Origin of the sequence: Umezawaea endophytica, assembly GCF_025061645.1 — a bacterium.
GTDB classification, from domain to species: Bacteria; Actinomycetota; Actinomycetes; order Mycobacteriales; family Pseudonocardiaceae; genus Umezawaea; species Umezawaea endophytica.
The window spans coordinates 115,344-172,182 of record NZ_JANYMP010000020.1; the positions used below are offsets into that span (position 1 = coordinate 115,344).

General features: G+C 70.3%; 57 protein-coding genes (2 of these 57 only partly in view). 19 read left to right on the forward strand and 38 right to left on the reverse strand.

Annotated elements, in window-relative coordinates:
- A protein-coding gene (locus NZH93_RS33710) for a DUF1996 domain-containing protein (RefSeq protein ID WP_259627321.1) crosses the window boundary here: on the reverse strand, window positions 1-715 show its 5' portion. 221 nt of this gene lie to the left of the window's left edge; the window shows 715 of its 936 coding nt (coding positions 1-715); the start codon lies at window positions 713-715; the stop codon falls past the left edge of the window.
- Between the two features lie 66 nt (window positions 716-781).
- The gene (locus NZH93_RS33715; protein WP_259627322.1) at window positions 782-1,360 is read right to left on the reverse strand and encodes an anti-sigma factor; all 579 of its coding nucleotides are present in this window, start codon (window positions 1,358-1,360) and stop codon (window positions 782-784) included.
- Window positions 1,361-1,549: 189 nt separating this feature from the next.
- Between NZH93_RS33715 and NZH93_RS33720 the strand changes: the two genes are divergently transcribed.
- Window positions 1,550-2,539 (forward strand): LacI family DNA-binding transcriptional regulator, encoded by a 990-nt coding sequence (locus NZH93_RS33720; protein WP_259627323.1) that lies wholly within the window; start codon window positions 1,550-1,552, stop codon window positions 2,537-2,539.
- Between the two features lie 7 nt (window positions 2,540-2,546).
- On the opposite strand, the gene NZH93_RS33725 is transcribed toward NZH93_RS33720, so the two are convergent.
- The 5 genes from NZH93_RS33725 to NZH93_RS33745 form a co-directional block, all read right to left on the reverse strand.
- Complete coding sequence (locus NZH93_RS33725) at window positions 2,547-2,903, reverse strand: hypothetical protein (protein WP_259627324.1); 357 nt, start codon at window positions 2,901-2,903, stop codon at window positions 2,547-2,549.
- Between the two features lie 161 nt (window positions 2,904-3,064).
- Complete coding sequence (locus NZH93_RS33730; protein ID WP_259627325.1) at window positions 3,065-4,819, reverse strand: AMP-dependent synthetase/ligase; 1,755 nt, start codon at window positions 4,817-4,819, stop codon at window positions 3,065-3,067.
- 8 nt (window positions 4,820-4,827) lie between these two features.
- Window positions 4,828-7,059: a molybdopterin-dependent oxidoreductase gene (locus NZH93_RS33735; RefSeq protein ID WP_259627326.1), complete on the reverse strand. Its 2,232-nt coding sequence runs from the start codon at window positions 7,057-7,059 to the stop codon at window positions 4,828-4,830.
- Window positions 7,056-7,844, reverse strand: a complete 789-nt coding sequence (locus tag NZH93_RS33740; RefSeq protein WP_259627327.1) for a quinone oxidoreductase family protein — start codon at window positions 7,842-7,844, stop codon at window positions 7,056-7,058. The genes NZH93_RS33735 and NZH93_RS33740 overlap by 4 nt, the downstream gene beginning before the upstream one ends.
- A 215-nt stretch (window positions 7,845-8,059) precedes the next feature.
- A complete protein-coding gene (locus NZH93_RS33745) occupies window positions 8,060-11,278 on the reverse strand; it encodes a helix-turn-helix transcriptional regulator (protein ID WP_259627328.1) in 3,219 nt (1,072 codons plus the stop codon).
- Between the two features lie 56 nt (window positions 11,279-11,334).
- Between NZH93_RS33745 and NZH93_RS33750 the strand changes: the two genes are divergently transcribed.
- The 3 genes from NZH93_RS33750 to NZH93_RS33760 all read left to right on the forward strand — a co-directional run bounded on the left by NZH93_RS33750 (window position 11,335) and on the right by NZH93_RS33760 (window position 12,957).
- The gene (locus NZH93_RS33750) at window positions 11,335-11,814 is read left to right on the forward strand and encodes an SRPBCC family protein (protein WP_259627329.1); all 480 of its coding nucleotides are present in this window, start codon (window positions 11,335-11,337) and stop codon (window positions 11,812-11,814) included.
- Window positions 11,815-11,906: 92 nt separating this feature from the next.
- The gene (locus NZH93_RS33755) at window positions 11,907-12,806 is read left to right on the forward strand and encodes a helix-turn-helix domain-containing protein (protein WP_259627330.1); all 900 of its coding nucleotides are present in this window, start codon (window positions 11,907-11,909) and stop codon (window positions 12,804-12,806) included.
- A complete protein-coding gene (locus NZH93_RS33760; RefSeq protein WP_259627331.1) occupies window positions 12,781-12,957 on the forward strand; it encodes a DUF397 domain-containing protein in 177 nt (58 codons plus the stop codon). Before NZH93_RS33755 ends, NZH93_RS33760 begins: the two co-directional genes overlap by 26 nt.
- Here NZH93_RS33760 and NZH93_RS33765 read toward each other — a convergent pair.
- Window positions 12,940-13,593, reverse strand: a complete 654-nt coding sequence (locus NZH93_RS33765) for a TetR/AcrR family transcriptional regulator (RefSeq protein WP_259627332.1) — start codon at window positions 13,591-13,593, stop codon at window positions 12,940-12,942. The two genes, NZH93_RS33760 and NZH93_RS33765, sit on opposite strands and share 18 nt — an antisense overlap.
- 108 nt (window positions 13,594-13,701) lie before the next feature.
- A complete protein-coding gene (locus NZH93_RS33770; RefSeq protein WP_259627333.1) occupies window positions 13,702-14,532 on the reverse strand; it encodes a class I SAM-dependent methyltransferase in 831 nt (276 codons plus the stop codon).
- An 84-nt stretch (window positions 14,533-14,616) separates the two neighbouring features.
- Here NZH93_RS33770 and NZH93_RS33775 point away from each other — a divergent pair, with 84 nt between their 5' ends.
- Window positions 14,617-15,606 carry a PHP domain-containing protein gene (locus NZH93_RS33775; protein WP_259627334.1) on the forward strand — a complete coding sequence of 330 codons (990 nt, stop codon included), beginning with the start codon at window positions 14,617-14,619 and terminating at the stop codon, window positions 15,604-15,606.
- Window positions 15,607-15,765: 159 nt separating this feature from the next.
- On the opposite strand, the gene NZH93_RS33780 is transcribed toward NZH93_RS33775, so the two are convergent.
- Together NZH93_RS33780 and NZH93_RS33785 are read right to left on the reverse strand one after the other, a co-directional pair.
- Window positions 15,766-16,749, reverse strand: a complete 984-nt coding sequence (locus NZH93_RS33780) for a hypothetical protein (RefSeq protein WP_259627335.1) — start codon at window positions 16,747-16,749, stop codon at window positions 15,766-15,768.
- A 39-nt stretch (window positions 16,750-16,788) separates the two neighbouring features.
- A complete protein-coding gene (locus NZH93_RS33785) occupies window positions 16,789-16,962 on the reverse strand; it encodes a hypothetical protein (RefSeq protein WP_259627336.1) in 174 nt (57 codons plus the stop codon).
- A gap of 190 nt (window positions 16,963-17,152) precedes the next feature.
- Here NZH93_RS33785 and NZH93_RS33790 point away from each other — a divergent pair, with 190 nt between their 5' ends.
- Genes NZH93_RS33790 through NZH93_RS33810 form a run of 5 tightly spaced genes read left to right on the forward strand, consistent with a single transcriptional unit; the run spans window position 17,153 to window position 20,109 of the window.
- Window positions 17,153-17,422, forward strand: a complete 270-nt coding sequence (locus NZH93_RS33790) for a hypothetical protein (RefSeq protein WP_259627337.1) — start codon at window positions 17,153-17,155, stop codon at window positions 17,420-17,422.
- Window positions 17,422-17,826 (forward strand): ATP-binding protein, encoded by a 405-nt coding sequence (locus NZH93_RS33795; RefSeq protein ID WP_259627338.1) that lies wholly within the window; start codon window positions 17,422-17,424, stop codon window positions 17,824-17,826. The genes NZH93_RS33790 and NZH93_RS33795 overlap by 1 nt, the downstream gene beginning before the upstream one ends.
- Window positions 17,823-18,563: a SigB/SigF/SigG family RNA polymerase sigma factor gene (locus NZH93_RS33800; protein ID WP_372506955.1), complete on the forward strand. Its 741-nt coding sequence runs from the start codon at window positions 17,823-17,825 to the stop codon at window positions 18,561-18,563. The genes NZH93_RS33795 and NZH93_RS33800 overlap by 4 nt, the downstream gene beginning before the upstream one ends.
- A gap of 60 nt (window positions 18,564-18,623) precedes the next feature.
- A complete protein-coding gene (locus NZH93_RS33805; protein ID WP_259627339.1) occupies window positions 18,624-19,055 on the forward strand; it encodes a DUF4383 domain-containing protein in 432 nt (143 codons plus the stop codon).
- A 52-nt stretch (window positions 19,056-19,107) separates the two neighbouring features.
- Entirely contained in the window at window positions 19,108-20,109 is a 1,002-nt protein-coding gene (locus NZH93_RS33810) for a baeRF2 domain-containing protein (protein WP_259627340.1), read from the forward strand.
- Window positions 20,110-20,346: 237 nt separating this feature from the next.
- On the opposite strand, the gene NZH93_RS33815 is transcribed toward NZH93_RS33810, so the two are convergent.
- Window positions 20,347-21,366, reverse strand: coding sequence for a DNA topoisomerase IB (locus NZH93_RS33815; protein WP_259627341.1), 1,020 nt, complete (start codon window positions 21,364-21,366; stop codon window positions 20,347-20,349).
- A 79-nt stretch (window positions 21,367-21,445) separates the two neighbouring features.
- On the opposite strand from NZH93_RS33815, the gene NZH93_RS33820 reads away from it, so the two are divergent.
- Together NZH93_RS33820 and NZH93_RS33825 are read left to right on the forward strand one after the other, a co-directional pair.
- On the forward strand, window positions 21,446-22,528 hold the full coding sequence (locus NZH93_RS33820) for a carboxylate-amine ligase (RefSeq protein WP_259627342.1): 1,083 nt from the start codon (window positions 21,446-21,448) through the stop codon (window positions 22,526-22,528).
- Window positions 22,529-22,605: 77 nt separating this feature from the next.
- Window positions 22,606-22,998, forward strand: coding sequence for an STAS domain-containing protein (locus tag NZH93_RS33825; protein ID WP_259627343.1), 393 nt, complete (start codon window positions 22,606-22,608; stop codon window positions 22,996-22,998).
- Here the strand turns inward: NZH93_RS33825 and NZH93_RS33830 are convergent.
- The 3 genes from NZH93_RS33830 to NZH93_RS33840 form a co-directional block, all read right to left on the reverse strand.
- Window positions 22,995-23,333 carry a hypothetical protein gene (locus NZH93_RS33830; protein ID WP_259627344.1) on the reverse strand — a complete coding sequence of 113 codons (339 nt, stop codon included), beginning with the start codon at window positions 23,331-23,333 and terminating at the stop codon, window positions 22,995-22,997. The genes NZH93_RS33825 and NZH93_RS33830 overlap by 4 nt on opposite strands.
- A 71-nt stretch (window positions 23,334-23,404) precedes the next feature.
- A complete protein-coding gene (locus tag NZH93_RS33835) occupies window positions 23,405-23,860 on the reverse strand; it encodes a nucleoside deaminase (RefSeq protein ID WP_259627345.1) in 456 nt (151 codons plus the stop codon).
- Window positions 23,861-23,876: 16 nt separating this feature from the next.
- Window positions 23,877-26,504 carry a CHAT domain-containing protein gene (locus NZH93_RS33840; RefSeq protein ID WP_259627346.1) on the reverse strand — a complete coding sequence of 876 codons (2,628 nt, stop codon included), beginning with the start codon at window positions 26,502-26,504 and terminating at the stop codon, window positions 23,877-23,879.
- Between the two features lie 103 nt (window positions 26,505-26,607).
- Here NZH93_RS33840 and NZH93_RS33845 point away from each other — a divergent pair, with 103 nt between their 5' ends.
- The 5 genes from NZH93_RS33845 to NZH93_RS33865 all read left to right on the forward strand — a co-directional run bounded on the left by NZH93_RS33845 (window position 26,608) and on the right by NZH93_RS33865 (window position 32,063).
- Window positions 26,608-27,804, forward strand: a complete 1,197-nt coding sequence (locus NZH93_RS33845) for a S8 family peptidase (protein ID WP_259627347.1) — start codon at window positions 26,608-26,610, stop codon at window positions 27,802-27,804.
- A gap of 140 nt (window positions 27,805-27,944) precedes the next feature.
- Entirely contained in the window at window positions 27,945-28,556 is a 612-nt protein-coding gene (locus NZH93_RS33850; protein WP_259627348.1) for an RNA polymerase sigma factor, read from the forward strand.
- Entirely contained in the window at window positions 28,534-28,986 is a 453-nt protein-coding gene (locus NZH93_RS33855; protein ID WP_259627349.1) for a hypothetical protein, read from the forward strand. The genes NZH93_RS33850 and NZH93_RS33855 overlap by 23 nt, the downstream gene beginning before the upstream one ends.
- 183 nt (window positions 28,987-29,169) lie before the next feature.
- Window positions 29,170-29,964: an SAM-dependent methyltransferase gene (locus tag NZH93_RS33860; protein WP_308214268.1), complete on the forward strand. Its 795-nt coding sequence runs from the start codon at window positions 29,170-29,172 to the stop codon at window positions 29,962-29,964.
- Between the two features lie 53 nt (window positions 29,965-30,017).
- Window positions 30,018-32,063, forward strand: a complete 2,046-nt coding sequence (locus NZH93_RS33865; RefSeq protein WP_259627350.1) for a diguanylate cyclase domain-containing protein — start codon at window positions 30,018-30,020, stop codon at window positions 32,061-32,063.
- Window positions 32,064-32,149: 86 nt separating this feature from the next.
- On the opposite strand, the gene NZH93_RS33870 is transcribed toward NZH93_RS33865, so the two are convergent.
- From NZH93_RS33870 to NZH93_RS33895, 6 genes are all read right to left on the reverse strand, one after another.
- Entirely contained in the window at window positions 32,150-32,692 is a 543-nt protein-coding gene (locus NZH93_RS33870) for a snapalysin family zinc-dependent metalloprotease (protein ID WP_259627351.1), read from the reverse strand.
- 88 nt (window positions 32,693-32,780) lie between these two features.
- The gene (locus NZH93_RS33875; RefSeq protein WP_259627352.1) at window positions 32,781-33,941 is read right to left on the reverse strand and encodes an alkaline phosphatase PhoX; all 1,161 of its coding nucleotides are present in this window, start codon (window positions 33,939-33,941) and stop codon (window positions 32,781-32,783) included.
- A gap of 97 nt (window positions 33,942-34,038) precedes the next feature.
- Window positions 34,039-34,629, reverse strand: a complete 591-nt coding sequence (locus tag NZH93_RS33880; protein WP_259627353.1) for a GTP-binding protein — start codon at window positions 34,627-34,629, stop codon at window positions 34,039-34,041.
- A gap of 29 nt (window positions 34,630-34,658) precedes the next feature.
- Entirely contained in the window at window positions 34,659-35,081 is a 423-nt protein-coding gene (locus NZH93_RS33885) for a roadblock/LC7 domain-containing protein (protein WP_259627354.1), read from the reverse strand.
- Entirely contained in the window at window positions 35,078-38,005 is a 2,928-nt protein-coding gene (locus tag NZH93_RS33890; protein ID WP_259627355.1) for a sensor histidine kinase, read from the reverse strand. The genes NZH93_RS33885 and NZH93_RS33890 overlap by 4 nt, the downstream gene beginning before the upstream one ends.
- A gap of 423 nt (window positions 38,006-38,428) precedes the next feature.
- Entirely contained in the window at window positions 38,429-39,451 is a 1,023-nt protein-coding gene (locus NZH93_RS33895) for an ABC transporter substrate-binding protein (protein WP_259627356.1), read from the reverse strand.
- 189 nt (window positions 39,452-39,640) lie between these two features.
- On the opposite strand from NZH93_RS33895, the gene NZH93_RS33900 reads away from it, so the two are divergent.
- Window positions 39,641-40,846: a 4-hydroxybenzoate 3-monooxygenase gene (locus tag NZH93_RS33900; protein WP_259627393.1), complete on the forward strand. Its 1,206-nt coding sequence runs from the start codon at window positions 39,641-39,643 to the stop codon at window positions 40,844-40,846.
- A 1,099-nt stretch (window positions 40,847-41,945) separates the two neighbouring features.
- Here the strand turns inward: NZH93_RS33900 and NZH93_RS33905 are convergent.
- From NZH93_RS33905 to NZH93_RS33955, 11 genes are all read right to left on the reverse strand, one after another.
- Entirely contained in the window at window positions 41,946-42,821 is an 876-nt protein-coding gene (locus NZH93_RS33905; RefSeq protein WP_259627357.1) for an ABC transporter ATP-binding protein, read from the reverse strand.
- Window position 42,822: 1 nt separating this feature from the next.
- Window positions 42,823-43,632, reverse strand: a complete 810-nt coding sequence (locus NZH93_RS33910) for an ABC transporter permease (protein ID WP_259627358.1) — start codon at window positions 43,630-43,632, stop codon at window positions 42,823-42,825.
- A complete protein-coding gene (locus NZH93_RS33915) occupies window positions 43,629-44,396 on the reverse strand; it encodes an ABC transporter permease (protein ID WP_259627359.1) in 768 nt (255 codons plus the stop codon). Before NZH93_RS33915 ends, NZH93_RS33910 begins: the two co-directional genes overlap by 4 nt.
- Before the next feature lie 397 nt (window positions 44,397-44,793).
- A complete protein-coding gene (locus NZH93_RS33920) occupies window positions 44,794-45,555 on the reverse strand; it encodes a pseudouridine synthase (RefSeq protein ID WP_259627360.1) in 762 nt (253 codons plus the stop codon).
- On the reverse strand, window positions 45,548-46,165 hold the full coding sequence (scpB, locus tag NZH93_RS33925; protein WP_259627361.1) for an SMC-Scp complex subunit ScpB: 618 nt from the start codon (window positions 46,163-46,165) through the stop codon (window positions 45,548-45,550). The genes NZH93_RS33920 and scpB overlap by 8 nt, the downstream gene beginning before the upstream one ends.
- Window positions 46,162-47,052: a segregation and condensation protein A gene (locus NZH93_RS33930; protein ID WP_259627362.1), complete on the reverse strand. Its 891-nt coding sequence runs from the start codon at window positions 47,050-47,052 to the stop codon at window positions 46,162-46,164. The genes scpB and NZH93_RS33930 overlap by 4 nt, the downstream gene beginning before the upstream one ends.
- A complete protein-coding gene (locus NZH93_RS33935; protein ID WP_259627363.1) occupies window positions 47,049-47,381 on the reverse strand; it encodes a hypothetical protein in 333 nt (110 codons plus the stop codon). Before NZH93_RS33935 ends, NZH93_RS33930 begins: the two co-directional genes overlap by 4 nt.
- A complete protein-coding gene (locus tag NZH93_RS33940; protein WP_259627364.1) occupies window positions 47,378-48,352 on the reverse strand; it encodes a ParA family protein in 975 nt (324 codons plus the stop codon). Before NZH93_RS33940 ends, NZH93_RS33935 begins: the two co-directional genes overlap by 4 nt.
- Before the next feature lie 119 nt (window positions 48,353-48,471).
- On the reverse strand, window positions 48,472-48,810 hold the full coding sequence (locus tag NZH93_RS33945; protein ID WP_259627365.1) for an ArsR/SmtB family transcription factor: 339 nt from the start codon (window positions 48,808-48,810) through the stop codon (window positions 48,472-48,474).
- A gap of 93 nt (window positions 48,811-48,903) precedes the next feature.
- Window positions 48,904-49,806 carry a site-specific tyrosine recombinase XerD gene (xerD, locus tag NZH93_RS33950; RefSeq protein WP_259627366.1) on the reverse strand — a complete coding sequence of 301 codons (903 nt, stop codon included), beginning with the start codon at window positions 49,804-49,806 and terminating at the stop codon, window positions 48,904-48,906.
- On the reverse strand, window positions 49,803-50,078 hold the full coding sequence (locus NZH93_RS33955; protein ID WP_259627367.1) for a hypothetical protein: 276 nt from the start codon (window positions 50,076-50,078) through the stop codon (window positions 49,803-49,805). Before NZH93_RS33955 ends, xerD begins: the two co-directional genes overlap by 4 nt.
- Before the next feature lie 79 nt (window positions 50,079-50,157).
- On the opposite strand from NZH93_RS33955, the gene NZH93_RS33960 reads away from it, so the two are divergent.
- Entirely contained in the window at window positions 50,158-50,727 is a 570-nt protein-coding gene (locus NZH93_RS33960; protein WP_259627368.1) for an NINE protein, read from the forward strand.
- On the opposite strand, the gene NZH93_RS33965 is transcribed toward NZH93_RS33960, so the two are convergent.
- The 6 genes from NZH93_RS33965 to NZH93_RS33990 all read right to left on the reverse strand — a co-directional run.
- Window positions 50,716-51,111: a DUF2752 domain-containing protein gene (locus tag NZH93_RS33965; protein ID WP_259627369.1), complete on the reverse strand. Its 396-nt coding sequence runs from the start codon at window positions 51,109-51,111 to the stop codon at window positions 50,716-50,718. The genes NZH93_RS33960 and NZH93_RS33965 overlap by 12 nt on opposite strands.
- A 738-nt stretch (window positions 51,112-51,849) precedes the next feature.
- Window positions 51,850-52,476, reverse strand: a complete 627-nt coding sequence (locus tag NZH93_RS33970) for an NUDIX domain-containing protein (protein ID WP_259627370.1) — start codon at window positions 52,474-52,476, stop codon at window positions 51,850-51,852.
- Window positions 52,473-54,173, reverse strand: coding sequence for a CTP synthase (gene pyrG, locus NZH93_RS33975; RefSeq protein ID WP_259627371.1), 1,701 nt, complete (start codon window positions 54,171-54,173; stop codon window positions 52,473-52,475). The genes NZH93_RS33970 and pyrG overlap by 4 nt, the downstream gene beginning before the upstream one ends.
- 125 nt (window positions 54,174-54,298) lie before the next feature.
- Window positions 54,299-55,237: a copper transporter gene (locus NZH93_RS33980; protein WP_259627372.1), complete on the reverse strand. Its 939-nt coding sequence runs from the start codon at window positions 55,235-55,237 to the stop codon at window positions 54,299-54,301.
- On the reverse strand, window positions 55,234-56,418 hold the full coding sequence (gene steA, locus NZH93_RS33985) for a putative cytokinetic ring protein SteA (protein ID WP_259627373.1): 1,185 nt from the start codon (window positions 56,416-56,418) through the stop codon (window positions 55,234-55,236). The genes NZH93_RS33980 and steA overlap by 4 nt, the downstream gene beginning before the upstream one ends.
- Before the next feature lie 63 nt (window positions 56,419-56,481).
- Window positions 56,482-56,839 carry the 3' portion of a hypothetical protein gene (locus NZH93_RS33990; protein ID WP_259627374.1) on the reverse strand. The gene runs 230 nt beyond the window's last position, so only the last 358 of its 588 coding nucleotides appear in the window; its start codon lies off the right edge, out of view — the gene reads right to left on this strand; the stop codon is at window positions 56,482-56,484.

A 56,839-nucleotide genomic window follows, 5' to 3' on the forward strand; every position in this document is an offset into this window, starting at 1 on the left:
CGGGAACGATGTGGTCGCGGTGCGACGTGCTGTCGACGTTGCGGCCGTCCCAGCAGTTGGGGAAGTCGAACGTGCGTTGCAGCTTGCTGCCCGCCGGGCAGCGCGGGTACTTCACGGTGAACCGGTCGGCGAACCCGGAGCAGCCCCACTTGGCGTTGGCGTTCAGGCCGCCGCTGGTGGCGGCCGACGGGTTGCCGGTGATCGTCCGCAGGAACCGGGGCAGCGGCACGACCTTGCCCACCGGGCTGCCGGTGAACGTCACGGTCACCGAGTCCGGCGACAGCACCTCGCCGGTGTTGCCGTGCACGCCCCCGCCTTCCGCGTGCGCGTCGTGGCCGACGACGTCGGTCAGCCGCAGCACGGGCCAGAAGTAGGACGACAGGTCGCCGTTCGCGCACGTGCTCGTCGCGGCGGCGAGGCTCTCGGGCGTCGAGAACGCGGTCGTGGACAGGTTTCCGACGTACTCGTGGGTGTGGTGCGCGCCGTTGGCCAGGCCCGGCGAGATGACGGCGTTGTCGGCGTTGAGGTGGCGCTCGGCGTTGCGGCCGCACGAGGACGTGACCACGCCCGTCGACGCGTCGGGGCTCGGCGCGGGGTCGCCTGGGGAGACCTGGACCTGGTCGATGCCGACGAACAGGTCGTCCGCGGGGGTCGCGCCCGGCGTCGTGCACGCCGCCACGAGGGCGACGGCCGCGAGCGGGATCGTTCGGAGCACGGCGACAGCTAACCAACCCCCCGCGTCGACGTGTCGACTACCCCTGTCGCGGAAGATCGGCGGGACCTAGTGGGGAGCGGACACCAGGACGTGGCCGTCGAGCGTTTCGACGTTGACCGCCTCCAGGTCGTCGGCGGCGACGAGTGCGGCGCCGTCGAGCGTGACGCCGCGGCCGGGTTCGCCGGTCCCGGCGATCCAGCTACCCACGACGAACCGGCCGCCGTGCACGTCGGTGACCACGAGCCAGCACCGCTCGCCCGCGCGCACGCCCTTGACGTTCACCCGCAGCCGCGACCAGCCTTCGGCGGGACTGACCACCGCGCTGATGCTGGCGCCGTTCGAGATGGCGCCGACGACGAACTCGTCGGAGTCGCCGGTCAGGTGCCTGCCGATCACCACGCCGCCCGCGAGGGCCGCGGCGAGCAGGCTCGTCGACACCACGACGGCGAAGCTCTGGCGCCGTCTGCCCTCGCGCGCCTTCTCGTGCCGGACCCGGCCGAGGGTGCGCTGGAGCAGCAGGTCACCGCCCTCGGGACGGCCGTCGAGGGCTGCTTCGGGGGGTAGGTCGAACTCTCGGTGCATCGTCGTCTCGTTCAGCTCGAACTCCTGTGGTGACCACGGCGGCACGCGGACGTCAGCGGCCATGACCCGGATCGATCGCGGTGGCCGCGCGGACGGGTAGTGCGCGGTTGGTGGTCATGGCCGGCCCTCCTGGACGTTTGGGGAGGCCCGCGGTTCCACGTGACCTGCATCTGGAAACGGGGCTCCCCCGAAATCGGTTCAACGGCACCCCAATCACGAGCTTTCATCACAATTAAGGTTCAATTGGCCACCGTGACGATCACCATCCGCGATGTGGCACGCCGAGCTCACGTGTCGGTGGCGACGGTGTCGCGCGCGCTGTCCTCCCCCGACCTCGTCCGACCCGACACGAGATCACGAGTGCTGGCCGCCGCCACGGAACTCGGCTACCAGCCGAATCGCGCCGCCCGAGGCCTCATCACCGGCAAGACCGGCAACATCGGCATCGTCGTTCCCGACCTCGACAACCCGTTCTTCACCGGCATCCTGAAGGCCGTGCAGACCCGCGCGGCCCAGGCCGACTACGCGGTGTTCGTGGCGGACAGCGACGAGGACCCGGTGGCCGAGGCGAAACTCGTGCGGGCGATGGCGAAGCAGGTCGACGGCCTCCTGCTGTGCTCCCCCGGCGTGACCGACCCGCAGATCGTCCTGGCCGCCGACACCGCGCCACTGGTGCTGCTGAACCACCGCCTGGCGGGCGTCCCCAGCACCGTGATGGACGGCGCGGACGGCCTGCGCCAGGTCGTCGCCCACCTGGTCGCGCTCGGGCACTCGCGCATCGCCTACCTCACCGGGCCGCGCACCGCGTGGGCCAACTCCGAACGCCGCCGGGGCCTGGCCGCGGCCGTCGCGGACCACCGCGTCGACCTGGTCGAACTCGGTCCGTTCGCCCCCCGCTACGAGGGCGGCCTGCAAGCGGCCGACCTGGCGCTGGCCGCCGACGTCACCGCGATCATGGCGTACAACGACGTGATGGCCCTGGGTGTGCTGGCCCGGCTGCGGGACCGCGGCGTGTCCGTACCGGACGACGTCAGCGTCACCGGTTTCGACGACCTGACCTACGCGTCCCTGACGGCCCCCGCGCTCACCACGGTCGCCATGCCGCTCGCGACGGCGGGCCGCACCGCGGTGAACATGCTGCTCGACTGGCTCGACACGACCGGCGAACCGGCTCCGCACATCACCCTGCCGACGCAGATCATCGTCCGCGGCACGACCGCGCCGCCACCGGGCGGGGCGTAGAGCGGCCCTAGCGGTCCACCCACAGCTTCGCCAGCGCGTCGTGGGCCTCGGCCGCGGCCTCGCGCAGCTCGCGCCACTCGGCCGCCTCGCCGAGCGCGGCCTCCGTCCACAGTGGACCGGGACTGGGCGGCATGGCGTCGACGTGGTCGCCAACGCGTTCGACGAGCGCCAGCTCCTCCTCGTCCAGCAGGCCTTCCCGGTACTTGGCCTGCGCGGTGACGACGGCGTCGTCGAGCTCCAGCACGAGTTCGTCGACGCCGACCCCGACGGAGCGGAGGTAGCGGATCTGGCGGATGGAGTCCGCGGCGACGCCGTCGAGGACGGCGAGGATCCAGCGGCGGAACTCGGTCAGGTCGTCGGGCATGGTCAGGCGACCGTACCCGTGTCGTGCGCGGAGAACAGCAAGAACAGCCCCAGGTGTTCGGCGCGCGTCCCCCCGGACGCGCGGACACCCGAGCATGCCGCGTTGATCAACTTCGCACAACGGTGACGCTGGGCACACCCGCGGGTGCGCCCAGCGACGGCCTACGAGTAGAGGTCCTGGTACAGGCCTTCGTGGACGGTGTGGATGACCTTGCGCTTCACCTTCAGCGTCGGCGTGAGCTCACCGTCCTCCTGGGACAGGTCGCGGTCGAGGATGGTGAACCGCTTGATCTGCGAGTCCTTCACGAAGTGCGCGTTGGCCTCGTCGACGATCCCCTGCACCAGCGCGACGACGTCCGGGTGCCGGACCAGCTCCGCGTAGCTCCCGCCGATCCCCTGCTTCTCCGCCCACGGCAGCAGTTCCTCCGCGTCGAGCGTGATCAGCGCGACCAGGTACGGGCGGCGGTCGCCGAAGATCACGGCGTGCGAGATCCACCGCGACTGGCGGAGCTGGTTCTCGACGTTGGCGGGCGCGATGTTCTTGCCGCCCGCGGTGATGATGATGTCCTTCTTGCGCCCGGTGATCCGGACGAAGCCGTCCTCGTCGACCTCGCCGAGGTCGCCGGTGTGCAGCCAGCCGTCGCGGAGGACCTCGGCGGTGGCCTCGGGGTTGCGCCAGTACCCGGCGAACAGGTGGGGGCCGTTCATCAGGATCTCGCCGTCCTCGGCGATCCGGATGTCGAGGCCGCCCACGCCGAACGCGCCCACCGAGCCGATGCGGAACCTGGCCAGGGTGTTGGTGGTGCCGACTCCGGTGGACTCGCTCATGCCGTAGCCCTCCAGCACCGGAACCCCCGCGGCGAGGAAGAAGTTCAGCACCTCCGGCGAGATCGGCGCGGCGCCGGACAGCGCTTGCCGCAGCCTGCCGCCGAACACCCCGCGCACGCGGGCGAACACGGCGTCCACCTGGGCGAAGGCGGCGGCCAGCTCCGGCGGGACGGGCTGCCCCGCCGCGACGAGCGCGCGGTGCTTCAGGCCGACGCCGACGGCCTGCTGCAACTGCTCGGCCGGGATGCCCGCGGTGGCGATGGTGTAGATCTTCTCGAAGATCCGCGGCACGGACGGCAGGAACGTCGGCTTCACCTCGGCCAGCTCCGGCACGATCCGCTTCGCGTCACCGCCGTAGAACGCCAGCGTCGCGCCCATGTACAGCGCGGAGAACTGGGTGATCTGCGCGAACACGTGCGCCAGCGGCAGGAACAGGTAGACCGTGTCGTCGGCGACGACGTAGGACAGCTCCTCGGTCAGGTGGCACATCGCCAGCCAGTTGCGGTGCGTCAGCACGCAGCCCTTGGGCGGCCCGGTGGTGCCCGAGGTGTAGATGATCACGCTGGGGTCGTCCGGCGACAGTCCCGCGCGCCGCGTCTCCAACTCCTCCCCGGCGGGGGTGGCCCGGCCCTCCGCCGCGAGGTCGGCGATCGTCCGGCCCTCGCCCTCGATCAGGACGACCTCGCGCAGGTCCTCGATCGCGGCCACGTCGACCTTCGCGGCCTGCGCGGCGTTCTCCGCGACCAGCAGCACCGCGCCGGAGTCGCCGAGGATGTAGGCGACCTCCTCGGGAGAGCTGCTCGCGTAGATCGGCACGACCACACCGCCCGCGGCGAGGATCGCCAGCCCCGCGGTCGACCACTCGTACCGGGTCTCGGCGAGCACGGCCACCCGGTCACCGAGCCCGACGCCCGCGAGCACCAGGCCGGAAGCCAGGTCCCCCACCGACTTCGCGACCTCGACGAAGGTCTTCTCCTGCCAGGAGTCGTCCGCTCGGTAGCGCCAGGCCACGCGGTCCTGGTGGACCTCGGCGGCCACGAACGGGAGGTCCGAGACGACGCGCGCGGAACCGACCGTGGGGACGGACATGTCTTCTCCTAGTGGTGTGCGGCGGGGCTGACGGTCACGCGAACGCCGTTGAGCACGGCGGTTCCGGACAGCGGGTCGATCCTGAGGTCGTCGGTGAGCAGGTTGACGTTCACGCCCGCGTGGGCGGTGGCGGTGGTGAGCCGGGTGCCGGGCTGGTCGTGGCCCCAGCCGTGGGGCAGGCTCACGACGCCCTCGGCGATGTCGTCGGTGACCTCCACGGCCACCTCGACCTTGCCGACCCGTGACGCCACCTGTGCCACCCCGCCGCCGACCAGTCCGAGCCGCCGCGCGTCGGAGGTGTTGACCAGCAGCGTGCAGAGGTCCTTGCCCTTCACCAGCGCGGGCACGTTGTGCATCCAGGAGTTGTTGGTGCGCAGGTGCCTGCGGCCGACCAGGAGCAGGTCGTCGTGCCGCTCCCGCAGCGCCGCGAGGACGCGCGGGACGTCGTCGGCGATCAGGTCGGGGCACAGCTCGATCCGGCCGGACGGGGTGCGCAGCACCTCGGGGATCCGCGGCTCCAGCGGGCCGAGGTCGACGCCGTGCGGGTTCGCCAGCAGCTTCGCCATGGACAGGCCGTCGGGCACGGCGCCGAACCAGTCGCCGTAGGAACCGGTGCGGAGCTTGAGGTCCAGCAGCCGTTCCTCGCGGGTCTCGCCGACGATCGCGGACCGCAGCTCGGCGACGTCGCGGCCGTGCAACGGGCTCTTGGGGTGCTCGACCAGCTTGGTGATCTGGGCCTCGAGCTGCTGGTCGGCCACGGCGTCGAGGTCGACGTCCGGGTCGCCGCCGTTGAGGATCGCGGTGAGCCGCAGCAGGATGTCCGCCTCCGGCACCGAACCCTCGTCCGGCGGGATCACCGGCGGGGAGAACTTGGCGACGTTGCGGACGGCGAAGCCGAGGAACGCGATGTCGTAGTGCGGTCGCCTGCTCGGCGGCGGGGGCGGCAGGATCACGTCGGCGTGCCGGGTGGTCTCGTTGAGGTACGGGTCGACGGACACCACGAAGTCCAACGTGGACAGTGCGGGGTCGAGCCTGCCGGAGTTCGGCAGGGACAGCGCGGGGTTGCCCGCGATCGTCACCAGCGCCCGCACCTGGCCCTCGCCCGGCGTCTCGATCTCGTCGACCAGCGTCACGGCCGGGAACTCGTTCGCCACCTCGGGCAGCCCGCGGACCCGGCTGTGCCAGCGGCCGGTGGTGAAGCCCTGCCCCGATCCCCGACCCCTGCCCAGGTGCGCTGGCAGCGGGAACATCGAGCCGCCCGGCCGGTCCAGGTTGCCGGTCATGATGTTGAGGACGTCCACCAGCCAGCTCGCCACGGTGCCGAAGTCGACGGTCGTGGTGCCGATCCGGCCGTACACGGCGGCTTTCGGCGCGGCGGCGAACCGGTGGGCCAGGTCGCGGATGGTCGCGGCGTCGATCCCGCACCGGTCCGCCACCGCCTCGGGGGTGAACGGCTCGACCAGCGCCCGGACGCGCGCGAGGCCGTTCACGTGCGGCGCCAGGTCGCCGAGGTCGACCAATCCGGCGGCGAACAGCTCGTTGGCCAGTGCCAGCAACAGGAACACGTCCGTGCCCGGCGTGATCGGCACGTGCTGGTCGGCCGCCGCGGCGGTCCGGCTGCGGCGGGGGTCCACGACGACGAACGAGCCGCCGCGCGCCCGCAACGCCTTGAGCCGCTTGGGCATGTCCGGTGCGGTCCACAGGCTTCCGTTGGACGTGTACGGATCGGCGCCGAGCAGCAGCAGGAAGTCCGTGCGGTCGATGTCCGGCACCGGGATCGTGTAGATGCCGCCGTACAGCAGGCCGGACGACACGTGCTTCGGCATCTGGTCCACGGTGGACGCGGTGAACACGTTGCGGGAGCCCAAGGCCCGGCGCAGCGCGCCCGCGTACAGTCCGCCCGCCAGCGAGTGCACCATGGGGTTCCCGAGGTACATCGCCACGGCGTCGCGGCCGTGCTCGGCGATGATCGCGGTCAACCGCTGCCGCACGACCTCGAACGCCTCGGCCCAGCTCACCGGCACGTGCACGCCGTCGCGCTTGACCAGGGGGGTCGCGAGCCGGTCCGGATCGGCGTCGAGCGCGCCGAGTGAAGCGCCCTTGGGGCAGAGGAACCCGCCGCTGAACTCGTCGAGGCGGTCGCCGCGCACGCCGGTGATCCGGTCGTCGGTGATCGTCAACTCCAGGCCACAGGTCGCCTCGCACAACGGGCAGGTGGTCAGTGCGGTCCGGGTGGTCATCGGGGCCTTCCACTACTCCGGGCGCGGTTCGACCGCGCGCCTACTGACAACGGGTACTCGTCGCCGACGGGTGGCCGCAAGCGCCCGGCCGAGGTCAACCCCATCAGCTCACTGAGCGCGCGGGCCACCATCTCAGGTCGCCCAAGGCAATCGCCCAACCAGAAGCTCACCACCGCGCGGGACCCCTCGATCGGCCCAACGGCCACGGAGGTGGGCGACTCCCCGTGCACGACCATCCGGCCGAACGGCGCAAGCACCGCCAACGACTGCGGGAACGCGACACCGCCGACCGGGGACAGCACGACGTCGACCGGGTGACCGCCGTTCACGGCCAGCAGCCGGTCGCACAGCCCGTCCGGGTCGGCGTCGACGGCCACGTCCGCGCCGACCGTCGTCGCGTACTTCCGCCGCGAGGCCGTGTCGGCGACCGCGATGACCTGGCCCGCGCAGAAGCTGCGGGCGAGCTGCACGGCCAGCGCGCCGACCTGGCTCGCCGCGTCGTGGACCACGACCGCCTCGTCCGGTCTGAGGTGGGCGCACGTGCGGAGCAGGTGCCACGCCGTCACGCCGGGGCCCGCCAGCACGAGCGCCTGGGCGTCGGTGATCTCGGCGGGCACCGGGAACAGCAGCCGTTCCGGCGCGCTGACCAGGTGGGAGTCCTCCGCCGCGACGCCGAGGGCGACGACCCGGCGGCCGTCGGAGGTGGTCCCGACGACGCCGCACGGCCCCGCCAGGTCGACCCGGACCACCTCGTGGCCGGGCAGCGTCGCCCGTGTCGCACCCATCCCGCGAGCCAACCGCGTGACCGGCGCCACGGTGAAGTACGGAGAACACGACAACTAAGGAGTGACTTGACCTTCCCCCTGGAGGAAGGCCCACGGTGATCAGGACGAAGGAGACGACCATGGAACAGATCGATACCGGCGGGTTCGCGGGCGGTTCGAGGCCGCTGCGCTGGGCGGCCTCGGCCGTGCGCCACCTGCTCGGGCTGCTGCGCCGGTCAGGGCATCGAGTCCAGGACGCGGGCGAGTTCGAGGCGGGACGAGACGTGCAGCTTGCCGAAGATCCTCGACAGGTAGACCTCGATCGTCCGGGGGCTGTAGTGCAGCGCGGCGGCGATGTCCCGGTTGCGCATGCCCTGCTGCACCAGCCGGGCGACGTTGTCCTCGGCAGGGGTCAGCAGGCCGGGCGCCTTCGCCCGCGCCCTCGGCACCTTCGCGCCCAGCTCGCGCAGCCGCGTGCCCGCCTGCCTGCGCTGGCCGTGCACGCCGAGCCGCTGGAAGGTCGTGTAGGCCTCGGCCAGGTGGTCGACGGCGCCGCCGTCGACCAGGCCGAGCGCGAGCTGCGCGCGGGCCTTCTCGAACTCCAGGCCGCCCGTCGCCGCCTCGTCGACCGCGCTCCGCAGGAGGTCCGCGTCCTGCTCGACCATGCCCGTGACGCGCAGGTACGTGGCCCGCGTCCAGGGGGCTCCGCGCAGTTCGTAGACCTCCCGGAACCGGTCGGACTCGTACCGCGCGCGGTCGGTGTCGCCGCGGGCCAGGTCGATCTCGATCATCCGGCCGAGCAGGACGCAGCTATACGCGGCCTTGCCCAGCTCGTCGACGGCCGTCGTGACCACGTGCCGCGCGCCGTCGACGTCGCCGCGCGCGGCCAGGTAGCCGGCGAGCGCCATCGCGTAGAGGCGGGACATCGTCGGGCTGACGGGCGCGGCCGTCGATGCCAGCCGGGCGGCGATGTCGAGTTCACCGCGCCACGTCCTGATCTCCAGTTCGATGGCCCGCACGCCCTCCAGCAGCATCAGTTCCTGCCGGGTGCCCAGTTCCGCGGTGGCCCGGCCGAGCCGGTCGACGCAGGCGTCCCACCGGCCGCCGAGCCAGTCCAGCGCGACCCTCGTGACCTGGAGTTCGCCGCGGAAGGCCGTCTCGCCGACGTCGTCGACGAGCAGTTCGGCGCGGCGCAGCCGCCAGGTCGCGTCGTGCACCAGCCCGGACAGCGCAGCCGTGGAGGCGCACACCGCGAGCGCCTGGAGTTCCAACGCGGGCTGGCCGTCGCTGGACCGCAGGGCGCGGTTCGCGTACTCGACCGTCTTCTCGTGCTGGAACAGCATCGACGCGACCATCGCCAACTGCTCGAAGACGACCACCCCCTCGGCGGGGGCGAACGCGGGCAGGGCTTCGATCCGTTCGCTCTCGGCCAGCGCGTCGTCGTAGCGGCCGGTGAACACCAGCAGCAGCGCCCGCTGCGCCAGCACGGCGGGCGACCCGGCGCCCGCGCGGATCTCGTCGTCGGCCAGCCGCAGGGCCTCGTCCAGCCTGCCGACGGCGAACAGGCTGCTGAGCACCGCGGTCGTGACCCGGTCGCGGTCCGGCCCGGCGGGCAGCACGGCGAGCGCGGCCAGCCCCGGTTCGACCGCCGCCGCGGGGCGGGAGGCCCGCGCGAGCACCCGGCAGCGCAGTGCCAGCAGCTCGGCGTGCCGCGGCGAGCCCTCGGGCACGAGCGGCAGGGCGCTCTCGCACAGCGAGGCCGCCGTCTCCGGCGCGGTCGTCCGCGCGAGCGCCGCCGCCTCGGTGAGCACCCGCACGGCCAACTCGTCACCGGGCTCCGCCGACTCGGCCAGGTGCCAGGCGAGCCGCAGGAGGTCGACCGGCAGGCCCTTCTCCCGGTCGTCCAGCAGGCGCGCGCCGACCAGCCCGTGCAGTCGCCTCCGCTGCGCCGGTCCGACCTCCTGGTAGAGGGCTTCGCCGACCAGGGCGTGGGAGAAGCGGTAGCCGCGGTCGTCGTCGCGCACCAGGACGTGCGCGCGCAGCAGGTCGTCGAAGGCCGTCGCGACCGTGGCGTCCGGCAGGGCCGCGACGGTCGCGAGCAGCCCGATCTGGTCGAGCCGCACCCGGCGCAGGATCGACACGGCCCGCGCCACCGCGCGGGCGTCCGGTTCCAGCGGCGCGACCCGGCGCAGCACGGCGTCCGCGCGGGTGAGCCGGATGGCGTCGGGCAGCGCGGTGAGCCGGGCGCGGTCGCCGTCGATCGCGACGAAGTCCAGTTCCCGCAACGACCTGGCGATCTCCGTGGCGAAGAACGGGTTGCCGTCCGCACGCAGCCGGACCTCCCGCGCGAGCGCTTCGTCCACCGGCGAGTCCAGCACCTCCCGCACGACGTGGCCGATGTCGTCGTCCGACAACGGCGCCAACGCGATCCGCCGCACCTCGGCGTGCCGTTCAAGGCGGTCCGCGAGTTCCGAACGGTCGTAGGACCGGGCGGCGGCGAGCACCGCCAACGGCGCCGCAGCCAGCCTGCGCAACACCACGGCCAGCAGCGCCACCGAGTCGTCATCCAGGTGGTCCAGGTCGTCCAACACCAACACCACGGGCCCGCTGGCGGTCAACCCGGTCAACAGTCGAGCGACCAACTCGCACGAACGACCAAACGTACTGGGCTCAGTCAGATCCATCGCCGCCAGCGCGGCCCGCCGCACCTCATCGAGGTCACCAAAGCCGCCGGAGCTGCCAGCGCCACCGGAGGCGCTAGAGCCTCCAGGGCCGCCGAGGCCACCGGGTCCGCCAGGGCCGCCGAAACCGCTGGAGCCACCGAAGCCACCGGAGGCGCCGGGGCCGTTAGGGCTACCGAAGGCGCTAGGGCCACCGGAGCCGTTGAGACCACTGGAGCCGCCAAGGCCGCCGAAACTGCTGGGACCGCCGGAGGCACTGGGGCTGCCCGAGCCGCTGGGACTGCTGTGACCACTGGGACCGCCGAGGCTGCCGGAGGCGCCAGGGCCGCCGGAGCCATCGGAGGCGCCAGGGCCACTGGAGCCGCCAGAGCCGCTCGAACCGCCGGGGCTGCCGAAAGCTCTAGGGCCGCCGGAACGTCTGGGGCCGCCAAAGCCGCCGGAGGTGCTAGGACCGTTCGGACCGCCGGAGCCGTTGGGACCGCCGGAGGCGCTGGAGCCTCCGAGACCGCCGGAGCTGCCAGGGAGGTCGCCGAGCGCGCGCAACGCGCTGGTCAGCGCCGCGTACGGGATGCGCTGCCCCAGGTCGTCCGACTCGGCCGCGAGCACCCGACGGTCGGCCGCGCGCAGCCGTCGGACGGCTTCGTCGAGCAGGCTGGACTTGCCGATGCCCGCCTCACCGGACACCAGCACGGCGATCACGCCGGTCGCGGGCACCTGGTCGACGGCGTCGAGCAGCGCCGCGAGCTCCGTTTCCCGACCGAAGATCGAGGGCACGACGACGTCACCTCCCAGCTCCGCTGACGGGCAGTCCCACCCTACGGGCTCGTACGATGAGCGCCGAGGCGGTGATCCCGGTGATCGAAGTCGTGCGGAGCGGGCAGGTGGGCGCGTCGCCGGAGCGCGTGTGGCACGTCGTCGCCAAGCCGGAACGCGCTCCGGAGTGGCTCAACTCCGCGGAGAGCGTGGAGGTGATCAGCGGCGCGGGCTGCGGCCAGCGGTGGCGGCAGTACAGCCGGTGGGGCAAGAGGCGGTCCGAGGTCGACGTCGAGATCGTCGAGTACCGCAGACCCCTGGTCTTGGCGTGGCGCCACCTCGCCGAACGCCTAGACGGCAAACCCGCGCCCGTGTTCGCGGCCAGCACGGTCTTCCGCATCGAGTTGGAACCCTCCGGCGAGGGAACGCTGGTACGCCTGCGATCCGTACAGGAGCCCGCGTCGGCGGTGCGCGGCCTGCTGATCAAGCTGTTCGGCAGCAAGGAAATCGCCCGAGGCATGGAACGCTCACTCGTGCGCCTGGCCGACGTTTTTTGACCACCGGGCAAGAAACCAACCCCGTGATCCCTTGGAGTGGAAAACCGCTCTGACCACTGCTTTTCCCCGACAAGACCACTACCGTCGACCCCATGGAGGAAGACCACCATTCGCGCCCGGCCACCGCGCGAACCAGGGAACTGGGCCAGGAACTCCGGCTGGCCCGCAAACGCGCGAACCTCAAGGCGACAGCGGTCGCGGAGGAGCTGGGCTGGTCGCTCGGCAAGCTCAGCAAACTGGAACACGGCTGGCGCAGCACCAGCGACTGGGACTACGGCACCCTGCTGGGCAAACTGGGAGCCGACCAGGCGACCCGCAAACGCATCCAACTCATCGTGGCAGAGCAGGACACCGGCCACTTCCTCCGCCCGCACCACGGCCTGCTGTCGGACAACCTGCTGTGCTTGATGATCCACGAACGCGCGGCGACGACCATGTGCCACTACGAGACGACCTTCATCCCTGGTTTGCTCCAGACCGAGGCCTACGCCAGAGCGGTCATCGATCCCGATGGGGGCTTCCTCCCCGAGGAACTCACCTTCAAGACCAACGCCCGCTTGGAGCGCCAGACCGTCCTCATCGGGTTGGGGTCACCAGAGGCCACCTTCTACATCCATGAAGTCGCCTTGCACGCGGTGGTTGGCGACAACCAGGTCATGCATGACCAGATGATGCGACTCGCCTTCATGTGCGGGTGGGGCCGCTTGACCATCCGGGTGGTTCCGATGTCGCGCGGAGGCCACCCGGCGCTGATGCACGCCTTCGCCTCGATGACCTTCGCCAAGCCGATCACGCCGGTCGCCTACAGCGAGACCGATGTCGCCACGGTCTTCACCGAAGACCGGAGATCGATCGAGATCTACCAGCACAAACAGAGGGCACTCGATGATCGTGCCCTGAATGCGGAACAATCGCGGTCGTTGTTCGCCCGATGGGCGGACACCTACGACCGTCGAGGGGACCGCGATGTCGAAGGGCCTGGTCTGGCGTAAGAGCAGCTACAGCGGGGGCAACGAGAGCAACTGCGTCGAAGTAGCGCTTCCCGCCCAGCGTGTGGCCGTGCGGGACTCCAAGAACCCGTCCGGGCCCGTTCTCGCTTTCCCGGTGGTCCAGTGGGAGGCGTTCCTACTGGCTCTTCGGTGAGGTGATGCCGTAGATCGTTCGCAGCCAGACCGTGGTCAGCGTGTCGACCAGCTTCCGGTCCCTTGCCGGCGAGCGGCGGGAGAGCGACTGGGTGTAGCAGGCCTGTTCGTTCATGTGTTCCAGCACGGTCACCAGCAGTCTTGCTTCCGGTGGGCCGGGGAGGGCGACGCCTGCGGTGCGTTCGCGGTCGATCTGTTCGGCCGCGGCGTCGATGAAGCGGCGGCCGACGGTGGACCAGAACTCCTGCATCTGCGGGTTCACGTCGCGGGCGCGCATGGCGGCTCGCAGGACCGGGCCGTGGTGGCGCCACAGGGCGACGGTGGCGGTGAGGGCGCGGCGGATGGCGTCCTCCGGTGGTTCGCTGCCGCGCCGCAGCCACAGTGCGGCGCACTCGTGCAGTTCGACCGCCACCTGTTCCGACAGCGCGTGCAGCACCGCTTCACGCGACTCGAAGTGGAAGTAGAACGTCGACCGGGACACGCCCGCGCCCGACGTCAGCTCGTCGACGGCGATCTCGTCGAGCGAACGGGATTCCAGCAGCCGCTCCGCGGTGTCGAGGATCGCCTGCGAGGTCAGGTCGCCCTTGCTGCGCTTGCGCCTGGACGCGACCTGGTGCACCGGTGTGCGTGGGGGCATGGCGGCCATCCTGGTCCACTCGTCGCGGTGCGGCAACGATTTCACCAGCACGTTCGATTCAGAAGCCCTATTGCGGCCAAAGGAGACGGACAGGGCTCCTGTGTGGAGTCAGACGCGCGCCGGTGTTTTCGGTGCGGCCACGGTGAAGCGGACCGCCGTGGAGAGCACCAGGTCGCCGTCCGGGGTGCGTGCGGCCTCGATCTCGTCGAACGCCGCGGCCCGCGCGAGGGGCAGGGATTTGGCGGGCACGCGGTCCAGCAGTTCGCGGCCGCCGTTGGCCCACACCCACTCCAGCCAGTGCTCGGGATCGCGGAACCTGGTCTCCTGCACGTCTTCGGTGATCGCCACGCGCTCGTAGCCGTGCTCGGCGAGGAACTCGCGGATCGCCGCCTCGCTCCGGAACGGGCCGCGCTGCGCGCTCAGCTTCGGGGCGAACCGGCCGATCGCGACGAGCGCGCTCGCGAACGCGGGGTCCGGCGCGGCGACGGTGCTGAACGCGATCCGTCCGGCTGGCCGCAGCAGGGTCGCGTAGTGGCGCAGCGCCGCCGCCGGATCGGCCAACTGGAAGATCATCAGGTTGGCCAGCACGACGTCGAAGGACCCCGGCTGGAAGTTCGGCTTGTCGGCCTCGTCCAGGCGCACGTCCGACCCGTTCACGTGCCGGGCGCGGACCCGCGCGCCCGCGAGCTGCACCATGCCGGGCCGGTCGTCGACGCCCATGACGGAACCGTTCTCCCCCACCACGTCCAGCGCCGCCAGCAGCGTCGAGCCGCGACCGCAGCCGACCTCCAGCACGTGCTCGCCCTCGCGGAGGCCTGCGCGCTGCACGAGGACCGAGCCCATGGCGAGGAAGCGGTCGACGGCGAAGCGGTCGTGGCCGCGCGCCGACAGGTCGAACGCCGCGGCGATCGACGACTCCAGCTCCTCGGACGGGCTCACGGGACCAATTGTCCGCCTCGCACGTTTCGGGCATGTTGCCCGCAACGGGTGCGGGCTGCCGCCGAACGGGTGGACACTGGGGGTGTGGATCCCCTCTGGGCACTGCGGCAGGTCGCGTTCCGGCTCGAACGCGCGGGCGAACCCACCTACCGGGTGCGGGCGTTCCGGCGGGCCGCGGACGTCGTCGCCGCGCTGCCCGCGGGCGAACTGGAGCGCCGGGTCGCCGCAGGCACGCTGACCGACCTGTCCGGCATCGGCAAGTCCACGGCGGGCGTGATCGTGGACGCCGTGCAGGGCCGGGAACCCGCGTACCTGGACAAGGTGAGCGCACCGGCGCCCGTCTCCGGTGGCCACGAACTGCGCGCCGCGCTGAAGGGCGACTGCCACACCCACTCCGACTGGTCGGACGGCGGCAGCCCCATCCGCGAGATGGCCGAGGCCGCCCGCGACCTGGGCCACGAGTGGGTGGCGCTGACCGACCACTCGCCGCGCCTGACCGTGGCGAGCGGCCTGACCGCCGACCGGCTGCGCAAGCAACTGGAGGTCGTGGCCGAGCTGAACGTGGAGCTGGCGCCGTTCCTGATCCTCACCGGGATCGAGGTGGACATCCTCGACGACGGCGCGCTGGACCAGACCGACGAGCTGCTGGGGCGGGTCGACGTCGTGGTCGCCAGCGTGCACTCGAAGCTGCGGATGGCCGAGCCGGAGATGACCGAACGCCTCCTCACGGCCGTCGCCAACCCGCACGTCGACGTCCTGGGCCACTGCACCGGCAGGCTCGTGGTCGGCAAGGGCCGCCCCGAGTCCACGTTCGACGCCGACGCGGTCTTCGAGGCCTGCCGAGAACACCGCACAGCAGTGGAGATCAACTCCCGCCCCGAACGCCGCGACCCACCAACCCGCCTCCTCCAGCTAGCGGCCTCCCTGGGCTGCGACTTCGCCATCGACAGCGACGCCCACGCCCCAGGCCAACTCGACTGGCTCGTCTACGGCTGCGAACGCGCGGAAGCCACCGGCATCACCCCAGACCGAGTGATCAACACCCGCTCCGCAGCAGACCTACTGGCCCACTGAACACCACACCCACCACCACGCAGCCGCAGACCTGCCCGCCGCCCCTCCCGCGCGATTCCGCGCCCCCACTTCTCCCACCCGCAGACGCTCAGGCGGCGCCGGAACCCCCGCCTTCGCGAAGGCACGGGCTCACGACGGCGGTCCTGGCAAAGCCACGCGCTATCCGTTCAGCGGCACCCGAACCCGCACCTCGTCGAGACCGACGGCGGACCACGAGACGACGAGGTCGAGCACACCACCGTCGGGCAGCCGCAGGGAGTACTCGGCACTAGCCAGGTGCCGATCGCCGAAACCACCGTCGTCCCCACCCCCACCACCGTGGCCACCGCCACCACCGCCGAAACCCCCACTCCCCCCACCACCGCTGAACGTCGCGGCCATCGACCGGAGCTGGTGCGCGTCCCGGCCGCGCACCTCGGCGATGGCGGCCTGTCGGCAGAGGAACTCATCGCGCGGCGGCGGGAAGCCCTGGTCGAACACGGCCGCCAGCGCTCCCCTCGCGATGCTCAGCAGCTCCACCGACAGCGCGGTCCCGACGGCGGTCGCGCGGGTCAGCACCACGACCGCGTCGGCGGACCCGTGCAGCACCGTCGGCCCCGCCAGGACCACACCTTCCTCGATCGCCAGGTCGAGCGGGCCGAAGTCCGAGACGTGGCGGTCGAACTCCTCGGTCACGGGCACGCCCAGCCGCGGCGCGTCCCACACGGACGTGGCCGCCGCCTCCACCTCGTCCCGCGCGGGCAGTCGCAGCGGGAGGACCGTCTCCGCGAAACCGATCTCCGGCCACGCGAGCACCAGCGACACCTCGTCGAACAACGGCGGCAGCAGGTAGACACCGCAGCGCTCCGTCGGCCCCGTGGGAGACGAACGGCCACGCTCGGTGGTCACGTACTCCCACCGCGCACGACCGTCGGGCTCGAGCCACCCCACCCGCAGGTTCATCCCCTCGTCGTAGGCGGGCAGCAGGCGCCGTGGCGCCACCGCGGGCCGAATGGCGACCTCCCGAGGCGTGCGCGAGAGCAGCTCCACCGCGAGCCCCGACGGCCTGGCCACCGCCCGCACCACCCCGACGGTCAACTCGGGCCGCCTCACCAACACCCCGCCGGGGTGCGCCACGACTCCCAGGGTCTCGATCGGCTCCATCCCTCCACCTTGCCCGGCGAACCCGACCGGTGGTGTCGCTCAACCGTGCGACAGCGAACCGCCCCCAGACCCCGCAGTCCACAGCGGGAAGTCAGGCCGCTCGACCGTCCCCCGGTCGGGCAACTCGACCGCGACGACCGCCTCCGGGAAGCCGACCTCCGGCCGTTCCACCAGGAACCCACCCCGGTGTGCCAGAACCCCTGTCGTGTCCATCCACCCAGTCTGCCCACCAACCTCCATTCGCCGCTGACCTGGACTTTCCCCCGACCACACCCGTCCACAACGCCCGCAGGAACGGCGGACACCGACGTCACGTCCTGTGTGGACCGCGCCACGCCGATGTGTAGACCCGAGATCACTGGGTACTCAGCTCCCGACGGCAACCGAATCCCAGGAGGTTCTAGTGACCACCATCGAGAAATCGGTCGGCGTCCGGGGCTCGGCGAGCACCGCCGGGCACACCGAGGAGGACACGCCGCACGACGGAGTCGTGACGTCCAACCGACCTGCCGAGCGGACCGCCGAGGTGAACCCGATGGTGATGGTCGGCACGGAGCCGAATGCCGTCGCGCACAACGACGCCGGGTCCGGGAGCCGGCGCGGACCGGGTTCGCCGCACGCGGGCGAGCACCGAGAACACCGCGTCGACGACCACGGGCAGCACATGGCGTGATGAACGCACAGGAGCAGGGCCCCGCGACGACCTCGGACCTCGACGTCCGCGTCCCAGCGGGGCCCGCTCATCTCCCCAGCATCCGAATCGTCACGGCGGGCATGGCGGAACGGGCGTCGTTCGACGCCGACATCGTCGCCGAGCTCGTGCTGGCGGTCGACGAAGCCTGTTCGCTGCTCATCCGCCGAGCCACCGAGGGTGCTCGGCTCACGTGCCACTTCGCCGTCGAACACCACGTCCTGCTGTTCCGCGCGCAGGTCTCGTCGCCCAGCACGTGGGTGCCGAAGACGACCTCGTTCTGCTGGCGCGTGATCAGCTCGCTCGCCGACTCGGCGTCCACGATGGTCGACTCGGACGGGATGCTGCACATCGAGCTGCGGCGGCGGGAAGCGGCGTTGCGATGATCCAGTACCCCGCGATGGAGCCGGTCTTCCAGGAACTCGCCACCACGGACCCCGCGCGGCCCCGGTTCCAGGAGTTGCGCGACCTGCTGGTCACCTCCCACCTGCCGGTCGCCGACCACATCGCCGACCGCTTCGCCGACCGCGGCGAGAACCCGGAGGACGTGCGGCAGGTCGCGGCCGTCGGCCTGATCCACGCGGTCGACCGGTTCGACGTCGGCCGCGGCATCGAGTTCCTGGCGTTCGCCGTGCCGACCATCACCGGCGAGATCCGCCGCTACTTCCGCGACCTGTGCTGGACCGTCCGCGTCCCGCGCAAGCTCAAGGAACTCTGCCTCGCCATCGACGCCGCCAGAGCCGACCTCAGCGAACACCTCGGCCGCGCACCGACCCCGAGCGAGGTCTCCCGGCACCTCGGCGTCAGCGTCGAGGAGGTCTACGAGGGACTGCACGCGGGAAGCGCGTACCACCTGCTGTCGCTGGACGACCTGCCGGACGAGGAACTGGACGACCAGCTCCAGGAGGACGACCACGAGTTGGAGATCGCCGAACTCCACCACGCCCTCAACCCCATGCTCCGCGGCCTCCCCAAGCGCGAGCGCCGGATCGTCGTGCTCCGCTTCTTCGAGGACAAGACGCAGACCGAGATCGCCCGCACCGTCGGCGTCTCGCAGATGCACGTCTCCAGGTTGTTGGCCCAGTCGCTGGAGAGGCTGCGAAATCTGCTGGAAGAAGGGTGAGCGCTAGTGCTCCACTGGTGGTAGGACTGGGGATCGTCCTCCGAGATGGGGTGGTAGGCCGTGGCGAACTCCCGGTTGACCGAGTTGGCGTGGCCTCAGCGCGCCGCGCTGGCCCTCAGCGTCCTGCTCGCGCTGTTCGGCCTGGCGGGTTTCGCCGTCACCGGCTTCGACGACTTCGTCGGTGCGGGCCCGGACTACGTGCTCGGCCTGCGCGTCAACCCGTTGCAGAACACCATCTACCTCGCCACCGGCCTGATCGGTCTCACCATGTGCTGGCGCCCCCGCTCGACCCGCGTCTTCGGCGCCCTCATGGCCCCCGTCTACCTGGTCGTGTTCGCCATCGGCGCCCCGTCAGGCGAGGTCGCGGGCACCGGCCCGCTGAACGCCAACAGCGCCGCGGGCTTCGTCCACCTCCTGATCGGCTTCGCCGCGGTGGTCATCGCCCAGGCCTGCGTCCGCGTGGAACAAGCCAACCGCCACCACCACGCGTGAACAACCCCCCAGCGGGGTACGCCTACCGGCAGCCAACCTGAGGGGAAACGCCATGGAGACCGGCGACCTACGAGCACTGGCCCACGGCACCGGACCGTTCACATCCGTCTACTACGACGCGTCAAGCCTCGTGGACCTGCGCTGGCGTGCCATGCGCGACCAGTTGGAAGCACAATCAACGAACGACGAAACACTGGCCACCCTCACCAACGCCATCCTGACCGCCACCCCACCACCAGGCTTGGCAGGCCGCGCCTTGATAGCCGCGGACAACCGCATAGTCCTGGACCGCTACCTCCCAGTCCCCCCAGCGGGTTACACGGCCCGCCTCTCCCCACTCCCGTACCTGCTACCACTGGTAGACCTGGCGGAACCAATGGTCCCCCACGTGATCGTCCACCTAGATCACCTGGGCGCGGACCTGCGCGGCGTAGACCACTCCGGCCGCCCGGTAGCGGTGGCCACCGTAGGCGGCCGACTCCCACCAACAGGAGAACGCCTACGAGCAGCAGAGCTGTCAGACATCACCGAGGAAGCAATCAGACTGGTCAACTGGCTACACGCCCCACTACTGATCCTCGCGGGCCCCCTAAAAGCCCGCCGCACCCTGCGCAACGCCCTACCGGCAGGCCACAACCACATCATCGTCGAGGTAGAGGCAACCCCAAGATCAGGCGACACCAACCTCGACCACGTAGTCCACCACCTGGCAAGCCGCAGAAACCACGACGAACAACGAACAGTCGTAGACCGCTTCCGAGACGAGTCCAGCCGACTAACAGGAACAGCAGTACACGGCCTACGAGCCGTCTCAGCCGCCCTAAGCGCAGGCGCGGTGGACACCCTGCTGCTCAGCGACACAGTCGTCGGAGAACGAGCACTGTGGGTAGACCCAACAGGCAACCAAATCTCCGCAACACCACACACAGGCCTAATAAAACAACGAGCAGACGAAGTCCTACCCCACGCAGCAGTAGCCACCCAGGCAGACATCATCCTGGTAGGAAACCGCCTAACCCTCCACGAAGACACAGGCGCCCTACTACGAGCCTGAGCAACCACCCACAAAACCGGCGCCCACAGCCGCCGACCACCTACGCCCCGCCACGCCGCCTACGCAACCGTGGCCGATTTTACTTGGGGGATTTGCCCCTTAAACTTGCGTCGGACGGCAGCTTCACCTCTGCCCTTTATTGTCCGACGAAGGGGCAAATCTAGGGGCCCCAAGTCAAATCGGCCACCCCACCACCAAGAGCCCGGCACCCAACCCGACCCCCCACCCAACCCACCCTCACTTCCCCTTCAACAACCGAACCACCCCCCTCTCCACCACCCTCCGAGCCTCCTCGGACCCCAACTCCCCCTCCACCTTCCTCAAAGCCCGAACCACAGTCCTCCCCTCCTCAAACCCCTCCACCACCCGAGGGTCCACATAGGACCTCCGAGCCACAGCCGCAGTGTTCCCCAACTCCTCAGCCACCTCCCTCATCACCGCCGCCTCCACCCGACTCACCCCCCTCCCAGACTCCGGCCTTTCCCCCTTCTCAAGAACCACCTTCGCAAAAGCCACAGCCGCAAAAACCGTCCCATGCCAAGTACGCAGATCCTTGACCGAATACCCCTCCCCCACCATCTCCTTGAACCTCTCATTCACCTCCTCCGAATGAACCTCACACCACCTCCTCCCCTCCCGATAAACCAACAACCGATCCGACCCCGACCGCGACCTCCTCAACGACCGCACCACCCCAGCCAACCCCACATCCTCCACACACCGATCAAACTCAATCCCGCTCTTGGCCGGATACCGAAAATCCACCACATCCGACCGCACCACGACATGCGACCGCAGCAACGTAGCCACCCCGTGCGACCCGTTGTCCTGCTGATAACTCTCCCCACCCACCCGAAAAACCCCCCGGTCCAACAAGAACAACGCCACGGCCAACACCCGATCCCGCCCCAACCCGGAAGCGGACATCGACCGCACCACCTCCTCCCGGAACCCCGGCAGCACCCCGGCCATCCCCAACACCCGCGCGTACTTCTCCACGTCCCGCTGCTCGTGCCAACGAGCGTGGTAGAGGTACTGCCGCCGCCCGGCGTCGTCGGTCCCCACCGCCTGGATGTGCCCGTTCGCGTAAGGCGAGATCCACACGTCCCGCCAAGCGGGCGGGATCGCCAGCGCCTTCACCCGCTCCCGGTCGGCCGCGTCCACCACCCCGCCGGACGCGTCCCGGTAGGTGAAGCCACGGCCGTGCCTGGTGCGCCGCCACCCCGGCCCGGCCACGTCACTGCGACGGAGTCTCATGCCCGCCTGATGCCCCGCGGACGGAAATCCAAACCCGGATCCGGGGTTGAGGCACTCCACCAACGGGTAAAGGGCACCTATGACCTCCCCCTGGACCGTGGGCGTCGAGCAGGAGCTGTTCCTGGTGGACCCCGAAACCCGACGCCCGGTTCCGCTCGCGCCCGAGGTGGTGGCCGAGGCCGGTGACGCCTACGACGTGCAGCGCGAGCTCACGCCGTTCCAGATCGAGGTCGCCACGCCCGTCTGCGAAACGCCCGCCGAACTCGTCGACCAGATCCGGGCGGGCCGTGAGCACCTCGCCAAGGCCGCGAAGGCCGTCGGGTGCAGGCTGATGGCGGCGGCCATCCCGCCGCTCGGCAAGGCGGGCCCGCCGCCCGAGTCCGACGACCCCCGCTACCGGCTGATGGAGCACTCGCACCGCAAGCTCCTCGGCGGGCAGGGCGTGTGCGGGTGCCACGTCCACGTGGGCGTGCCGGACGCGGAAACTGCGATCCTGATCTCCAACGCGATCCGGCCGTGGCTGCCCACGCTCCTCGCGCTGACGGTGAACTCGCCCGTCATGGACACCGAGGACACCGGGTACGCGAGTTGGCGCGCGATGATCTGGTCGCGGTGGCCGGGGGCCGGTGCGCCGCCGCACTTCGCGTCGGCCGCGCACTACGAGCGGCTGGTGCAGGCGCTCATCTCCTCGGAAGCGTTGCTGGACAAGGGAATGGTGTACTGGGACATCCGCCCGTCCGCCAATCACCCGACCGTGGAGGTGCGGGTCGCCGACCTGCCGCTGACCGTCAAGGAGGTCGCGGTGTTCGCCGAGCTGGTCCGGGCGCTCGCGGCCACCGCCGCCGACTCCCCGCCGCGCGACGAGCCCGCGGACCCGGTTCTGCTCCGGGCGGCGTCGTGGCGGGCCGCGCGGGACGGGATCGACGGGCAGGGTGTCGACCTGCGGACTGGCAAGCTGGTGCCCGCGTTCGACCAGGCGGCGCACCTCGTCGCGTACACGGCGGACGCGCTGCGCCGAACGGGGCAGTTGTCCACTGTGGAAGAGCACCTGGCCTGGTTGCGCGCCAACGGTTCCGCCGCCGCCAGGCAGCGGAGCGCACTGAAGCGCGACAGCGACCCGCGAGCACTGGTGGACCAACTGGTCGAGTGGACGCTGGTCTAGTGATGACCGCCCGCCTCCGGCGGGGCTACCGTAGGTGGACCGCCGGAGCCGGCGGTCCGAACAGAGAGGAGACCGGTGTGCCCGATCCCACAGCGACGGGAGCGACCGCGCCTCAGCCCGCCGTCCTGGCTTCCGTGCGGCTGAACAGCGCGCAGCCCGGCCTGGTCGTGCTGCACGTGTCCGGCGAACTGGACACCACGAGCGCCCAGGAGCTCGCCCTGCCGCTGCAAGACCAGTTGACCGAGGCCAACAAGACCGTGGTCGTCGACCTCGGTGGTGTGCGCTTCCTCGGCTCGGCCGGTTTGGAGGCGCTGGTCGTCGGCCAGCAGAGGGCGACCGAGCTCGGCATCGCGTTCGTGGTCGTCGCGTCCAGCCGCGCTGCGCTGCGCCCCATCGAGGCCACCGGCCTCGATTCCGTGTTCACCCTGGTCAGCACCGTCGAGGAAGCCTCGGCGAAGCACGCGGGCTAGACCAGCGAGCGCCTGACCGTCCGGATGGCGCAGCGCACCGCCCCCACCGTGGGGAGTGCGCTGCGCCCCGGTTCGACGACCCAGCGGGCCGCGCCGGTCTCGATCCGCCGCGGCCCGTCCCAGCACCGCACCGAGGGCGGCAGGACGTAGCGCTGCGGCGGTCCAGGTTCCGGGTTCGCGAGGAACAGCCAGCGGGACCGGTCCGCCGCCAGGATCGGCCCGAGCGGCCCGGCGAACGTGAGCTGGTGGCTCACCTCACCCGCCCACCCGGCGGGCACCTCCACCGCAACCACACCCTCGTCCAACAGGAGCGCGTCGACCTGCTGCTGCCACATGCCGGTTGATCTTGAAGCCGGCACGTGTCCGGGACGTGTCGTGGCGCGGCCCGGCGTGTTACGGGGTGTTTCTAGTCCTTGCCGATGTCCTCGCCGATGTCCTCGAACCACAGTTCCGGCCGCGCCTCGATGAAGTCCGTCATCAGCCCCACGCACTCCGGGTCGTCCAGGATCGTGATGCCGACTCCGTGCTCCGCGAGCCAGTCGTGGCCGCCGGAGAACGTGGTCGCCTCCCCGATCACCACGCGCGGGATGCCGAACTGCCGCACCAGCCCGGAGCAGTACCAGCACGGCGACAGCGTCGTGACCATGATCGTGTCGCGGTAGCTCGCCCGCCTGCCCGCGGCGCGGAACGCCGCCGTCTCCCCGTGCGTGGACGCGTCGCCATCCTGCACCCGCCGGTTGTGGCCGCGGCCGAGCAGCGTCCCGTTCGCGTCGAACAGCGCCGCGCCGATCGGGATCCCGCCTTCCGCGAGCCCGGCCCTGGCCTCTTCGACGGCTACCGCGAGCATTCCCCGTTCGTCCATCGGCTCACGCTAGCGCTCATCCGGCGCCGAAGCAGACGAAGCCGACGCTCGCCGAGTACGCCATGTCGTCGCCGCCCGCCGAGTGCTCCCGCTGCGCCTGAGCCAGCGCCACCGCCGGGGACACGCCCTGTCCGAGCCTGCGGTGCAGGTCGACCATCAGCGGTGTCGTCATCTCCGTCGGCACCGGCATGACCGGCGCGATCAGCGTGGCCGTGCCCAGCCCCAGCAGCGCCGCCGTGAAGCCCATCAGCTCGTCGCCGGGACGCACCGCCGACATGCCCGAGTCGCACGCCGACAGCACGACCCGCGCGGGCGGGGTGCGCAGGCGTTCCAGGTCGTAGACGGTCAGCGGCCCGTCGGCCAGCTCCAGCGCCGAGAACAGCGGGTTGTCCGCGCGGAACGAGCCGTGCGCGGCCACGTGCGCCAGCGGGGCCCCGTCCATCGCCGCGGCGACCTCGTCCACCGTGGCCGACGAATCCACCAGCACCCGCGCACCCGGCACGTGCTCGGCCACGGCGGCGATCTCCGTCGGCGCGGCGGGCAGCCGCGGTCCGGCGGCCAGCACCGACCGGTCGGACGGCCGCGGCACGCGCGACTGCGTCGCCGCCCTCAGCCACACCGTCGCCGACGGGGCCACGGTCACCGAACGGCCCTCGTTGCCCGGCAGCACCGACCACGGCAGGCCGTTGAGCACGCCGGTCGGCGCGAGCACCAGCGCGCGCCCGTCGATCCGCCCGCGCAACGGCGTGAGCAGCCGGTCCGCGAGCCGCCGGGCGGCGTGCGCGGCCGTGGACCGCAGGTGCGACCGGTCGACCGAGGTCGGCAGCGTCACCATGCGGTGCAGCGCGAAGCGCAGCAGCCGGATCTCCCGCACCGCGCCTTCGACGTCACCGAGCCGGTGCAGCGACGCCCGGCCGCCCGCGACCACCACGGCCAGCAGCTCGTCGTCGAAGTTCACGTACTCCACCAGCGCCGCGTCGCCGAGCGCCCACGCGAGGTCGCGCACGGCGGGCGGCCGGTGGATCGCGCCGCCGCCGCTGACCTGGCGGCTCAGGTCGCGGACCCGCTGCTCCATCCTCACCTGCCGCTGCCGCAGCGCTCCCGAGGCCTTGCCCGCCAGCAGCGCGCCCTCCAGGTCGGCGGTCACCGCGCGCAGCTCGGCCAGCGCGTCGGCCACCGCGGAGTCCTCCGGCGGCCGGGCGGGCGTCATCCGCAACGCGCTGGCGCGCCAGCTCTCCGCCCAGCTCAGCACCTTCGCCGCGTGCCCAGTGGAGACCGCGCTCCGCAGCCCGGCCAGCGCCAGCTCCTTGCCCTGCGCCCCGCTCAACGCCCGCAGCTCCGCCGCACCCAGCGACACCCGGTACTCGTCCAGCAGCGCCAGCCCGCGCCGCAGCGCCGTCTGCGCGCCGCGCGCGTTGCCGTCCAGCTCCCGGCGCAACGCCTCGGCGTACCAGCCCTGCACCCGGTTCACCGCCGTGCCACCCCGCCGAGCCGCACCCGCGACCTCAAGGTGCTCGCGCGCCAACGCCGAGTCCCCCAGGTCACGCGCGATCAACGCCGCGTCCACCCGCGCCTCCAGCGCGGGCGTCCGCCAGCCCAGCTCGTCCAACCGATCCGCCACGCGGGCCATCCCCGTGCCCAACCTGCGCGACCGCTGGCCGCTCAGGTACGCCGCGTGCAGCTCCACGTGCCGCGCGTTGGCCTCCCACACCTCGCGCTTCTCCCGCCGGAACCCCTTGCGCGCCAACGCCGCTGTCTCCACGGCCTGGTCGAGGTCACCCTCCAGCAGCGCGATCCGCGCCCGGTAGAACAGCGCCTCCGACCGCCCCAGCACCAGGTTGCGGCCCGCCATCTCGGCCAGCGCCCGGTCGGCGGCGGCCCGCGCCTCCTCCACCAGCGGCACCGACACCAGCAGCTCCAGCCGGTTGATCAGCAGCAGCGGCCGGGGCACCTCCAGCCGCCGGTACTCCTGCTCGGCCTCGGCGAACATCGTCAGCGCCCGCGGGATGTCGCCCGCCCGGACCGCCGAGATGCCCGCGTTCCACCGCACGTCCGCGACCGCCAGGTCCTGCCCCAGCTCGCGGTACAGCACGGCGGCCCGGTCGAAGTCCTCGTCCGCGGCCCGCAGACCACCGGTGTACGCCCGCAGCAGGCCGCGGTTGTTCAGCACCCGCGCCTCGGTGAGCCGGTCGTCGAACCGCCGGACCACCTCCACCGCGGCGTTGTACTCGCGCAGCGCCTCGTCGTAGCGGCACAGGAAGTGCAGCACGATCCCGCGCGTCGTCCGGCCGCTCCCTGCGTCCTGGCCGTGCAGGTCCGGCAGCGCCGCGGTGATCGCGCGCAGCGCCTGCACGTGCCGTCCGGTGTTCGACAGCACGAACGCCAGGCTCATCCGCGCCAACGCCGTCAACCGCGCCGAATCCGCATTCCTCGCGATCCGGATCGAACTCCGCAGGTGGCGTTCGGCCGCGTCGAAGTCGTGCAGTTCGCGGAACGACAGCCCGATGGCGCGCTCGGCCAGCGACGCCTCCTCGGCGTCGCCCCCCGCTCGTGCGCGACGCAGCGCCGAACGGCCCATCTCGATTGCCGCGTGCGGGTCACGTTGTCGTGCGTCCAGCGCATCAGCGGCGGAAACGTCGGCCACCTGTGCACTTTATCGGGCCCGGTTTGGGAACGTCGTTGTGGTAGCTTGATCACGCTGTTCGGTAGCCGCATGTCCACCTCCGCGACGTTGTTGTGAGGCTTTGGTGTCAAAATCGTCGGACCGCGCCGAGCTTTACCTGAAAGCACTTGACCAGCTCATCGCCAGGGACGACCGCATTCGGCTGCACGCCGAGCCGGGCCGGGAGTTCCTGTTCCGACCCGGCCAACTGCTGGTCACCGCCGAAGACCTCCAGCGGGTAATCGCGAAACTCCGCGAAAACGGTTTCCGGTTCGAATTGGGCAAGGGATTCCTCGGTTTGGAACGGGTGATTCTGCCCAACAATCGCGATGACATTCCGCGGATCGTGCGGCTGCTGCGCGACCCCAAGACCTGGCCCGGTGAGCGGATCCCGCTGGTCCAGCCGCACCACCTCACCGTCGGGCACGGCGGCAACATGCACGGCTGCCCCGGCGACCGCCCCCGCCCGACCGACCCGCTGCCCAAGCCCGGCAAGCCGGACAAGGGCAAGGGCGTGACGATCGGCGTGATCGACACGGGCATCTCGGCGACCGCCGCGACGGACCACCCGGACTGGCTCGCCGGGTGGTACACCCCGCAGGCCGACGACGTCGACACCGCGTACGACCACGGCGACTTCTTCGCGCTCCAGGGCGGGCACGGCACGTTCGTCGCGGGTGTCGCGCGGCAGGCCGCGCCGGGGGTCCGCTTCGACCCCGAGGTCGCGCTCGACCCGAACGGCCTCGGCGACGAGGAGGCGCTCGCGACCGCGATCACCGGTCTCGCCAAGGGCGTCCAGATCGTCAACATGTCGCTGGGCTGCTTCACCCTCGACAACGTGGCGTCCGAGCCCGTGCGGCGCGCGGTCAACCTGCTGCCCAAGGACGTCGTGGTCGTCGCCTCCGCGGGCAACCAGGGCACCGAGCGGCCGAGCTGGCCCGGCGCGCTGGCGAACGTCGTGGGCGTGGCCGCGCTGGCCCTCAACGGCGACGGGACGATCGTCCCGGCCTGCTACAGCAACCACGGCCACTGGGTGGACCTGTGCGCGGTCGGCAACCGCAGCAGCACCTACCTCAAGGGCGAGTGGCAGCTACCGGGCGAGCCCGCGCCCGAGGCGTTCGACCGGTACGCCTACTGGGCGGGCACGTCCTTCGTGACCCCGCACGTGGCGGGAACCATCGCCGCGCTGATGACGTCGAACGGGATCAGCGCGCCACAAGCCCGTGACCTGCTGCTGTCCGGCCCGGAATTCCACCCCGGCTACGGCGTGCAGGTCCCCTGAGCGACCGGAAAATCCACTCCGACGTGTATCTGGCGGGCCCCTGGACGCTCCGACCCTTGTGGCAGCATTCGGAACGGCACCGACGGTGGACCCCGCGGTCAGACAAGCGCGTCAGTCCCTGCTGAACAAGAGGAGGGGACGTGACCCATGCGACCCCGATCGCCGCGCTCGTGGAGGCGGCGAGCGCGGGCGATCAGCGTGCCTGGAACGAGATCGTCGACCGCTACACCCCGCTGGTCCTGTCGGTGGTCTACCAGCACCGGCTGCGCCCGGCGGACGCGGCGGACGTGAACCAGACGCTGTGGCTGCGTCTCGTGGAGCAGATCGGCAGGCTCCGCGACCCGGACGCCCTGCCCGGCTGGATCGCGACGACGACCCGCAACGAGTGCCTGCGCATGCTGAAGCTCCAGCAGCGGACCCAGCCGTTCGACCCCCAGGCGACCGACGAGCAAGCGGTGGCTGTGGACCAGACCGACGTCGAGGCGGAACTGCTGGCGGCCGAACGGCGCCAGGCGCTGCGGGACGGGTTCCGGATGCTGTCCGACCAGTGCCGGGAACTGCTGGCGAAGCTGATGGCCGACCCGCCGCCGAGCTACGCCGACGTCAGCTCCCAGCTCGACATGCCGATCGGCAGCATCGGGCCCACCAGGATCCGCTGCCTGAACAAGTTGCGCAGGACGCCCGCGATCCTCGCGTTCACGGGCGCCGCCCCGGAGGGAGGTGTGCTCGGTGCAGCACTGGGACAGCGATGAACGCCTGCTGGGGGAACTCGGCGCCGCGCTGACCGAAGCGGCCTCCGTCCCCGCCTCGTTCCTGGAGGCCGGGCGGGCCGCGTTCGCGTGGCGGACGATCGACGAGGAACTGCTGCTGCTCACCAGTTACGACTCGATCCTCGACACGGAGCTGGCGGGCCGGGCGCGGGCCGTGCTGACCGCCAGGCAGCTCGTGTTCGACGCGGACGGCTTCTCGTTGCAGGTGGAGGTGACGGAGGCCGGGATCGCGGGCCAGCTCATGCCGCCGGGCCGCGCCGTGGTCGCGCTGCTCACCCCCGGCGGTCACGCCGAGGAGACCACGGCGGACGAGTTCGGCTCGTTCCTGCTGGGCCCGCCGCCGCCGGGTCCGATCCGCCTGCGCTGCACCGTCGACGGCACCACCGTGCAGACCGACTGGATCTGCGTCTAGCCCCGTCGCGTTCCCCCGCGGTCCGCGACGGGGCTGCCGTCCTCCCGGACCGCTCCGGCCGGGAACCGCCTCGCAGAAGGGTGAACCGGTCCCTGAGCCGTTCGGTCGATGGCGTTGCTCAGTAGGGTGGTTCCGTTCAGCGAAGACGTCTCGGAAGTGGGCTGGTGCGCGATGGTCGACCGGGTGAGCTGGGTACCGGAAGGGGTCAACGTCGATCTGCCCAGTTCGGCGCGGATCTACGACTACCTCCTCGGTGGCGGCCACAACTTCGCCGCCGACCGGGAGACGGCCGAGGAGCTGATCAGGGTGCTCCCGGTGCGGGACATGGCCCGCCTCAACCGCGCGTACCTGCGCCGCGCGGTGCTCGAACTCGTGGACCTCGGCGTCCGCCAGTTCCTCGACCTCGGTTCGGGCATCCCGACCGTCGGCAACGTGCACGAGGTCGCCCAGGAGGCCGACCCGACGTGCCACGTGGTCTACGTGGACTTCGAGCCGGTCGCGATCACGCACGCCGAGCTGCTGCTCGCCGACAACCCGAACGCCACCGCGATCCTGGCCGACCTGCGCTCGCCGGAGACCGTGCTGGCGGCGCCGGAAACGCGGCGGATGCTGGACTTCGACAAACCGGTCGGCCTGCTCGCGGTCGGCGTGCTCCAGTTCATCCCGGACGAGGACGACCCGTGGGCCGTCCTGCGCCGGTACCGCGACGCGCTCAGCTCCGGGAGCTACCTGGCGCTGTCGCACTTCACCCCGGACCGGATGCCCGAGGCGATGGCCGCGGGCGCCGGTGTCTTCAAGAACACCGCCGAGCCGATCACCCCGCGCACCGCCGAGCAGGTGCTGCGGATGATGGACGGCTTCGACGTGATCGAACCCGGTCTGGTGATGACGCCCGAGTGGCGTCCCGAGTCACCTGACGAGGTGGGCGACGACCCCGGTCGCGCCAACCTCTACGCGGTGGTCGGCCGGAAGCGCTGAAGCGCGGCCGTTCCACACCGCCAGGTCTGGTCGACGTCCACCGAGAAACGACGATGAGCAAGATCCCAGGGGCAACTCAGCCCTCGGACGGTCCGCCCCCGCCCGAGGTCGGCCCCGCCCACCCGACGCCGGGTGAGCGGTGGACGAAGGCGCTCGCGCGCACCGCGTACTCACCCACGTCCCGCCGGAAGATCCGCCGGGACGTGGACGCGCACGTGGCCGCGCTCGTGGCGCTGCTCAAGGCACCCGACTTCACCGCCGAACCCGCGCACGCGATCGGCGCGTGGCTGGTTGCGGCCCGCTACACCGGCCAGCGCAGCCTCCAGACCACCGTCGACGTCCTGGGTCCCGCCCTGCGCACCCACCCGGAGCTGCTCGGCGTCCCGAACCTGGCGGACCGCGTGGTGTTCGTGCTCGGCGCGCTGGCCGCGGGTTACGCGAACGCCGTGCGGGAGCAGATCTTCGAGGAGCAGGAACGGGTCCGCAACTCGCTGCTGCTCACCCTCGGCGAGACCCAGCAGAACCTCCACGACAGCGAGGCGCGCTTCCGGCAGGTGTTCTCCAGCTCCGCCGTCGGCATCGCGATCCTGGACCTGGCGGGCAACCTGGTCGAGGCGAACCCGGCGCTGGCGCACATGCTGGGCCACCAGGTCGACGCCCCCGACGAGGTCTTCGCCCCCGCGGACCTGCTGGCGCTGCGGGAGTCGAGCCACGGGCTCCTCGAGGCGATGGAGGAGGACGCCAAGTCCGAGCGCCGGTTCACCGGTCCGGCGGGCGACGAGATCTGGGCGAACGTGGTGCTGTCCGTGGTGCGCGACAGCGACGAGCAGCCGAAGTACTTCGTGGCCGTGATGGAGGACGTCACCGACGAGCGGCAGTTGTGGGAGTACCTGCGCTTCCAGGCGCTGCACGACGTGCTGACCGGTCTGCCGAACTGGCAGAGCTTCTTACCCCACTTGGAGAAGGTGCTCGGCAAGCTCCGCTCCCCGCACACCGTCACGTTGTGCTACCTCGACGTGGACAGCCTGGCTCTGGTCAACGACGGCGTCGGCTACCAGGCGGGCGACCGGCTCCTCACCGCCGTCGCGCACCGGCTGACGGCCGTCGTGGCGGGCGAGACGGCGATGGTAGCCAGGGCGGGCGGCGACGAGTTCGTCGTGCTGATCGAGGACTCCCCCGCCGCACCAAGCATTTCCGAGTGGGCCGCGCGGTTCGACGCCAGTCTCGCCGAACCGGTCGCGGTGGACTCGACGAGGACCACCGCGGTGTCCGCGGGCATGGGTTTCGTCCGCACCTCCGCGAGCGGCGTGGACGCGCTGGCGCTGGTGCGCCAGGCCCACAGCACCCTGCGGCGCGCGGAGGCCAAGGGCAAGCGCCAGTGGGCGTACTACGACCGGGACCAGGACGACCTCGACCGGCCGCGGCTGGAACTCGTCGCCACCCTGCCCGGCGCGCTGGCGGCGGGTGACGTCTACACCGAGTTCGAGTCCGTCGACGGCGTGGTGCTGGCCGCGAGGCTGCGCTGGGAACTCCAGGACGACACCGTCGTGGCGCACGACGAGGTCCTGCGCCTCGGGGACGAACTGGGCCACACCATCCCGTTGGGCAACGCGCTCCTGGAGCAGGCGTGCGCCAGGGCGGCCGACCCCGACGAGCACCTCCCGGTCCTCGTCCGCCTGTCCCCCGACCATTCCCGCGACCCGGACCTGACCGCCGTGGTCGGCCGAGCGCTGTCCACCACCGGCCTGGAACCGCACCGGCTGTGGCTCAGCCTGTCGTTGCGCGGACTGGACAACGAGGAGGGCCAGGACAACCTGTCGGTGCTGGCCGACCTCGGCGTGAAGGTGCTGCTGCACGACCTGTCCGGCAGCGTGACCGAACTGTCCACTGTGGAGTTCGGCAGGCCGCACGCCGTGGCGCTCGCCCCGGTGCCGGACAGCCCGCTCGCCCGCGCCACCACGACCGCGCTGGTCCCGCTGCTGCGCGCGGCCGGGGCGCTGGTGATCGCCGACGGGACGACAGCGGAGCAGGACGACTGGTTCCGGTCGATCGGCGTCGACCTGCTGCTACCCGACCAACCCGCGGCGGACGAGTACTAGCGACCCGACCATCATCGGCGCGGTCGGCGGAACAGCTCCGGCACCCCGTCCGCAGGAAGGACGAGGTGCCGGGGCCGGGGTGTTCGCTAGTCCACGAACTCGTACGCCCACTCGGCGTTCACGCCGAGCTTCGCGGTGCTGAACGCGGCTTCGACCTCGGACTTCTCCCGCGCGTTCGGGTACGGGTTGGTGCAGGACACGCCCGCGCTGCTGCCCGACATCAGGCTGGTGCACGGGCCCGGCTTGCGGTCCGGCTGGCCGAGGATGTGGCCCAGTTCGTGAGCGGCGATCCGGATGGCGTTGTAGCCCTGGTCGGTGGCCTGGCGGCCCATCCAGACGCGGCCGTTGCCGAGGCTGGTCGTCTGCGCGCGCGGCCAGCCGTCGTCGGCGACGACGCGGATGTTGGCGGAGCTGGACGTGGTCGACACGAGCCGGACGTTGACCACGCTGGAGTTCCAGATCTGGGCGCCCTGGTCGACGGCGGCCTTGAACTCGGCGGCGCCGCTGGCGTTGTAGGTCAGGGTTCGAACAGCGGCTACTTCGACGTCAGGGGATGCGGAAGCGGCGGGCGCGTGCAGGCTGATGAGCCCGATCGCGACCACCAGCGCACCAGTGATCTTGCGTAGCACGGTAATTCTCCTCGTTGCAGGGAAAATCATGCAGGGAATTCGACCGTAACGACGGAACGGACAGGACCGCAAGAACGGTTAATGTGATTCAGCGGCGGAACGGACCGGTGACCTCGTAGGTGATCCCGCCGCTGCTGCTGCCGCTCGTGCCGCGCTGCGAGGAGAAGTAGAGCCGGTCGCCCGCCGGGCTGAACGCGGGTCCGGTGATCTCCGACGAGGTCTGGTTCGGCACCCGCAGGAACGGCGCCACGACACCGTTCGGCGTGATGAGGCAGATCTCCATGTTGCCCCCGTCCTCGGCGACGAACAGGTCCCCGGAGGTCGAGCGGGTGATGTTGTCGACGCCCGTCAGCGGCGCGGTCCCGGAGGTCACCAGCGAGTCGTCGTAGGTGAGGCTGATCGTGCTCGCGCCCGCGTCGTACGCCCACACGCGGTTGTCGCCCTTGGTGGTGAACCAGCACGTCCCACCGGCGTAGTAGCACCCCTCACCGCCGTTGAACCGCTTTGCGCCGGACACCTGCGAGCGCGTCGCGGTGGGGCTGCCGTCGGGGTCGGGTACGACCTTCCACGTCACCGGCCCGGAGGTCTGCGAGGTCGCGCCGACCATCACCTCCAGCGTCCCGGTGGATAGGTCACCCCAGGTCGTGGGCTTGAACCGGTAGAAGCACCCGTCGGTGACGTCCTCCGTCAGGTAGACGTAGCCGTGGTCCGCGTCGGCCGCGCAGGCCTCGTGCTTGAACCGCCCCATCGCGGGCCGGGCGACCGCGGCGGTCACGCCCCACGGGTCGGTCTCGAAGACCCGCCCGCGGTCCACCTCCTCGCAGGAGAGCCAGGTCCCCCACGGCGTCGCGCCGCCCGCGCAGTTCACGTTGGTACCCGACAGGGTCCGGTACGCGCCGGTGATGTCGCCCGTGGAGGAGAAGCGGATCGCCCCGACGCCACCGGTCGAGGACACCTCGCTGTTGGACACGTAGATCCACCCGCCGCCGTCGGCGAAGCACGCGCCGCCGTCCGGGGCGGGGTGCCAGGTGTAGGAGGTGCTCGCGACCTTCTGGCCGCTGCGGGCGACGACCCGGCTGGTGAACCCGGCGGGGATCATCAACCCGCTCGCGTCGACGGCCTGGGGAGGCCCGTAGGGGCTCGGTCCCGGTTGGGCGCCCGCGGCGAAGGCTTCCGCCCACGAGGCGCCGCCGAAGGCCGCGGCCGCCGTTCCGACGACCGCGACCCTCAGGAAGTTCCGACGTTCCACCGTTGATCTCCGTCCATCCGAGAACGCTGACCCAACGGGCCAACGTTCTCGGAATAGCGGAGAAAAATGGTGTACACCACCTGAAGAAGTAGCTAATTCAGGCGTATGTCGGTTGGCGCAGCGCGTGTTCCACCAAAGTGATGAGCGTCTGCTTGGTCGATTGGCGGTTGCGCGCGTCGCAGGGAACGATGGGCACGGACTGCTCGATGGTGAGCGCCTCGCGGATGTCCTCGACCCGGTGGTGCATGAGGCCGTCGAAGCAGTTCACCCCCACCACGTACGGCAGCTCGCGGTCCTCGAAGAAGTCGATCGAGGCGAACGCGTCGTCGAGCCTGCGGGTGTCGACCAGCACGACGGCGCCGATCGCGCCGCGCACCAGGTCGTCCCACATGAACCAGAACCGGTGCTGGCCCGGCGTGCCGAACAGGTACAGGATCAGGTCGCTGTCCAGTGACACGCGGCCGAAGTCCATCGCCACGGTGGTGGTGACCTTGTTCGGCGTCGCCGACAGGTCGTCGATGCCGACGCTGGCCTCGGTCATCACCGCCTCCGTCGTCAGCGGCACGATCTCGGACACCGACCCGACGAAGGTCGTCTTGCCCACGCCGAATCCACCAGCCACGACGATCTTCGTCGACATGGTGGGCTTGGCGGGCGACCCCGGTCGTCCGAGAGCACCAGAGCTCATCGCTGGTCTGCTTTCCCTTGAGTAGTTGGTCAGCCGCGCATCGACACGTGCAGTTGCGAGCGGATCTCCGGCGTGAGCTGGATGCCGACCCGCTCGACGAGGCGGGTCATGGCGTAGCCGATGAGCCCGATGTCGCAGTTGGGCGCGGCCAGCACGGCGAGGCAGGAGCCGTCGCTGATCGACATGAGGAACAGGTAGCCCCGCTCCATCTCGACGACGGTCTGCTTCACCTCGCCCGCCTCGAAGCAGCGCGCCGCTCCGAGGTTGAGGCTGACGAGGCCCGAGGCCACCGCGGCGAGCTGTTCGGCACGGTCGGTCGGGAGACGCTCGGATCCCGCCAGGAGGAGGCCGTCAGCGGACACCACGATGGCGTGCGCGACTCCGGCGACCCTGCTGACGAAATCCTCGACCAGCCAACTGAAGTTGTCCAGTTCTTCGGACGTGGTGGTCACTGCTGCTCCTTCTCTGCGCTCATGTCCCCTGAGGTGCTGCCGAACAAGGGACTGTCCCACGACTCGATGTCGTCGAGGGATTCGCGTCCCAACTGCACGCCCCGCTGGTAGGTCGCGAACTGCTGGCGCAGACGCTCGGCGGACCGCCGCCGCGGCGGCGCGACCGCCGTCGCGACCGAGGCGGTCTGACCGCCCCCCTGGCCGGTCTGCGCCTGCTTGGCGGGCGCGGAGCCCTGCTTCGCGGGCGAGCCGGGGATGAGACGCGCGTTGGGGACCCGCTTGGGGAGCCCAGCGGTCGTCTTGTCGTCCACAGCGGACTTCAGGACCTTGTTGGCCGTCTGCCAACCCTCGTCCGCGACGCCCCAGTCCGCCTTCGGCGACTTCTTGCGCGCCGGGGCGGGCGGGGTGGCCTCGGCGGGCTCCCGCTTGGGGAGCTGCGGCGAGGCCGTCCGCTGGACGGGCGGCTCGGCCGCCGCGGGCGGGAACATCTCGGTCGCCTCGGCGACCTTGGCGTGCCCGTTGCCGTTGGTGTGGCCGTTGCTCGGCGCGTCGGCCGCGTCGCCGCCCTGGAACCAGCGCGACAGCACGTCCTCGTAGATCGGCAGCCGCTCGGTGACCGGCTCGACCTTCGGCTTCGCCGCGGGCTTGCGCGGCAGCGCGGTGCGCTCGGCGGCGGGCGGGTACGAGTAGTCGATCGGGTCGACGCCGTCCGGCTGGACGGGCTTCATGCCCTGGATCGTCGCGGTGAACAGGCCCTCGGTCGACGTGCGCTCGACCAGGTGCTCCGCGTGCGGGTCCTCGTCGGGGGAGGACAACACCTGCGGGAACTGGCCGGACTGACCGGGTTCGAGCTGTCCGGGAGTCCACTTGGGAACGCCCGCGATGACGCCGACGCCGGTCTGCTCGACCTGGCCGGAGAGGTGGTCCTCGAAGCTCGACGCCGCCGACCGGGCGGGCGGTGCGGGCGGGAGCTGCGAGATGCCCTTGTGCAGCAAGGAGACCGGCAGGACCACCTGTGCGGTGACGCCGCCCTCGATGTCGTCGTTGTTGCTCAGCGTCACGCGGATCTCGTGGCGCTTGGCGAGCTGGCCGACCACGTAGAGCCCCATCTCGCGGGCGACGGAGACGTCGACCTCCGGCGGCTCGTTGAGCTTGTGGTTGGCCTCGTCGATGTCGTCCTCCTGCATGCCGACACCGCGGTCGTGGATGCGGATCGCGATCTCGCCGCGCCGGGTCTCCGTCGCCCGCACCGTGACCTTGGTGGTGGGCTTGGAGAACGCGGTCGCGTTGTCCAGCAGCTCGGCGATGAGGTGCGCGAGGTCGTTGACGACCCGGCCCTGGACCTTGATCTCCGGACCGGGGGCGATCTGGATCCGGGCGTACTTCTCCACTTCGGACACCGCGGCGCCGAGCACCTCGGACACCGGGACGGGCCGGGTGACGCGGCGGTTGACCGTCGTGCCGGAGAGCACCAGGAGGTTCTCGCTGTTGCGGCGCATCTGCGTCGCGAGGTGGTCCAGCTCGAACAGGCTGGCGAGCTGGTCGGGGTCCTGCTCGTCCTGCTCCAACCGGTCGATCACGCCGATCTGGCGCTCGACGAGCGCCTGGCTGCGGCGCGACAGGTTGATGAACATGTCGTTGACGTTCGCGCGGAGGGCCACCTGCTCGACGGCGAGGCGGACCGCTTCGCGTTGCACCGCGTCGAACGCGCGGGCCACCTGGCCGACCTCTTCGGTCGTGTTGATGGGCACGCGGAAGAGGGCTTCCTCGGCGGCCAGCTCGGGGTCGCGGTGCTGGCGGATCCTCTGGATCGCCTCCGGCAGCCGGTTGCGCGCCACGTCGAGGGCGGTGCGGCGCAGGACCCTCAGCGGGATGACCATGGAGCGGGCGACGATCGCCATGAGGCCGAAGGCGACGATGAGCGCGACGAGCACGAGGGCGGCGTCGCGCCAGGCGCCCGCGCGGCCCTCGTCGATCAGCTTGTTGGACGCGACGACGATCTGGCCCTCGATGTCGCGGGACACCGTGCTGATCAGACCGGCGGTGTCCTCGCCGAGGCGGAGGACCTCCGCGTCGGAGATCGTGACCCGCTGGTCGTCGTCCTCCTCCTGGCTGATCTCCTGCTGCACGAGCGCCAGTTGGACCAGCCGGTTGCGACCGTCGACGGCGCCACCGGACACGACGTCCTGGAAGCGCTGCCGGTTCTCCTGCGAGGCGGAACCGGCGAAGTCGAGCAGTGCCGCGTCCAGCCTCGACTGGGCGGCGCGCAGCGCGTTGACCTGACCGGGCGCGAACTCGCCGCGCTTGGCCGTGGCCAACAGGATCGCGTTCTGCTGCGCCATCTGCTCCCGCGCGCTGTAGAGCGCGAGGTTCGCCGACGACAGCGGGGTCAGGCTCGAGTTGCTCACGCTGCCCGCCGTGATCCGGTGGACCTGGTTCACGGCGGTGAGGATCTGGCTGTACGCGCTGAGCACCGAGGCGTCCGGGTAGCGCGTGGTGAGCATCGTGTTGCGCAGGGAGCTCAGGTTGTCCAGCGACTGCAACGACTTCTGGAACGCGTCGGCCACCGCGGGGTCGATGCCCTCGGTGGAGACCGCCACGTCCCGGTACTTGCCGACCTCCACGTCGACCTTGGCGGCGCGGGTCACCTGTTCCGCGCCGTTGTCCGAGCGGTTGCCCGCCACGAAGTGGACGGCCGCGTCGCGTTCGAGTTGGAGCGCGTCGGCCACCGACGCCGCCTGGGCGCTGAGCGCGAGTTCGCGCTGCACCTTGCCGAACAGCGCCACGTCGTCGAGCTGGCTGTTCAACCGCAGTCCCGCGAGCGCGAGCGTGCTCAGCGCGGGGACCAGCAGCACCACGGCCAGTTTGCTGCGCAGGCGCCAGTTGGTGAGGCGCCATCGTCGGATGCCACCTGGCGCAGCCATGGCATCCGTGTCTGCGCGAGCATCCCGGCCGCCGGCAGCGGGACGGGATGACGCGGAATTCGCGGTCGGAACCGAGTAGGCGGGTCTACCGCTCTCGGAATCCGACTCTTGTCGGGCTCGCTCCGGATCGGATCCGGACGCGGGGTCACCGTGACCGCGCACCGTCAGCACACTCCCCAGCTTCCAAGCCGATGAAAGGAAACTTCTGTTCAAACCTGGTGGATCTTCGGGTAAAAGCGGCCGAAGTCATACCGCCATATGGCGGACTTGGTCGATAGTTCACAAATCAACCAGTATGACTGTTCCATGTGAGAAGGCCACTAAACACTCACTAACAGGGGTGGTTCACGACATATTCACCGTTGAGACCGGTGTGAAACAACTGCGGGGAGCCGAACACTCTCCCCGCAGTCGTCTGATTCGTCAGCTACCCGAGGTGATGAGCATCGGCTTGATGTCCATCTCCTTCTCCAGCAGACCGTAGGTCTTCATCAGGGTCGCGACCCTCTGGAGGCGCGTGGCGTCCAAAGTGGTGGGGAACTCACCGAAGTGGACGAGGCTGGCGGTTTCCTTGTCCACCTTCGCGTACTCCTGGAGCAGCGGCTCGACCGTGGGGCGGTCGGCGGCGTCCTTCTGCCCCTTGGCCATGGCCCGCTGGAACGCGGCGACGGTGTTCGGGTTCTCCTTGGCGAACTTGCCGCTGGTCGCGTAGCCGGCGATCGGGATGTCCGCCGTCGGGCCGCTCGCGGCGTCCAGGGCGGTCACGGAGCCGATGGCGCGCTGGGCGCGCGTGATGAACGGCTCGACCATGAACGCGGCGTCGACGGTCTTGTTCTCGATCGCGGCCTGCATGTCCGGGAACGCGAATTCCTTGAACGTGACCGTCTTCGGGTCGACGTCGTTGGCCTCGAGCGTGGCCTTCGCCGTCAGCTCAGCGATGTTCTTGAAGGTGTTGATCGCGATGGTCTTGCCCGCGAGGTCCTTGGGGGACTTGATGGGCGAGTCGGCGGTCGTGACGATCAGGAACATGTCGGGCTTGGCCTGGTAGCCGTCCGACACGAGCTTGAGGCCGTCGACGGCCTTCGCGGCCTCCTTCGACTCGGCGGCGAAGAACGACACCCAGTTGCCGAAGCTCATGTCGAGGTCGCCGCTGATCAGGCCGGGGATGGCCGCTGCGCCACCCTGGATGACCTTCAGGTCGACGTCGAGACCCTCCTCCTTGAAGTAGCCCTTCTGCAACGCCACGTGGACCGAGGCCACGTCGAGGATCGGGAGGACACCGAGGGTGATCTTGCTCTTCTCGAGCTTGCCGGTCGCGGGCTTCTCGGCGGCGGGGGTTTCCGTCGAGCCTCCCAGAGCGCCGCAACCTGCGACGGAGGCGAGCAGCGCGAGGACGGACAAACCGCCGACGATCATGCGGGCGTGGCGGCCGACTCTTCGAGTCATCTGAAGCACTCTCCTGGTTGGAGCGGGGGCGTTCGTTGCGGGGGATTCTCGATCGACCAGAACGCGGCGAAAACCACTCAAAGTGACACTCGCGGTTCACTAGGACCCCGGTCGACCGACACTCGAAGGCTGTATCCACTACCTTCGGTGAGCATCTTTGCACAGGCCGTCCAGAGGCAGGGGTACACGGTGAGACAAGCTCATCTCGAATGGACCATTCAGAGCACAGCGCTTCCCGTCGTCATCATCGGCGCCGGACCAGCGGGTTTGATGGTCGCCAACCTCCTCCAGCGGGCCGACGTGCCGTGCGTCGTCCTGGAGCGGGGAACGCGTGAGTACATCGAAACGAGACCTCGCGCGGGAATGTTGGAGGACCGGTCCGCGCGGATGCTCGAACGGCACGGCTTGGCCGACCGAATGCTCACGGAAAGTGACACTCACACTGCGTGTGAATTCCGCATCGACGGGAAAGCCCACGAGCTGAACTACTCCGAGCTGTCCGACGGCAAGACCCACTTCGTCTACCCGCAGCAGGAGGTCGTGACCGACCTGCTGCGGCAGTACCTCGACGGTGGCGGCGACATCCGTTTCGAGGTCTCCGACGTCGAACTCCAGGACCAGTTGGAAGAGACGCCGTCGGTGTCGTGGACATCGTCCGACGGGACGCGCGAACAGCTCGACTGCTCGTTCATCGCGGGGTGCGACGGCTTCCACGGCGTGACCAGGAAGAGCATTCCGGCGGGTGCGGTGAAGGAATTCACCCACCAGCACGGCATCGGCTGGCTCAGCATTCTCGCCGAGGCTCCCCCGTCGACCGAGAAGGTCATCTACGCCCTGCACGCGGACGGATTCGCGGGCCACATGCTCCGCAGTTCTACGGTCAGCCGCTTCTACCTCCAGGTCCCCGTCGGCGAGGACGTCGACAACTGGCCGGACGAGAAGGTCTGGAGCGAATTGCACAAGCGCTTGGCGCTGCGCGACAGCGACTGGACGCTCACCGAAGGAAAGATCATCGAGAAGCGCGTGCTGGACATGCGCTCGCACGTGGTCGAGCCAATGAGGTACGGGCGCCTCTACCTGCTGGGCGACGCCGCGCACATCATCACCCCGATGGGCGGGAAGGGAATGAACCTCGCCCTCAACGACGCCGAGGTCTTCGCCGACGCCATCGCCTCCTACTACCACCACAAGTCCACCACGGGCCTGGACGACTACTCGGCCGTCTGCCTGCGGCGCGTGTGGCGTGCGCAGGAGTTCTCGCAGTGGATGGTGGACCTGGTCCACCGTAACGAGCAGCCGTTCTTGAGCCGATTGGGCCATGCCCGGTTGCAGCACTTGATCCAGTCGCGCGAGGCGGCTGCCTCGTTCGCCCACATGTACGTCGGGGCGAACTGACCGTTCCGACGCACGAAAAGGATTGTCTCATCTCGCGAATAACACAAATTCGGCGCACGCGGTGAGCCGATATTTACCGAAGGTCGAGCCCCCGGCTCCCGCGGCGCCCACCGCGGTGGGCGGGGGCTCGATCCGTCTCCGCGCAAGGGTCGTTCGTCTGTTTTTCAAACAGGACTTCGACGGTGTCCGAGGGTCGAGGCGCAGGTTCTGATTCACGCCCTGGTCGTGGATTTGCCACAGCGGTGAATCGGTGTCGATTTCCCGAACCGCGATCCACTTCCGCTTTGCCGGAAGGCCCCGAGTTCCCACCCGACCCCCTCATCGCGGCCGATGCATTGACGAGCTATCGATCGGTGCCGCGCGGAGGAGGTCGCGGGAGAAGTGCGGACCGGGTCGCACGGCGTCGCACGGCGCCGGCCTCGGAGCACTCTCGCGGGATCGTCGCCGAACCGGATCGCTAATCGTCGACAAGGCGCCCCAGGAAGCGTTTTCCGGTCACGTCCGGCACTCCGCGCCAGTTCTCCCCCGGAGTTCCCCGAACGGGCCCCTGGCAAACCTCAGGGGGTCGCGCGACCCTCTCCGCGCCCCTGATCCCCGACTTCCCGGCACGACCGGCCACGGCCGCCCAAGGCCTTTGTGGACAGTCGGGAGCAAGAGCATGCGGTCCGGCGGATCGCGTTCCGGGACACCGGACACGGCCACTCGGAGTGTCCACAACGACCTGGAATTCCGGAGGACCGGACAGTCTCCGGCAACGTTCGGTAACCACCGCACCGGAATAGAGCCGGGCACGCGCGTCCGAACGGGGGACGCCTCCGAAGCCCCCTCATCGCCTTCTGAACAAGCAAGAACACGATCTGGTCACACTCTGGAGGCCCTCGGCGCCACCCTGGGCCACGTGGCCGTCCGGACATTCCAGGTCGCGACTATTTCGTCGAAAAAACCGAAAGTCACCAATTGAGACGCGGCTTGATCTATCCAGAGGCCGCGTGGAACCCCGACAGGAGAAGGAAAAAGCCCTGAAACGCCGCAGGCGCCCCTGGACCCCCGAGAGCGGGAGTTACCAGGGGCGCCCGTTTTTCGGCGCTACCGGTGGAACTCAGTTGGTCGCGTGGTCCTCCGCGTGCGCCTCGCGCAGCGCGGCGCGCTCCGCCTCGGCCCACTTCGCCGCCACGGCGGCCTCAGCGGCGACCTTGCGCTGCGCGGTGGGCCTGCCGACGTTGAGCAGCCGGGCCACCTCCCCGCGCAGCGTCACGAACGCGTCCGACTCGCGGGTGGTGATCTGGTCCCGCACACCGGGCAGGTCGACCCTGAGGTCGGCCACGACGGACGCGGGCGAGTTGGACAGCACCAGCACCCGGTCGCCGAGGTAGACGCTCTCGTCGATGTCGTGCGTGACCACGAGGACCGTGGTGTTCTGCTCCCGCTTCACCTTCAGCAGCAGGTCTTCCAGTTCGAACCTGGTCTGCGCGTCCACCGAGGCGAACGGCTCGTCCATCAGCAGCAGCGCGGGCTGGTAGGCGAGCGCCCGCGCGATGGAGACGCGCTGCTGCATGCCCCCGGAGAGCTGCCACGGGTACTTGCCGACGGCCTTGGCGAGACCGACCAGTTCCAGCGCCTCGGCGGCGCGGGCGCGGCGCTGCTTGCGGCCGAGGCTGCGGCGCAACGGGAACTCGACGTTGCGCTGCACCGAGAGCCAGGGGAACAGCGAGCGGCTGTAGTCCTGGAACACCACGGCCAGGTCCTCCGGCACACCGTCGATCTTGTTGCCGTGCAAGCTGATCCCGCCCTCGGTGGGCTTGACCAGACCGCAGATGGTCCTCAGCAGCGTCGACTTGCCGCAGCCGGAGGGACCGACGACGCACACGAGTTCTCCCGCGCCGACGGTGAACGTCAGGCCGTCGATGGCGCGGTGCGCCCCGTCCTTCGCCTGGTAGGTGTGGCCGAGTCCGGCCACGTCGAGCATGGCGGTCATGTCAGTCCCCTGCCGTCGCGAGTTGTACGGGCTTGCTGTGCTCCTGCTTGGGCTGCCACCCGAGCACCCGGTGCTCGACGGCCAGCAGCACGGTGTTCAGCGCGTAGCCGATGACACCCAGCAGGACGATGCCTGCCCACATGTTCGGGAAGTCGAACTCCCGTTGTGCCACCAGGAGTTGCGACCCGATGCCGTTGTCGGTGCCCACCAGTTCGGACACCACCATCAGCACCAGGGACAACGACAACGAGACCCGCAGTCCGGCGAAGATCTTCGGTGCGGCCGACGGCAGCACGACACCGAGCACCCACTGCCACTTCGGCACGCGGAACACGGCGGACGTCTCGTACTTCAGGGTGTCGACGGACCGGGCTCCGTCGATCGTGTTGAGCAGGATCGGCCACAGGACACCGAAAACGATGGTGGCCAACTGCATCGAGGTACCGACGTTGAACAGCAGCAGGAACACCGGGACCAGCGCGGGCGGCGGGATCGACCGCATGAAGGTCAGCAGCGGACCGGCGAACTCCAGTGCCGTCCGCGACCGTCCCAACGCCACACCGAGCGAGATGCCGATGGCCGCGGCGATGGCCCAGCCACCCATGAGCCTGGAAACACTGGGGATCAGGTGTTCGAACACGATGTCCGTGAGGAAGAGCTGGTCCGGCGGACCGGAGAGCCAGAGCTCCCGCGCGGCTTCGGCGATCTCCGTGGGGGGCGGGAAGAACGGGTCGTCGGCCAGCACCGTGGCGATCTGCCACACCACGACCAGACCGGCGAACACGATCCACCGCTTGAAGAACTTGGTCATGCCCTACCTCCGGTGGCCGCGTTCCAGCCGACCCACCGGCGCTGGGCCCGTTCGAGGCCCTCGTTGACGAGGTAACCGATCACACCGGCGACCACGGTGCCCGCGAGCACGAGGTCCATCCGACCGGCGCCGCTGCGGGCCAGCATGATGAACTGCCCGAGGCCGCCGCTGCCGCCCGCGAGCAGCTCCACGCTCACCAGGACCACGAGGCTCGTGGTGGCGGCGAGCCTGATGCCCGTGAGCACGAACGGCAGCGCGCTGGGCAGCGCCACCGAGAACAGCACCCGGACCCGGCCGGTGCCGAAGACCTTGGCGGTCTCGACCAGTAGCGGGTCCAGTTCGTCGAGCGCGTAGATCGTGTTGAACAGGATCGGCCAGATCGCCGCGTACACCGCGAGCACGATCTTCGTTTCGGGGCCGATCCCGAGGAACACGATGGCCAGCGGAATCATGGCCACGGAAGGAATGGGGCGCAGGAACTCGACCACCGCACGGGTCGCGTACCGCACAGCGGGCACGCTCCCGAGGATGAGGCCGAGCGGGACCGCGATCCCAACGGACACACCGACTGTGATCAGCAGCGCCAGTACCGTCGCGAGCACGTCGCGCAGGAACAGCTGATCACCCAACAACTTGCCGAGCTCGCCGAGAACCACACTAGGTGGCGGCAGGTATTCCGCGGAGACGAGCCCGGACCGGCCGAACAGTTCCCAGACAAGCAGGAACCCGACCACGCCGAGCACACCTCGGGTGAGGGCACGCACGCCGAACGCCTCTCCAATTGATCATCATCGGGACGACCCGGACCAATCTAGAGACTTAAGACCCTGGGCCACAATGAGTGGCGAGGAAACTTCGCAAAGTTACACGGTTGTACTGGGTCGCCGTTGATCGGCGCCGAACGGCGGGATTTCGGCCACGGGCGGTGTTCCGCCGCTCACGCTGAGCCGATTGCCGCAACGCCCTGCTGCGGCGGACGCAACCGCGGGTCGGCGGAAGGGCGCAACGGGTCTCACGCCGTTCCACGTCAAGAAGAATTCCGTTGGCTGGAAGATCTTCCTCGGTGATCACACCCACTCGCGAATATTCCAGCCAAGAAAAAAGCCGATCACCGAGAACCGGGGGTTCTCGGTGATCGGCGAATTCAGGGGTGGGTACCCGTCACAGCCCCACGAGCTTGTAGAGGGACCCGACCTCCTGGCGGTTCAGCACCCGCATCGAGCCCGGTCGCTGGTTGCCGAGCTGCACCTCGCCGATGTGCGTGCGCACCAGGCTCGCGACCGGGTAGCCGACGTGGTCCAGCAGCCTGCGCACGATGTGCTTGCGGCCCTCGTGCAGGACCACCTCGACGAGCGCCTTGCCCGGCATGGAGTCGACAAGCTTGAACGAGTCGACGCGCGCGAAGCCGTCCTCCAGCTCGACGCCCGCGCGCAGGCGCTTGCCGACGTCCTTCGCGACCGGGCCCTGCACCTCGGCGATGTACGTCTTCGGCACCTCGTACGACGGGTGCATCAGCCGGTGGGCGAGGTCGCCGTCGTTGGTGAGCAGCAGCAGGCCCTCGGTGTCCGCGTCCAGCCTGCCGACGTGGAACAGCCGCTCGCGGCGCTCGTGCAGGTAGTCGCCGACGCACGGGCGGTGCTGGTCGTCGTGCATGGTGGACAGCACGCCGCGCGGCTTGTTCAGCACCAGCGTGACGACGTCGTCCTTGAGGACCACGCGGACGCCGTCGACGTGCACGACGGCCGTCTCCGGGTCGACGCGGCGGCCCTGCTCGGTGACGACCTCGCCGTCGACGGTGACGCGGCCGAGTTCGATCAACTCCTCGGAGACCCGCCGCGAGGCGATGCCCGCCTTGGCGAGCACCTTCTGCAACCGGATCCCCTCGTCGTTGGGGTTGGGTCGCGCGGAACGGGTTTCAGACATCGTCGATCGCATCCACTTCGGGCAACAGGGGAGCGATCGGGGGCAGGTCCGCCAGGGACGACAGGCCCAACCGCTCCAGGAACAGTTCGGTCGTGCGGTAAAGGATGCCACCAGTGTCGCTGTCGGTACCGATCTCGCTGATCAGACCCCGTGCGACGAGCGTGCGGATCACGCCGTCCACGTTGACCCCGCGGACCGCGGCGATGCGCGCCCTGGTGACCGGCTGCCGGTAGGCGATCACGGCGAGCGTCTCCAGAGCGGCCCTGGTGAGCTTGGCGCGCTGCCCGTCGAGCAGCAGCTTCTCCACGTAGGGCGCGTACCGGTCTCGCGTGTAGAACCGCCAGCCGTCACCGATTCTACGCAGGTCGATGCCGCTGCCCGACTCGGTGTACCTCGCGGACATCCTCTTGAGGGTCTGGGTGACCCGCTTCACGGACTGGCCGAACACGTCGGCGAGCAGCTTCTCGCTCGCGGGCGAGTCGATGACGAGCAGCACGGACTCCAGCGCGCCCTCGAACTCGGCGTCGTCCGAGAGGTCCGGCCCGACCTCGACGACCTCGGCGTCGGCCTCCTCCGGGAGGTCCGGTTCAGCGACGACCGGCTCGGTCACCCGTACTCCTCATCCTCGTCGAACTCGACCACCGGCGCGTCCTCGTCGCCGATCCAGCGGACGACCAGCTCACCGAGCGGGTCGGGCTGGTCGAACGCCAGCACGGTCTCGCGGTACAGCTCCAGCAGCCCGAGGAACCGGGCCACCACGTCCAGTGTCTCCTCGCAGTCCTTGACCAGCTCGCTGAACGTGAGCTGACCGGCCGCGATCAGCAGCGCGCGCATCGAGTCGATGTGCTCGCGCACGGACACCTTGGCGACGTGCAGGTGGGTCAGCGACACCGTGCGCGGCGGTTTGGGCCGGAACACGGACGCGGCGATGTCGGCGAACCGCTTGGGCGTGACGCCGAGCATGACCTCGGGCAGCAGGCCCTCGTAGCGCGGTTCCAGCGCCACCGACCGCGGGTAGCGGCGCTGCGCGCCCTTCTCCAGCTCGCCGAACAGGGCCGCGACCTGCTTGTACGCCCGGTACTGGAGCAGCCGCGCGAACAGCAGGTCACGGGCTTCGAGCAGCGCCAGGTCCTCCTCGTCCTCCACGTCGCCCTGCGGCAGCAGCCGGGCGGCCTTGAGGTCGAGCAGGGTGGCGGCGATGACCAGGAACTCGGTCGTCTCGTCCAGGTCCCACGCGTCGCCCATCGCCCGGATGTAGGCGATGAAGTCGTCCGTCACGGTGTGCAGGGCGACCTCGGTCACGTCGAGCGTGTGCGCCGAGATGAGCTGGAGGAGCAGGTCGAACGGGCCTTCGAAGTTCGTGAGCTTGACCCGGAACTTGCCGTCGCCCGCGTCGGGTTCGGCGGGGGTGGGGTCGACCGGAGCCTGCTCGGCCGGGTCCTGCCCAGCGGGGTCCTGCTCGGCCGGCTCCTGTCGGGTCGTGTCGGGGGTGGTCACCTCTGGCGCAGTCTCCGGACGAGCTGCGACCGCTCCCCGTGCTCCTCGAAGTCGGCGAGCAGCACCGCGATGGCCTCGCGCACGATCCGGCCGCGGTCGACGGCCAGCCCGTGCGCGCCGCGCAGCGACAGCCGCGCGTGCTCCAGCGCCAGCAGCTCCTCGTCGGACACGTACACGGTGATCTTGGTGTCGTGCTTCTGCCTGCCGGTGCTCGGCCGGTCGGGAACGGCGGCGGGAGCGGGCGGGGCTGGTTCGGGGTCGACAGGGCGTACGAGACTGGTCGGGCGGAACAGTTCGGACGCGCCGGGCAAAGAGGCGCGACGAGTCACCTGGCGATCACCTCGCGCGCCAGCGCGCGGTAGGCCTTGGCGCCCGCGGAGCGGGGCGCCCACTTGGTGATCGGCTCGCCCGCGACCGTGGTCTCGGGGAATCTCACGGTGCGGTTGATGACCGTGTCGAACACGATGTCGCCGAACGCCTCCACGACCCTCGCCATCACCTCGCGGGAGTGCAGGGTGCGGGGGTCGTACATGGTGGCGAGGATGCCGGTGATGTCCAGCTTCGGGTTCAACCGCTCCCTGACCTTCTCGATGGTGTCGATGAGCAGGGCGACCCCCCGCAGCGAGAAGAACTCGCACTCCAGCGGGATGAGGACGCCGTCAGCCGCCGCGAGGGCGTTGACCGTGAGCAGGCCGAGCGACGGCTGGCAGTCCACCAGCACGTAGTCGTACTGGTCGATGACCGGGCGGAGGGTGCGCACCAGCGTGTGCTCGCGGCCGACCTCGGACACGAGCTGGATCTCGGCTGCCGACAGGTCGATGTTGCTCGGCAGCAGGTGCATGTCCTCGACGCCGGTCTCCATGATGACGTCCTGGACGCCGACCGCGCGCTCCATGATGACGTTGTAGATCGTGTTGTCGAGCTGGTGCGGGTGGATGCCGAGCCCGACGGACAGCGCGCCCTGCGGGTCGAAGTCGACGAGCAGCACCTTGCGGCCGTACTCGGCGAGGGACGCGCCCAGGTTGATCGTGGACGTGGTCTTGCCGACCCCGCCCTTCTGGTTGCAGACCGCCAGGATCTTCGCGGGGCCGTGCTGGGCGACCGGCACCGGGTCCGGGGTGAAGCGGAGCGCTCTCCCCGTCGGGCCGATCTCGCCCGCCTGCTGGTCCGGACCGTCTTCGTCGTGCTGCGGCGCGGCGTGCGGGGCGAGGCTCAGCTCGACGGACGCGCGGGGGACACCGGGCGACGGCGGCGGCGGAGCGTCGTACGCCCTGCCCTCCACGTGCTCCGGTGTCGACATCGCAACCTAACTCCTCGTAGTCCTCGACCTGGGCGCAGCCTAAGGCCGTGACTGGGCAGCGGCAACGCGCCTCGCCGTAGCGCCGCGCACCGTTTTCCGCCTACCGTGAGCCGAACGGCTCAGTGGACCGCCTCCATCCGCGCACCCGCCTCCATCCGGGCGGCGGCCGACAGGACCACGTCGAGCAGCCCAGGGAAGAGCTGCTCCAGGTCATCGCGGCGCAGCGACACCCAGCGCTGGTTGCCGCAGCACCGGGTCCGGGTGATCCCGGCCTCCCGCAGCACCCGCAGGTGTTGGGACAACGTGGATTTGGCCACGTCCACGGCCATCGCTCCGCACAGGCGCTCGCCGTCGGCCTCGATCTGCCGGACCACGGCCAGTCTGGTGGGATCGCTCAGAGCGTGGAGCACCGCCGAGAGCTCGATGGCCGGGGCCTCCGGCTCGTCCAGGTTCGGCACGGTTCGCGGTACCTCCCGCTCCGGTGGGACTCAGGTGCGGACACCGTACCCGCGGCTGCCGAATGATCGCTCATATTCACGAAACCCTCATTGTCACGAAGTGGCACGGGGGTGCGCGGTGGCGTAGACCTCGCGCAGCGTGGTGACCGTGACCAGCGTGTACACCTGCGTCGTCGTCACCGACGCGTGGCCGAGGAGTTCTTGCACGACGCGAACATCCGCCCCGCCCTCGAGCAGGTGGGTGGCGAAGGAATGCCTCAGGGTGTGCGGCGAGACCACCGCCGTGATGCCCGCGCGCTCGGCCGCGGTCTTGAGGACCTGCCACGCAGTCTGGCGCGACAGCCTACCGCCGCGGGCGTTGAGGAAAACCGCTGGCGTGCCACGACCTTTGGCCGCGAGACCGGGCCGGGCCCGCACGAGGTAGGTCTCCAGCGCCTGGAGCGCGGGCCTGCCGACCGGCACGAGCCGCTGCTTGCCGCCCTTGCCGTCCAGCAGCGCGGTGCGCTCCCCCGCGTCGACGTCGTCGACGTCCAGCCCGACCACCTCGGAGATCCGCGCGCCCGTCGAGTACAGCAGCTCCAGCAGCGCCCGGTCGCGCAGCGAACGGGGGTCGTCGCCGGGGTGGGAATCCAGCAGCCGCAGCACGTCGTCGACCGGCAGCGCCTTCGGCAGGCGCCGCGGCGGCGTCGGCGGTGCGATGTCGCGGGCCGGATCGCCCGGCACGACCCCCTCGCGGTGGGCGAACCTGTGCAAACCTCGCACAGCGGACAGCGTGCGGGCCGCCGACGACGCGGCCAGGCCGCTTTCCCGCAGTGTGGCCAGGAAATCGCCGACGTGCGCCTCGGTGACGGCCGCGAGGTCCGTGACGCCGCGCGACTCGAGGTGCTCGGTATAGCGGCGGAGGTCGCGGCCGTAGGACTCCAGGGTGTTGCGCGCGGTGCCGCGTTCGACGGCCAGGTGGTCGAGGTACGTCCGCACCACGCTCGCGAGCGTCACAGGTCCACCGCCGGGCGGGCGTGGGTGGATGGGTGGTTGGGCAGCACGGCTGGGCGGTGGTGGGCGGCTTGGCGGTCGTGCACGGCTGGGTGGTTGTGGGTGGCTTGGCGCAAACCCTTGCGCGCCAACGGCGGGTCCGCTGCCGGTCGCGGGCCGTGGTCGATCGCGGCGCCCACGGGCACTGGTCGGGGCAGCGCTCGGCGGCCGTGCCGCACCCGCTCCGCGACCCGGTTCGCGTGGTTCTCCAGCTCAGGTGGAATCCCGACCAGCACTCGTCCAGCGTAGGCCGGACGTGGTGTTCCGGCGCGTTCCGGCACGGTCCACCGCACGTCATCGGTTACCGTTCCGGCCGTGTCAGGACCTTTCGAGCCGAACCCCGTGCGCATCGGCAACCAGCAGCGCGAAGAAGCCATCCGCGCCCTCAACGACCACTTCGCCGCCGGGCGGATCGAGATCGGCGAGTACGAGCAGCGCGTCGCGTACGCGTCGGCCGCCCAGACCATCACCGAACTGGGCTCCCTCTTCGCCGACCTGCCCCAACCCCACCCCCCGTTCCTGCTCGCCCCACCCCCACCGCAGTACGGCACGGCCTACGCACCCCCACCCGCGTACACGCCCCCGTCGGGTTACGGCCCCGCACCGGGCTACGGCACGGCACCGGGCTACCAGGTGCCGTTCGCGCCGTACGGCATCGACCCGCTGACCGGCTACCCGCTCTCGGACAAGTCCAAGGTCGTCGCGGGCGTGCTGCAACTGTTCGTCGGCTACTTCGGCGTGGGCCGCTTCTACATGGGCGACACGACCATCGGCATCGCCCAGCTCCTCACGTGCGGCGGCTGCGGCATCTGGGCACTCGTCGACGGCATCCTGCTGCTGGTCAACGGCGGCACGGACGCCCAGGGCCGACGCCTACGCGACTAGGTTCCGCACCACACCCCAGACCAGCCCGACCACGATCACGACCTGACCCACGCGCGGGGAGACCTGGGGTGGTTTGGTGTTCCGGCGGTCCGCCTGGAACCACCTCAGCCAGAGCCAGGCGAAGAGCGGGAGCCCGGCGATGAGCATCACGGGGTTGAAGTGCCAGGCGGCGGCGAGGTCGCCGTGGAGAAGTGAGTAGACCATGCGGGTGGAGCCGCAGGCCGGGCAGTCGAGACCGGTGAGCCAGTTGAACGGGCAGCGGGGAAGCCAGGAGCCGGGGCGGGTGGGGTCGGTGAAGTACACCGCGGCTGCTGCCCCGGAGGCGGCCAGGAGGGCTCCGATGGGGCCGGTGACGACTTTCCGCAACCGCGCGACAACAGTCATGACACCCCTTTCGGGGATGAGTCTGGCTTAGTGGGGTGGGGATTGGGAGGGCGGGCGGGGAGTGGTGGGGCTCGCGGGTGGGCTTGGCGGTGCACTTCGATGTGGGAGCGCCTGGCTGGACCTGCCCCTCACCGTGGAAGCACTCACCCGGACCTGCCGCAGCCCTCGCTGTGGACGCATCCATCTGGACCTGCCGCAGCCCTCACCGTGGACGCTCGCAACTGGACCTGCCACTGCCCTCACCGTGGACGCTCGCAACCCGGCCTTGTCCCTGCCCCTCACCGTGGAAGCACGCAACCGGACCGGACCTACCCAACTAACCCGCCACACACTTCCCCCGCCGCCCCCATCCCCAGCGCCCTTCGTGTCTCTTTCGCTTTGTCAAGGCATCTTTCCCGCCTTGACAAAGCGAAAGAGACATCGAAACAATTGCGCGAGCGGGGTGGCGGGGGAACCCCTCAAAGACATACCCGTGGGTCACAGCGTGGTACAGCAACGCACCGAACTCCCAGCGGCGATGTGGCCGATTTGACTTGGGGCCCCTAGATTTGCCCCTTCGCCGGACAATAAAGGGCAGAGGTGAAGCTGCCGTCCGGCGCAAGTTTAAGGGGCAAATCCCCCAAGTAAAATCGGCCACGCTGCGTAGACGGCGTCCGGCTTCGTAGGTGGTAGGCAACAAGAGCAAAAAAGAACCACCGCGAGCCTCGGGGCCGCCCTACCGAACGGCCCCGAGTCCTCTCACGACGTAGATCGAGCCGCGAACGTATGCGGCCGGTCCGGCCAAGGCGCGTCCGCCGGCCGGGCTTCTGCCCCCGCCACAACGGCTTGTGCCGCCAACAACCCACCCACCGCCGCCCCGTTCACGATCTCCCCGGCCAAAGCCATCCGCACAGCCTCAGCCAACGGCACGCGGCGGATCACCAGATCGGCTTCCTCGTCCCCCTGCAACTCACGCTCCACAGTGGACAACCCCTGGGCCAGGAACACCCGCACCACTTCATCCGTGAACCCCGGCGAAGCCGCGACATCGACCAAAGTGGACCATCGAGCAGCGTCCAATCCGACTTCCTCGGCCAGTTCCCGCCGAGCGCCCTCCACCGGTACCTCGTCCGGCGAGTCCAGCAGACCGGCGGGGAGTTCCCACAGCCGGTGGCCGAGGGGGTGTCGGTACTGGTGGATCAGGACGACCTGGCCGTCGTCGTCCAAGGCCACGACGGCGACCGCGCCCAGGTGTTCCACGACTTCGCGTAGTGCTGTTCCGCCGCCGGGCATGGCCACCTCGTCGACGCGGAGGCCGACGACTCGGCCGATGTGCACGTCGCGTGAGGAAACCGTGCGGAACTCGTGGGAGCCCGCGGCCGTCATTTCGCGCCCGCGGTGGTGATTTCGGCCAGTTCGACCGGGAGGCGGTCGGCCAGGCGGTAGTCGAGTGCCGCGCGCACGAATGCCGCGAACAGCGGGTGCGGCTTGGTGGGGCGGGACTTCAGTTCGGGGTGTGCCTGGGTTGCCACGAAGAACGGGTGGACCTTGGCGGGTAGTTCGACGAATTCCACCAGGCGGCCGTCGGGGGACGTGCCGGAGAAGACCAAGCCCGCCTTGGAGAGCTTGTCGCGGTAGGCGTTGTTGACCTCGTAGCGGTGGCGGTGGCGTTCGGAGACCTCGTTCACGCCGTACGCCCGCGCGACGACCGAGCCGGGGATCAGCTTGGCCGGGTACGCGCCCAAGCGCATCGTGCCGCCCATGTCGCGTTCGCCGGACACCACGTCCTGCTGGTCGGCCATCGTGGAGATGACGGGCGTGCCGCCCTCCTCGAACTCGGCCGAGCCCGCGTCCTTGATGCCCGCGAGGTTGCGGGCCGACTCGATGACCATGCACTGGAGGCCCAGGCACAGGCCGAGCACGGGGATGCCCCTGGTGCGGGCGTAGGTGATGGCGCCGATCTTGCCCTCGATGCCGCGGACGCCGAAACCGCCGGGCACGAGGACGGCGTCGAGGCCCGCGAGGGCGTGGGACGCGCCCTGCGGGGTCTCGCACTCGTCGGACGGGACCCAGACGACCTCGACCTTGGCGCGGTGGGCGAAACCGCCCGCGCGCAGGGCCTCGGTGACCGACAGGTAGGCGTCCGGCAGGTCGACGTACTTGCCGACCAGCGCGACCCGCACGGTCTCGGTGGGGTTGTGGACGCGGTCCAGCAGGTCGCCCCACACGGTCCAGTCGACGTCGCGGAACGGCAGGTCGAGCCTGCGGACCACGTACGCGTCGAGGCCCTCGCCGTGCAGGACCTTGGGGATGTCGTAGATCGACCGGGCGTCGACGGCCGCCACGACGGCGTCCGTGTCGACGTCGCACATGAGCGCGATCTTGCGCTTGAGGGCGTCCGGGATCTCGCGGTCCGCCCGGCACACGATCGCGTCGGGCTGGATGCCGATGTTGCGCAGCGCGGCGACGGAGTGCTGCGTCGGCTTGGTCTTCAGCTCACCGGACGGCGCCAGGTAGGGCACCAGCGACACGTGCAGGAAGAACACGTTGTCGCGGCCCACGTCGTGGCGCACCTGCCGCGCGGCCTCCAGGAACGGCAGCGACTCGATGTCGCCGACGGTGCCGCCGACCTCGGTGATGACGACGTCCGGCACCAGGCCCTCGGCGTCCGGCTCGGCCATCGCGCGGATGCGGCGCTTGATCTCGTCCGTGATGTGCGGGATCACCTGCACCGTGTCGCCCAGGTACTCGCCGCGCCGCTCCTTGGCGATCACCTCGGAGTACACCTGGCCGGTCGTGACGTTCGCCTCGCCGGACAGGTCACGCGCGAGGAAGCGCTCGTAGTGGCCGATGTCCAGGTCCGTCTCGGCGCCGTCGTCGGTGACGAACACCTCGCCGTGCTGGAACGGGTTCATCGTGCCGGGGTCGACGTTGAGGTAGGGGTCGAGCTTCTGCATGGTCACCCGCAGACCACGGGAAGTCAGCAACTGGCCGAGGCTGGAAGCCGTGAGCCCCTTGCCCAAGGAGGACGCGACGCCTCCGGTGACGAAGACGTGCTTGGTGGTACGTGCTTGAAGCACCAACGAGGCTCCCGTGGTCTGAAAGATTTCCGAAAGGGGATAACCCCTGTCCACGGGCCACAACGCTAACATGCGCGAACCGGAACCCGCCGCACGCACCACGCAAGCACATCACTCGAATGGCTTAATCAGCCGGACTGACCTGGTGACGGGGCCTCGGCGTTGCCCGCGACGCCGTAGCGACCGGCCTTGCCGTCGAGCTGCTCACGCAGCGCGAGCACGGTGACGACGCGGCCCGCGGCCGAGTCGACGTTGTCGACGGTCGACAGCACCGACGTGGCCGCCGTGTCGGCCCGGACGACGCCGATGCCGCCGGTGCCGTTCGCCGAGCCCTCGCCGCCCGCCAGCACAGCGCCCGCGCCGGAGCGGTCGAGCTGGATGGCGAACCTGGCGATCGTGGCGGCACGGTCACCGGCCGAGTCGCCGACGACGTCGCCGCCGGTGAGCACGACCGCGAGCTGGGCGGGCCGCAGGCCCTGGCCGGGCTTCACGAAACCCGCGCCCGACAGTCCGCCGAGCGCGGAGGCGATCTCGTCGGCGCTGGCCTGCGGCTCGTTGGTGTCCTTGTTGAGCAGCAGCAGCGTGCCGAGCAGGCCGCCCGCGCGGGTGCCGGGGTCGGACGCGGTGGGCAACTGGGTGCCCGCGGGTTGCAGGCGGGCGACCAGGTCGCGGAGCTGGTCGGCCTTGTGCGGGTCGACGAAGGAGTCGGTGAGCTGGAGCTCGCCGGTGACGGTGGCGCCCGCGGCCCGCAGCAGCGCGGCCAGCGAGTCGCGGTCGCCGGGGCGCGCGTCGGCGGTGGTGACCAGCACGACCGTGCGGTCGGCGAGCTGGCCCTTGACCGACAGCGGGCCGACCGAGGTGGCGAAGCGGTCCGCCTCGACCAGTTCGGCGTTCAGCCCGTTGCGCTCGGCCTGGAGGTCGACGACCTGCTTGCCCAGCGCGCCGTTGTCGTCGCTCAGCCCGGACAGCAGCCTGCTGCTGATGGCCGTCGACCCGAGCACGACGCCCACCGCGAGCGCCAGGAAGACGGCCGTGATCGAGACGATGTGGTACCGCAAGGAGATCAAGAGAACAACCCCTTCGACCAGTCGGTGACGGTGCGGAACGCGTCGACGGCGATGTCGACGTAGACGTGGCCGACGCCGGACACGGCCACCGCGGCGACCATCGCGAGGACGGCGGCCAGCACCAGCAGGAGGATCACGCCGAACGAGACCCGGCTGCGGTGCAGGGTGGCGACGGCCTCGCCGTCGACCAGCTTGCTGCCGAGCTTGAGCCGGGTGAGGAACGTGGACGGGTTGGAGCCCGAGTGGCCGCGGTCGAGGAACTCCCGCAGGCCCGCCTGGACGCCGACGGTCACGACGAGGCTCGCGCCGTGGGCCTCCGCGATGAGCAGCGCGAGGTCCTCGGCGTTGCCGGACGACGGGAACGTCACCGCGCCGATGCCGAGGTCCTGGATGCGCTCCAGGCCGGGCGCGTGGCCGTCGGTCTGCGCGGGCACGACGACCTCCTTGCCCGCCTTGAGGGTCGCGGTGCCGATGCCGTCCGGGTCGCCGACGATGACGTCCGGCTGGTAGCCCGCGTCGAACAGGGTGTCCGCGCCGGTGTCGACGCCGACCAGCACCGGCCGGTACTCGCGGATGTACTTGCGCAGCCGCCGCAGCTCGACGGCGTGGCTCGGCCCGCCCGCGACGACCAGCACCTGCCGGTCGCGCATCGGCACGTACAGCTCGGGCACGCCGATGCCGTCGAGCACGAGCGCGCGTTCGCGGCGCAGGAACTCGATCGTGTTGGCGGAGAACGCCTCGAGCTGCGCGGCCATGCCCGCCTTGGCCTCGATCATGGCGTCGGCGATCGACTCGGCGCTCTGCTCGTCGCCGCGCGCGACCTCGGTCTCGCCCGCGTAGACGACGCCGTCGAGCAGCCGCAGCCTCGTGCCGTCCTTGACGTCGCGCAGCACCGAGCTGCCGACGTTGTCGATGAGCGGGATGCCCGCCTCGATCAGCAGTTCCGGCCCCAGGTTGGGGAACCGGCCGGAGATCGACGGCGACGCGTTCACCACCCCGACCACCTCGGCGGCGACGAGCGCCTCCGCCGTGCGGCGGTCGATGTCGACCTGGTCGAGGACCGCGACGTCGCCCGGACTCAGCCGCCTCAGCAGGTCGCCAGCGCGGCGATCGACCCGAGCGACGCCGATGACGCCCGGCAGGTCGTGGTTCGTGCGGCTGAGCAACCCGGAGAGCTTCATGCGTCCGATGGTGGCTGATCCACCGGCGGGTGACGGGGTGCCACGCCGACCGGTATGAGCAGCTCAGCCGGGTGATGATTCCTCTGTGGACACTGATGGGTGAATCGGGATACCCATCGGAGGGGTATCGGTGTCGTCGTCGTCCGGAAGCTGGTAGACGGGCTCCTCCGGTCGTCGCTGGACCAGGAGGCACCCCGCCACCGCCACGACGGCCGCGACCACCAGCAGCCACATCCCGCTGCCCGCGGTGGCCACCAGCTTCCCCCCGACGAGGTCGCTCGTCTCGGTCGACGCCAGGACGTTCTGCCCGACGGACCACACCGCGCCGACGAGCAGCCCGGCCGCCGCGACCGAGCCCACCCGTGCCGCGAGCGCCACCCGAGCCGGGAGCCGGGCCGACGCGAGCACCAGGACCGCGGTG

What these genes read in the sequence shown, in the direction of transcription:
- steA (WP_259627373.1), bottom strand. Translation starts at nt 56,418, where the DNA reads ATGAAGCTCTCCGGGTTGCTCAGCCGCACGAACCACGACCTGCCGGGC.
- NZH93_RS33820 (WP_259627342.1), top strand. Translation starts at nt 21,446, where the DNA reads ATGACCTCCCCCTGGACCGTGGGCGTCGAGCAGGAGCTGTTCCTGGTG.
- NZH93_RS33895 (WP_259627356.1), bottom strand. Translation starts at nt 39,451, where the DNA reads ATGACTCGAAGAGTCGGCCGCCACGCCCGCATGATCGTCGGCGGTTTG.
- NZH93_RS33910 (WP_259627358.1), bottom strand. Translation starts at nt 43,632, where the DNA reads ATGACCAAGTTCTTCAAGCGGTGGATCGTGTTCGCCGGTCTGGTCGTG.
- NZH93_RS33785 (WP_259627336.1), bottom strand. Translation starts at nt 16,962, where the DNA reads ATGGACACGACAGGGGTTCTGGCACACCGGGGTGGGTTCCTGGTGGAA.
- NZH93_RS33810 (WP_259627340.1), top strand. Translation starts at nt 19,108, where the DNA reads ATGGAGACCGGCGACCTACGAGCACTGGCCCACGGCACCGGACCGTTC.
- NZH93_RS33735 (WP_259627326.1), bottom strand. Translation starts at nt 7,059, where the DNA reads ATGACCACCCGGACCGCACTGACCACCTGCCCGTTGTGCGAGGCGACC.
- NZH93_RS33760 (WP_259627331.1), top strand. Translation starts at nt 12,781, where the DNA reads ATGTCGAAGGGCCTGGTCTGGCGTAAGAGCAGCTACAGCGGGGGCAAC.
- NZH93_RS33755 (WP_259627330.1), top strand. Translation starts at nt 11,907, where the DNA reads ATGGAGGAAGACCACCATTCGCGCCCGGCCACCGCGCGAACCAGGGAA.
- NZH93_RS33780 (WP_259627335.1), bottom strand. Translation starts at nt 16,749, where the DNA reads ATGGAGCCGATCGAGACCCTGGGAGTCGTGGCGCACCCCGGCGGGGTG.
- NZH93_RS33835 (WP_259627345.1), bottom strand. Translation starts at nt 23,860, where the DNA reads ATGGACGAACGGGGAATGCTCGCGGTAGCCGTCGAAGAGGCCAGGGCC.
- NZH93_RS33730 (WP_259627325.1), bottom strand. Translation starts at nt 4,819, where the DNA reads ATGTCCGTCCCCACGGTCGGTTCCGCGCGCGTCGTCTCGGACCTCCCG.
- NZH93_RS33920 (WP_259627360.1), bottom strand. Translation starts at nt 45,555, where the DNA reads ATGTCTGAAACCCGTTCCGCGCGACCCAACCCCAACGACGAGGGGATC.
- NZH93_RS33890 (WP_259627355.1), bottom strand. Translation starts at nt 38,005, where the DNA reads ATGGCTGCGCCAGGTGGCATCCGACGATGGCGCCTCACCAACTGGCGC.
- NZH93_RS33765 (WP_259627332.1), bottom strand. Translation starts at nt 13,593, where the DNA reads ATGCCCCCACGCACACCGGTGCACCAGGTCGCGTCCAGGCGCAAGCGC.
- NZH93_RS33800 (WP_372506955.1), top strand. Translation starts at nt 17,823, where the DNA reads ATGATCCAGTACCCCGCGATGGAGCCGGTCTTCCAGGAACTCGCCACC.
- NZH93_RS33830 (WP_259627344.1), bottom strand. Translation starts at nt 23,333, where the DNA reads ATGTGGCAGCAGCAGGTCGACGCGCTCCTGTTGGACGAGGGTGTGGTT.
- NZH93_RS33965 (WP_259627369.1), bottom strand. Translation starts at nt 51,111, where the DNA reads ATGACTGTTGTCGCGCGGTTGCGGAAAGTCGTCACCGGCCCCATCGGA.
- NZH93_RS33905 (WP_259627357.1), bottom strand. Translation starts at nt 42,821, where the DNA reads ATGACCGCCATGCTCGACGTGGCCGGACTCGGCCACACCTACCAGGCG.
- NZH93_RS33740 (WP_259627327.1), bottom strand. Translation starts at nt 7,844, where the DNA reads ATGGGTGCGACACGGGCGACGCTGCCCGGCCACGAGGTGGTCCGGGTC.
- NZH93_RS33795 (WP_259627338.1), top strand. Translation starts at nt 17,422, where the DNA reads ATGAACGCACAGGAGCAGGGCCCCGCGACGACCTCGGACCTCGACGTC.
- NZH93_RS33940 (WP_259627364.1), bottom strand. Translation starts at nt 48,352, where the DNA reads ATGTCGACACCGGAGCACGTGGAGGGCAGGGCGTACGACGCTCCGCCG.
- NZH93_RS33970 (WP_259627370.1), bottom strand. Translation starts at nt 52,476, where the DNA reads ATGACGGCCGCGGGCTCCCACGAGTTCCGCACGGTTTCCTCACGCGAC.
- NZH93_RS33865 (WP_259627350.1), top strand. Translation starts at nt 30,018, where the DNA reads ATGAGCAAGATCCCAGGGGCAACTCAGCCCTCGGACGGTCCGCCCCCG.
- NZH93_RS33715 (WP_259627322.1), bottom strand. Translation starts at nt 1,360, where the DNA reads ATGGCCGCTGACGTCCGCGTGCCGCCGTGGTCACCACAGGAGTTCGAG.
- NZH93_RS33750 (WP_259627329.1), top strand. Translation starts at nt 11,335, where the DNA reads ATGAGCGCCGAGGCGGTGATCCCGGTGATCGAAGTCGTGCGGAGCGGG.
- NZH93_RS33725 (WP_259627324.1), bottom strand. Translation starts at nt 2,903, where the DNA reads ATGCCCGACGACCTGACCGAGTTCCGCCGCTGGATCCTCGCCGTCCTC.
- NZH93_RS33880 (WP_259627353.1), bottom strand. Translation starts at nt 34,629, where the DNA reads ATGAGCTCTGGTGCTCTCGGACGACCGGGGTCGCCCGCCAAGCCCACC.
- NZH93_RS33815 (WP_259627341.1), bottom strand. Translation starts at nt 21,366, where the DNA reads ATGAGACTCCGTCGCAGTGACGTGGCCGGGCCGGGGTGGCGGCGCACC.